The 49,096-nt window shown below is 74.5% G+C and carries 50 protein-coding genes and 1 riboswitch (1 of these 51 only partly in view); of the genes, 17 read left to right on the top strand and 33 right to left on the bottom strand.

Features of this window, described 5'->3' with window-relative positions:
* Positions 1 to 125 precede the first annotated feature (125 nt).
* Positions 126 to 812 carry a glycoside hydrolase family 25 protein gene (locus AB0C78_RS01340; RefSeq protein ID WP_360740442.1) on the bottom strand — a complete coding sequence of 229 codons (687 nt, stop codon included), beginning with the start codon at positions 810 to 812 and terminating at the stop codon, positions 126 to 128.
* Positions 809 to 1,459: a CHAP domain-containing protein gene (locus AB0C78_RS01335; RefSeq protein WP_360740440.1), complete on the bottom strand. Its 651-nt coding sequence runs from the start codon at positions 1,457 to 1,459 to the stop codon at positions 809 to 811. Before AB0C78_RS01335 ends, AB0C78_RS01340 begins: the two co-directional genes overlap by 4 nt.
* Positions 1,460 to 1,486: 27 nt before the next feature.
* A riboswitch (cyclic di-AMP (ydaO/yuaA leader) is annotated at positions 1,487 to 1,626 on the bottom strand.
* 286 nt (positions 1,627 to 1,912) lie between these two features.
* On the opposite strand from AB0C78_RS01335, the gene AB0C78_RS01330 reads away from it, so the two are divergent.
* Positions 1,913 to 2,155 (top strand): helix-turn-helix transcriptional regulator, encoded by a 243-nt coding sequence (locus AB0C78_RS01330; RefSeq protein ID WP_360740438.1) that lies wholly within the window; start codon positions 1,913 to 1,915, stop codon positions 2,153 to 2,155.
* A 10-nt stretch (positions 2,156 to 2,165) separates the two neighbouring features.
* Here the strand turns inward: AB0C78_RS01330 and AB0C78_RS01325 are convergent, their stop codons facing one another.
* Positions 2,166 to 2,801, bottom strand: a complete 636-nt coding sequence (locus tag AB0C78_RS01325; protein ID WP_151543520.1) for a response regulator transcription factor — start codon at positions 2,799 to 2,801, stop codon at positions 2,166 to 2,168.
* Positions 2,798 to 3,964 (bottom strand): sensor histidine kinase, encoded by a 1,167-nt coding sequence (locus AB0C78_RS01320; RefSeq protein ID WP_360740436.1) that lies wholly within the window; start codon positions 3,962 to 3,964, stop codon positions 2,798 to 2,800. The genes AB0C78_RS01325 and AB0C78_RS01320 overlap by 4 nt, the downstream gene beginning before the upstream one ends.
* A 205-nt stretch (positions 3,965 to 4,169) precedes the next feature.
* Here AB0C78_RS01320 and AB0C78_RS01315 point away from each other — a divergent pair, with 205 nt between their 5' ends.
* Positions 4,170 to 4,769, top strand: a complete 600-nt coding sequence (locus AB0C78_RS01315; RefSeq protein WP_360740434.1) for a heme-binding protein — start codon at positions 4,170 to 4,172, stop codon at positions 4,767 to 4,769.
* Positions 4,770 to 4,835: 66 nt separating this feature from the next.
* Here the strand turns inward: AB0C78_RS01315 and AB0C78_RS01310 are convergent, their stop codons facing one another.
* The 8 genes from AB0C78_RS01310 to AB0C78_RS01275 all read right to left on the bottom strand — a co-directional run bounded on the left by AB0C78_RS01310 (position 4,836) and on the right by AB0C78_RS01275 (position 11,929).
* The gene (locus AB0C78_RS01310) at positions 4,836 to 5,381 is read right to left on the bottom strand and encodes a DUF6518 family protein (protein WP_360740432.1); all 546 of its coding nucleotides are present in this window, start codon (positions 5,379 to 5,381) and stop codon (positions 4,836 to 4,838) included.
* A gap of 141 nt (positions 5,382 to 5,522) precedes the next feature.
* A complete protein-coding gene (locus AB0C78_RS01305; RefSeq protein ID WP_360740430.1) occupies positions 5,523 to 5,876 on the bottom strand; it encodes a ferredoxin family protein in 354 nt (117 codons plus the stop codon).
* Positions 5,873 to 7,423: an FAD-binding protein gene (locus AB0C78_RS01300; protein WP_360740428.1), complete on the bottom strand. Its 1,551-nt coding sequence runs from the start codon at positions 7,421 to 7,423 to the stop codon at positions 5,873 to 5,875. The genes AB0C78_RS01305 and AB0C78_RS01300 overlap by 4 nt, the downstream gene beginning before the upstream one ends.
* Positions 7,420 to 8,391: an ABC transporter substrate-binding protein gene (locus AB0C78_RS01295; RefSeq protein WP_360740426.1), complete on the bottom strand. Its 972-nt coding sequence runs from the start codon at positions 8,389 to 8,391 to the stop codon at positions 7,420 to 7,422. Before AB0C78_RS01295 ends, AB0C78_RS01300 begins: the two co-directional genes overlap by 4 nt.
* Before the next feature lie 49 nt (positions 8,392 to 8,440).
* Positions 8,441 to 8,785 (bottom strand): ferredoxin family protein, encoded by a 345-nt coding sequence (locus AB0C78_RS01290; protein WP_151543513.1) that lies wholly within the window; start codon positions 8,783 to 8,785, stop codon positions 8,441 to 8,443.
* Positions 8,782 to 10,356: an FAD-binding protein gene (locus tag AB0C78_RS01285; protein ID WP_360740424.1), complete on the bottom strand. Its 1,575-nt coding sequence runs from the start codon at positions 10,354 to 10,356 to the stop codon at positions 8,782 to 8,784. Before AB0C78_RS01285 ends, AB0C78_RS01290 begins: the two co-directional genes overlap by 4 nt.
* Positions 10,353 to 11,084 carry an ABC transporter ATP-binding protein gene (locus AB0C78_RS01280; RefSeq protein ID WP_360740422.1) on the bottom strand — a complete coding sequence of 244 codons (732 nt, stop codon included), beginning with the start codon at positions 11,082 to 11,084 and terminating at the stop codon, positions 10,353 to 10,355. The genes AB0C78_RS01285 and AB0C78_RS01280 overlap by 4 nt, the downstream gene beginning before the upstream one ends.
* Positions 11,081 to 11,929, bottom strand: a complete 849-nt coding sequence (locus AB0C78_RS01275; RefSeq protein ID WP_360740420.1) for an ABC transporter permease — start codon at positions 11,927 to 11,929, stop codon at positions 11,081 to 11,083. Before AB0C78_RS01275 ends, AB0C78_RS01280 begins: the two co-directional genes overlap by 4 nt.
* Positions 11,930 to 12,358: 429 nt before the next feature.
* On the opposite strand from AB0C78_RS01275, the gene AB0C78_RS01270 reads away from it, so the two are divergent.
* Complete coding sequence (locus AB0C78_RS01270; RefSeq protein WP_360740418.1) at positions 12,359 to 13,003, top strand: TetR/AcrR family transcriptional regulator; 645 nt, start codon at positions 12,359 to 12,361, stop codon at positions 13,001 to 13,003.
* A 186-nt stretch (positions 13,004 to 13,189) separates the two neighbouring features.
* Here AB0C78_RS01270 and paaE read toward each other — a convergent pair whose 3' ends face one another.
* From paaE to paaA, 5 genes are read right to left on the bottom strand one after another with little or no spacing between them, the layout of a single operon-like run.
* Positions 13,190 to 14,275, bottom strand: coding sequence for a 1,2-phenylacetyl-CoA epoxidase subunit PaaE (gene paaE, locus AB0C78_RS01265; RefSeq protein ID WP_360740416.1), 1,086 nt, complete (start codon positions 14,273 to 14,275; stop codon positions 13,190 to 13,192).
* 1 nt (position 14,276) lies between these two features.
* The gene (gene paaD / locus AB0C78_RS01260; RefSeq protein WP_360740456.1) at positions 14,277 to 14,804 is read right to left on the bottom strand and encodes a 1,2-phenylacetyl-CoA epoxidase subunit PaaD; all 528 of its coding nucleotides are present in this window, start codon (positions 14,802 to 14,804) and stop codon (positions 14,277 to 14,279) included.
* Positions 14,798 to 15,730, bottom strand: a complete 933-nt coding sequence (gene paaC / locus AB0C78_RS01255; protein ID WP_360740414.1) for a 1,2-phenylacetyl-CoA epoxidase subunit PaaC — start codon at positions 15,728 to 15,730, stop codon at positions 14,798 to 14,800. Before paaC ends, paaD begins: the two co-directional genes overlap by 7 nt.
* A 13-nt stretch (positions 15,731 to 15,743) precedes the next feature.
* On the bottom strand, positions 15,744 to 16,034 hold the full coding sequence (paaB, locus tag AB0C78_RS01250) for a 1,2-phenylacetyl-CoA epoxidase subunit PaaB (protein WP_151543025.1): 291 nt from the start codon (positions 16,032 to 16,034) through the stop codon (positions 15,744 to 15,746).
* Positions 16,034 to 16,993, bottom strand: coding sequence for a 1,2-phenylacetyl-CoA epoxidase subunit PaaA (gene paaA, locus AB0C78_RS01245; RefSeq protein WP_360740411.1), 960 nt, complete (start codon positions 16,991 to 16,993; stop codon positions 16,034 to 16,036). Before paaA ends, paaB begins: the two co-directional genes overlap by 1 nt.
* A gap of 191 nt (positions 16,994 to 17,184) precedes the next feature.
* On the opposite strand from paaA, the gene AB0C78_RS01240 reads away from it, so the two are divergent.
* Entirely contained in the window at positions 17,185 to 17,490 is a 306-nt protein-coding gene (locus tag AB0C78_RS01240; protein ID WP_360740409.1) for an EthD family reductase, read from the top strand.
* A 100-nt stretch (positions 17,491 to 17,590) separates the two neighbouring features.
* On the opposite strand, the gene AB0C78_RS01235 is transcribed toward AB0C78_RS01240, so the two are convergent.
* The gene (locus tag AB0C78_RS01235) at positions 17,591 to 18,103 is read right to left on the bottom strand and encodes an Lrp/AsnC family transcriptional regulator (RefSeq protein WP_208267558.1); all 513 of its coding nucleotides are present in this window, start codon (positions 18,101 to 18,103) and stop codon (positions 17,591 to 17,593) included.
* A 174-nt stretch (positions 18,104 to 18,277) separates the two neighbouring features.
* Here AB0C78_RS01235 and pdhA point away from each other — a divergent pair, with 174 nt between their 5' ends.
* The 3 genes from pdhA to AB0C78_RS01220 are packed head-to-tail and all read left to right on the top strand — an operon-like array spanning position 18,278 to position 21,805.
* On the top strand, positions 18,278 to 19,384 hold the full coding sequence (gene pdhA / locus AB0C78_RS01230; protein WP_360740407.1) for a pyruvate dehydrogenase (acetyl-transferring) E1 component subunit alpha: 1,107 nt from the start codon (positions 18,278 to 18,280) through the stop codon (positions 19,382 to 19,384).
* Between the two features lie 10 nt (positions 19,385 to 19,394).
* Entirely contained in the window at positions 19,395 to 20,480 is a 1,086-nt protein-coding gene (locus AB0C78_RS01225) for an alpha-ketoacid dehydrogenase subunit beta (RefSeq protein WP_360740454.1), read from the top strand.
* Positions 20,477 to 21,805, top strand: a complete 1,329-nt coding sequence (locus AB0C78_RS01220) for a dihydrolipoamide acetyltransferase family protein (RefSeq protein WP_360740405.1) — start codon at positions 20,477 to 20,479, stop codon at positions 21,803 to 21,805. The genes AB0C78_RS01225 and AB0C78_RS01220 overlap by 4 nt, the downstream gene beginning before the upstream one ends.
* Before the next feature lie 28 nt (positions 21,806 to 21,833).
* Here the strand turns inward: AB0C78_RS01220 and AB0C78_RS01215 are convergent, their stop codons facing one another.
* Positions 21,834 to 22,514: a response regulator transcription factor gene (locus AB0C78_RS01215; RefSeq protein ID WP_360740403.1), complete on the bottom strand. Its 681-nt coding sequence runs from the start codon at positions 22,512 to 22,514 to the stop codon at positions 21,834 to 21,836.
* Positions 22,502 to 24,481, bottom strand: coding sequence for a histidine kinase (locus AB0C78_RS01210; RefSeq protein WP_360740401.1), 1,980 nt, complete (start codon positions 24,479 to 24,481; stop codon positions 22,502 to 22,504). Before AB0C78_RS01210 ends, AB0C78_RS01215 begins: the two co-directional genes overlap by 13 nt.
* Before the next feature lie 158 nt (positions 24,482 to 24,639).
* On the opposite strand from AB0C78_RS01210, the gene AB0C78_RS01205 reads away from it, so the two are divergent.
* On the top strand, positions 24,640 to 25,008 hold the full coding sequence (locus AB0C78_RS01205; protein ID WP_360740399.1) for a hypothetical protein: 369 nt from the start codon (positions 24,640 to 24,642) through the stop codon (positions 25,006 to 25,008).
* A 78-nt stretch (positions 25,009 to 25,086) separates the two neighbouring features.
* On the opposite strand, the gene AB0C78_RS01200 is transcribed toward AB0C78_RS01205, so the two are convergent.
* Positions 25,087 to 26,214, bottom strand: a complete 1,128-nt coding sequence (locus AB0C78_RS01200; RefSeq protein WP_360740397.1) for an FAD-binding oxidoreductase — start codon at positions 26,212 to 26,214, stop codon at positions 25,087 to 25,089.
* A gap of 52 nt (positions 26,215 to 26,266) precedes the next feature.
* On the bottom strand, positions 26,267 to 27,127 hold the full coding sequence (locus AB0C78_RS01195; protein ID WP_360740395.1) for an LLM class F420-dependent oxidoreductase: 861 nt from the start codon (positions 27,125 to 27,127) through the stop codon (positions 26,267 to 26,269).
* A gap of 223 nt (positions 27,128 to 27,350) precedes the next feature.
* On the opposite strand from AB0C78_RS01195, the gene ctaD reads away from it, so the two are divergent.
* Positions 27,351 to 29,039, top strand: coding sequence for a cytochrome c oxidase subunit I (ctaD, locus tag AB0C78_RS01190; RefSeq protein ID WP_360740393.1), 1,689 nt, complete (start codon positions 27,351 to 27,353; stop codon positions 29,037 to 29,039).
* A 28-nt stretch (positions 29,040 to 29,067) separates the two neighbouring features.
* Here ctaD and AB0C78_RS01185 read toward each other — a convergent pair whose 3' ends face one another.
* On the bottom strand, positions 29,068 to 30,513 hold the full coding sequence (locus AB0C78_RS01185; RefSeq protein ID WP_360740391.1) for an MFS transporter: 1,446 nt from the start codon (positions 30,511 to 30,513) through the stop codon (positions 29,068 to 29,070).
* 184 nt (positions 30,514 to 30,697) lie between these two features.
* Between AB0C78_RS01185 and AB0C78_RS01180 the strand changes: the two genes are divergently transcribed.
* The gene (locus AB0C78_RS01180) at positions 30,698 to 31,153 is read left to right on the top strand and encodes a MarR family winged helix-turn-helix transcriptional regulator (protein ID WP_151543013.1); all 456 of its coding nucleotides are present in this window, start codon (positions 30,698 to 30,700) and stop codon (positions 31,151 to 31,153) included.
* 45 nt (positions 31,154 to 31,198) lie between these two features.
* Positions 31,199 to 32,602: an alpha/beta hydrolase domain-containing protein gene (locus AB0C78_RS01175; RefSeq protein WP_360740389.1), complete on the top strand. Its 1,404-nt coding sequence runs from the start codon at positions 31,199 to 31,201 to the stop codon at positions 32,600 to 32,602.
* Between the two features lie 34 nt (positions 32,603 to 32,636).
* On the opposite strand, the gene AB0C78_RS01170 is transcribed toward AB0C78_RS01175, so the two are convergent.
* From AB0C78_RS01170 to AB0C78_RS01160, 3 genes are all read right to left on the bottom strand, one after another.
* Complete coding sequence (locus tag AB0C78_RS01170; protein ID WP_360740387.1) at positions 32,637 to 33,302, bottom strand: hotdog domain-containing protein; 666 nt, start codon at positions 33,300 to 33,302, stop codon at positions 32,637 to 32,639.
* A gap of 112 nt (positions 33,303 to 33,414) precedes the next feature.
* Positions 33,415 to 34,173: a GntR family transcriptional regulator gene (locus tag AB0C78_RS01165; protein WP_360740385.1), complete on the bottom strand. Its 759-nt coding sequence runs from the start codon at positions 34,171 to 34,173 to the stop codon at positions 33,415 to 33,417.
* Positions 34,174 to 34,325: 152 nt separating this feature from the next.
* A complete protein-coding gene (locus AB0C78_RS01160; RefSeq protein ID WP_360740383.1) occupies positions 34,326 to 36,053 on the bottom strand; it encodes a class I adenylate-forming enzyme family protein in 1,728 nt (575 codons plus the stop codon).
* A gap of 154 nt (positions 36,054 to 36,207) precedes the next feature.
* Between AB0C78_RS01160 and AB0C78_RS01155 the strand changes: the two genes are divergently transcribed.
* The 3 genes from AB0C78_RS01155 to AB0C78_RS01145 are packed head-to-tail and all read left to right on the top strand — an operon-like array spanning position 36,208 to position 39,527.
* On the top strand, positions 36,208 to 37,398 hold the full coding sequence (locus tag AB0C78_RS01155) for a cytochrome P450 (RefSeq protein WP_360740381.1): 1,191 nt from the start codon (positions 36,208 to 36,210) through the stop codon (positions 37,396 to 37,398).
* A 1-nt stretch (position 37,399) separates the two neighbouring features.
* Positions 37,400 to 38,488 (top strand): TIGR03857 family LLM class F420-dependent oxidoreductase, encoded by a 1,089-nt coding sequence (locus AB0C78_RS01150; RefSeq protein WP_360740379.1) that lies wholly within the window; start codon positions 37,400 to 37,402, stop codon positions 38,486 to 38,488.
* Between the two features lie 4 nt (positions 38,489 to 38,492).
* Positions 38,493 to 39,527: a phosphotransferase gene (locus AB0C78_RS01145; protein ID WP_360740377.1), complete on the top strand. Its 1,035-nt coding sequence runs from the start codon at positions 38,493 to 38,495 to the stop codon at positions 39,525 to 39,527.
* Between the two features lie 9 nt (positions 39,528 to 39,536).
* Here the strand turns inward: AB0C78_RS01145 and AB0C78_RS01140 are convergent, their stop codons facing one another.
* From AB0C78_RS01140 to AB0C78_RS01120, 5 genes are all read right to left on the bottom strand, one after another.
* A complete protein-coding gene (locus tag AB0C78_RS01140; protein WP_360740375.1) occupies positions 39,537 to 41,324 on the bottom strand; it encodes an FtsX-like permease family protein in 1,788 nt (595 codons plus the stop codon).
* A 5-nt stretch (positions 41,325 to 41,329) separates the two neighbouring features.
* Positions 41,330 to 42,070, bottom strand: a complete 741-nt coding sequence (locus AB0C78_RS01135; protein WP_360740373.1) for an ABC transporter ATP-binding protein — start codon at positions 42,068 to 42,070, stop codon at positions 41,330 to 41,332.
* Positions 42,067 to 42,603, bottom strand: a complete 537-nt coding sequence (locus tag AB0C78_RS01130; protein ID WP_360740371.1) for a PadR family transcriptional regulator — start codon at positions 42,601 to 42,603, stop codon at positions 42,067 to 42,069. The genes AB0C78_RS01135 and AB0C78_RS01130 overlap by 4 nt, the downstream gene beginning before the upstream one ends.
* Positions 42,604 to 42,711: 108 nt before the next feature.
* The gene (locus AB0C78_RS01125; RefSeq protein ID WP_360740369.1) at positions 42,712 to 43,197 is read right to left on the bottom strand and encodes a nitroreductase family deazaflavin-dependent oxidoreductase; all 486 of its coding nucleotides are present in this window, start codon (positions 43,195 to 43,197) and stop codon (positions 42,712 to 42,714) included.
* A complete protein-coding gene (locus AB0C78_RS01120; protein WP_360740366.1) occupies positions 43,197 to 44,039 on the bottom strand; it encodes an SDR family NAD(P)-dependent oxidoreductase in 843 nt (280 codons plus the stop codon). Before AB0C78_RS01120 ends, AB0C78_RS01125 begins: the two co-directional genes overlap by 1 nt.
* 99 nt (positions 44,040 to 44,138) lie before the next feature.
* Between AB0C78_RS01120 and AB0C78_RS01115 the strand changes: the two genes are divergently transcribed.
* Together AB0C78_RS01115 and AB0C78_RS01110 are read left to right on the top strand one after the other, a co-directional pair.
* A complete protein-coding gene (locus AB0C78_RS01115) occupies positions 44,139 to 44,900 on the top strand; it encodes an SDR family oxidoreductase (RefSeq protein WP_360740364.1) in 762 nt (253 codons plus the stop codon).
* Between the two features lie 27 nt (positions 44,901 to 44,927).
* Positions 44,928 to 45,746 carry an SDR family oxidoreductase gene (locus AB0C78_RS01110; RefSeq protein ID WP_360740362.1) on the top strand — a complete coding sequence of 273 codons (819 nt, stop codon included), beginning with the start codon at positions 44,928 to 44,930 and terminating at the stop codon, positions 45,744 to 45,746.
* Between the two features lie 19 nt (positions 45,747 to 45,765).
* Here the strand turns inward: AB0C78_RS01110 and AB0C78_RS01105 are convergent, their stop codons facing one another.
* Together AB0C78_RS01105 and AB0C78_RS01100 are read right to left on the bottom strand one after the other, a co-directional pair.
* Positions 45,766 to 46,530, bottom strand: coding sequence for an enoyl-CoA hydratase/isomerase family protein (locus AB0C78_RS01105; protein ID WP_360740359.1), 765 nt, complete (start codon positions 46,528 to 46,530; stop codon positions 45,766 to 45,768).
* Between the two features lie 51 nt (positions 46,531 to 46,581).
* Positions 46,582 to 47,790 carry an MFS transporter gene (locus AB0C78_RS01100; protein WP_360740356.1) on the bottom strand — a complete coding sequence of 403 codons (1,209 nt, stop codon included), beginning with the start codon at positions 47,788 to 47,790 and terminating at the stop codon, positions 46,582 to 46,584.
* A 47-nt stretch (positions 47,791 to 47,837) separates the two neighbouring features.
* On the opposite strand from AB0C78_RS01100, the gene AB0C78_RS01095 reads away from it, so the two are divergent.
* Positions 47,838 to 49,096: the 5' portion of a PLP-dependent aminotransferase family protein gene (locus AB0C78_RS01095; RefSeq protein WP_360740354.1), read on the top strand. 154 nt of this gene lie beyond the right edge of the window; 1,259 of the gene's 1,413 nt are visible here — the first part of the coding sequence; its start codon is at positions 47,838 to 47,840; its stop codon lies off the right edge, out of view.

The following is a 49,096-nucleotide window of genomic DNA, read 5'->3' as shown; positions in this document are numbered from 1 at the left end:
CCTTCCATCGTTTTCTTGGTTGAATTGCCCATGCCCCCCGGGGGGCCCCCCCCATTACGGGGTACTTAAGGCCCCACGGGGCGGCCGGGCGGGCCGGGGGCGGGGGCCGCCCGTCCCGCGGGCTCTCAGCGGTGAGAGGGGTCGTAGCCGAGGCCGCGGAGCTGGTCCGCGGCGAGCCGGGAGACGTTGTGGTCGTGGTCGGTGGACGCGTACTGGTGGATCGTCCACTGCTTCCACGGGGACGGGGCGGTCACCCGTCCCGGCGCCTTCCCGTAGTGCGCCACCCACAGCGGATAGCCGCCGAGGCCGTCGCCGTGCTCCTGCGCGAACGACCACGAGCTGTAGAAGAACGCCTTCACGCCGGTCTTCTGGTGGACGCGATCCAGCCAGCGCTTGGCCCACTCGTTGACCTGGTGGCCGGAACGACCGTCGGTCGTCTCCAGGTCGAGCATGAGCAGGTCGCCGGGCTGCAGGCCGGCCGACGTCACCGCCGAAAGGAAGTGGTCGGCCTCCCGCACGGGGTCGTTCTTCGGGTGCCCGTAGTGGTAGGCGCCGCGGACCAGGCCGTTCTGGCGGATCTTCGCCCAGTTCGCGGCGAAGGTCGCGTCGTCGCGACCGGTTCCCTCGGTGGCCTTGGCGATGCCGAACGCGAGGCGGCCGCCGCCCCAGTCGACGCCCCGGTCGTAGGTCGACACGTCCACCCCCTGCGGGAGCGGCGCCGGCGGCGCGGCGGCGTTGGACGGGGCGGCCAGATGGAACAGGGCCCCGCCGGCGATCGCCGAGGTCGCCAGCAGCTTCACGAGCCGTTTCATCGGTCCTCCCTCCTCGTGGCGCGGCCGTGCTTGAGGAAGACCAGCAGCGAGATCACCAGGAAGGCGACCGCGCCGAAGGCGCCCCAGAGCTCGACGGAGGGACCGTCCGCGGGCGCGGGCGGGGTGTAGGCCATCGCGGCCGTCTTCGCGCCGGTCCCGGAGTGGTCGCCGGACTGCCGCGCGGGCGCGGCGGCCGGCGTGCGGCCGATCGGGACCTTCTCGGGGTGCCCGTAGCCGACGACGCTGTCCTGGTCGCGGACCTTCCGCTTGACGAACCGGCCGTCGACGTTGCCCTCGATGGTGTGGATCCGCCCGCCGTCGACCTTGGTGACGATCCCGACGTGGTCGATACCGTCGATGCTCTTGCCGCCGGACCAGTCGTAGAAGACCAGCGCGCCGGGCGCGGGCTCGGTGTCGAACGCCTTGTGCTTCTTGAAGAACGCCGCGTGGGAGGGCGTGTAGGCGAACTTCCCGACCTGTTTGGCCACGCCCGCCTTCGTCGCTCCCCAGACGAGGAACATGTCGCACCAGGCGGCGTTCGAGAAGTCGTAGGAATGGTCGACGTTCTTGGAGTACCAATCCCCGAACTTGGTGTAGCCGCCTCCCTTCTCCGTGTACCCGAGCTCGGACTCGAGATTCTTGATCATTTCCTGGATGCCCGTGTCCAAGGGCTGTCCACCTCTCCTTTTCCGCCTGCCGGGTTAGCTGACGGGTTCGGGCCAGGAGACGGCCCTACCGCTGGCGACCAGCGGATTCACCCCAACGAACCTGGGTCCCCGGCTCCCCGCTGAGAGGGATTCGGCGTCCGGCCGGACTTCGGCCGATGCGGTGGAGACTAAGCACGCGATAAGGGCGTCGCCAAATTTCCAGGGCAAATAAATTATGCGTAAGGCGGCGGCTCGGGATGGCGAAATCCCCGGTGCCGCAGCGGTTTCCGGGCGCGCTTTTCCATGCACCGGCGGCCGGAGTCAACCGATCGATGGATGCGCCGCGTCGCCCGGACGGATCGCGGCGTTCCGACCATCCCCGGATGGGAGCCGGGCCAGCGGCGGCGATCGTGGGGCGTGAACGGCCGGAACCGAGCACGAGGAGGACGTCCGGTGAACGACACGATCGGCACGGCGATCCGCCTGCGGCGCCGCGCGCTGGGCATCACGCAGGCCGGGCTGGCCCGGCTCGCCGGCCTCGACCAGCCGGCGGTGTCCCGCCTGGAGTCCGGTTCCCGGCTCCCGCCGCTGCCGGTGCTGGAGCGCGTCGCGGACGTCCTGGGGCTGCGCCTCACGATCGGCCTGGAGCCGCTGACGGCACCGGAGGACGGCACCGCGAACCCGCCGCGTCGCTGAGCGTGCGGGCTCAGCCGGGCAGCCGGATGAGGCGCCGCTCGACGGCCGCGGTCACCGCGGCCGTCCGGGTGTCGACGCCGAGCTTGGCGAAGATGTGCACCAGGTGCGTCTTGACGGTGGCCTCGCTGATGAACAGGCGGCGCGCGATCCGCTGGTTGGACAGCCCCGTGGCCAGCAGTTCGAGGATCTCGATCTCGCGCGGGCTGAGCGCCGGGGCCGGTTCGCGGACCCGGTTCATCAGCCGGGTCGCGACCCGCGGCGACAGCGCCGTCTCGCCCCGCGCCGCCGTGCGGATGCCGCGGAACAGCTCGTCCGGCGGGCCGGCCTTGAGCAGGTACCCGTCCGCGCCGACGTCGATCGCGCGGGCGATGTCGGCGTCGGAGTCGTAGGTGGTCAGCACCAGCACGCGCGGCGGGTCCGGCAGCGCGAGGATCCGCCGGGTCGCCTCCACGCCGTCGATGCCCTCGCCGAGCTGCAGGTCCATCAGGACGAGGTCGGTGGGGACGAGCCCGGCCTGCCGGACCGCCTCCTCGCCGTCCGCGGCCTCCGCGACGACCTCGATGTCCGGTTCGCCGCCCAGCAGGGCGCGCAGCCCGGCCCGGACGACGGGGTGGTCGTCCACGATCGTCACCCGAACCGCGCTCATCCGGTCCTCCCCTCCCCCTCGCCCGCCGCGTCCCGCCGCGGGACGGCGGCCGCGACGACGGTCCCCGCGCCGGGCGCGCTCTCGACCGTGAGCACCCCGCCGACCTCGGCGATCCGGTCCCGCATCGCGGGGATCCCGTAGCCGCGGCCCGGCGCGGACGCCGTGCGGGACGGATCGAAGCCCGACCCGTCGTCGGCCACGTCCAGCGAGACCCCGTCGTCGAGGTAGGTCAGCGTGACCATCACCGTGGACGCGTCCGCGTGGTCGCGGGCGTTGGCGACGGCGCCCTGCGCGACGCGGAGCATCGCCGTCTGCACCTCGACGTCCAGGGGATATTCTTCCCCCTCCGCCCGGAACCGCACGCGCGGGCCGGCGGCCCGCGACTCCGCGCCGACCAGGTCGGCGAGCGCGCCGGGCAGCGACCCGGCGCCCAGCCCGGGCGGCGCCAGCGCGCGGACGAAGTGGCGGGCCTCCTCCAGGTTCGCCGCGGCGGCCTCGGCCGCGTCCCGCAGGTGGCGGCGGGCGGCGCCCGGCGCGGTGTCCCACTGCCGGTCGGCCGCCTGGAGCAGGATCCCCATGCTGGTCAGCCCCTGCGCGAGGGTGTCGTGGATCTCCCGGGACAGCCGCTCGCGCTCCTCCAGAACCCCCGCCGCGCGCTGCGTGGCGGCCAGCTCGCCGCGCGTGCGGACCAGGGCGTCGATGAGCCGCTGCAGCTCCAGGAAGATGACCGCGGACATCGCGGCGACCGCGACCGGCGCGAGCACCAGGCTCGGGTCGAGCCGGTCCGCCAGGTAGATCTGCGCGAAGATCACCGCGCCGGTGAGCACGATGACCGTGACGATCGCGGCGCGCGGCGACAGCAGCCGCAGCGCGAGGAAGAACAGCGGGACCGCGCACCAGGCGAAGCTCGGCGCCGCGACGTCCAGCGCCAGCCAGAACAGCACGACGACGGCCAGCCAGGCGAGTCGGCCGCGGCGGCCGAGCGCGTCCCATCCCGCGACACCGGCCGCGTACGCCACGGCCGTCACTCCGCACAGCACGAGCCACACGGCGGTCGTGCCGCCCAGCCCGTGCCGGACCACCAGCCGGGACGCGGACGCCGCGAGCAGCAGGAAGAACCCCGCGTGCATCGCGAGGTGGATCCGGTGCTCGGTGCCCGTCACGTCTGCTGTCTCCCCCCGCGAACCGCCGCGCAAGCCTTCCCCGAGCAGCCTCGCCCGCCCGGTGACCGGCGGCATCGTCCGATCGGTTGATCCGGCCGTCCACCGATCCGACCTCCGCGATCAACCGGGCCCGCGATGGCCCGGCGCCCGTTCCCGGCGAGGCTCGAAGACGTCGGATCGACGCCACCACCACGAAGGGAACGTCATGCAGGAGCCGCAGAAGACCGAGGCCGCGCGGGAGTCCGGGAAGCCGCGCGTCCGCGTCAGAACCCTGGCCGGGGCGGCCGCCGGGCTCGCCATCGTCGCGGGCGCCGTCGGGGTGTCCGCCGCCGCCGGGGCGTCCGCGTCCACCGCCGCGCCGGTGAAGGTGCCGCCCGCGCCGCAGGCCGTGCAGGACGTCCGGACGCTGAACACCGATGCCGCCATGCGGATCGCGACGGCCGTGCAGAAGGAGGCCGCGAAGCAGAAGCAGCGCGTCGCGGTCGCGATCGTCGACCGGTCCGGCGACGTGCGCCTGGTCGTGAAGGGCGACGGCGCGGGCCCGCAGACCGTCGAGTCGGCCAAGCGCAAGGCGTTCACCGCCGTGTCGTTCGGGCAGCCGACCTCGAAGCTGGCCGGGAACGCGACCGGCGACAAGCCCACCGTCCGCGACATCCCCGGCACGCTGTTCCTCGCGGGCGGCGTCCCGGTCGCGTCCGGCGGCTCCCCGATCGCGGGGATCGGCGTGGGCGGCGCGCCGCAGGGCGCCATCGACGAGAGCATCGCCCAGGCCGGCCTGCGCGCCGTCCAGGGGCAGCTCGGCTGACGACCCGGCGGGCCGGGCCGCCGACCCCGGCGGCCCGGCGCCCGCCCGCCCGGGCGGACCGCACCGTCAGCGGAACGGCAGGTGGGAGCCGCCGTACACGAGGACGGGGATCACGGTGAAGAGGACCACGCCCGCCGCGAGCGCCGGGACGAGCGCGGCGACGGCGGTCCGGCGGGCGCCCCGCGGCAGCCAGCCGAGCACGAGCACCGCTCCGGCCAGGTTGAACAGCACGTAGGCCAGCCGGTAGTGGGTGCTGTAGCCGAACTGCAGCCGGACGGCCTCGGCGATGAGCAGCCCGGCGAGGCCCGCCGCGGCGAGGCTGCCCCGCACGTTCGCGGCCCTGGTCAGGCGGCCGGCGAGGCCGAGCAGCGGCCCGCCGGTCAGCGCGATCGCGAGCCAGAAGAGCCAGAGGGTGCCGCGCAGCTCCGACGCGAGGGCGAGGACGGTCAGGTAGAAGGCGCAGACCATGCCCGTCAGGAACGCGGAGGCGTGGACGGCGGCGGCTTTCGGCGAGTCCGCCCGGCGGCCGATCCACCCGGCGCCCACCACCCACACCCCCGCGAAGACGGCGAGGAGGTGGAAGGGACGGTGGAAGATGGCGAGTTCGGTCATCGCGCCGGACAGCGCCCGAGGGCGAGGAAGACCCCTGCTCGTCGGATCATGCGTCCAGTGTCGGCGACCGTCCGCACCCGGCGCATCACCGCACAGAATGATGCGCCGGCGCCCGGCCCGCGGACGCATGCCCCCGGCGTATCAGGGGTCCCGAGGGGCGGTCCGGAGCCGTTCGGTGAAGATGTGGTTGCGGTCGGCGCGGCTGCCGGGCGTGCGGCCGCGCCCCCAGCCGACGATGCGGCGGTACTCCCCGAACGCCCCGGCCAGGGCCGCCTCGTCGGTGTGCGGGGAGCCCGCCGGGGCGGGTCCGCTGAACGGCGCGACGTACAGCGCGTCGGTCGGGCAGTGGGCCTCGCACATGAAGCAGGTCTGGCAGTCGCTCTGCCTGGCGATCACCGGAAGCCCGTCGGGGCCGCGGTCGAACACGTCCGTCGGGCAGACCTTGATGCAGACGTCGCACTGGACGCAGCGGTCCGCGCTCACCACCTCGATCACGCCGCCGCCTCCCGGGGTTCCGCGGCCGTCCACGGATCCTCGAGGCCGCCGGTGAGCAGGCGGTGCTCGAACCGCGGCAGGGCTGGCAGGCCCTCCAGCCGGTGCAGGCCCCGGGACTCCTCGCGCGCCAGGGCGGCGCGGTAGCACCAGCGGGCGTGCGCGGCCATCGCCGCCGCCGACCGCGCGCGGAGCCGTTCGCGGCCCGTGCCCGCGAGGCCTTCGGACGTGATCCGCTCCCACAACGCGTCCAGCGAGGCCAGCGAGGCGCGGAGTCCGGCGCGCGTCCGGAACAGGTTGCGGTCGAGGGGCAGCATCTCGACCTGCACCGCCCGGACGACCGCCGCCGCGTCGAGCCGTCCGGGCCCGAGCCCCGCGCTTCCGGCGGCGCGGGCGCGTGGGCGGCGGCGTCCCGTCCCGAACAGGGCGGCGCCGCGGCCCGCCCACGTGCCCGACGAGATCGCCCATGCCCCGTTGTAGGCACCGCCTCCGCTCACGGCTCCGGACACCAGTTCCCGCGTCGCGACGTCCCCGGCGGCGTAGAGGCCGGGGACCGCGGTCGCGCAGTCGTCGCCGGTGATCCGCAGGCCGCCGGTTCCCCGGACGGTGCCCTCCAGAACCATCCGCACCTCGTAGCGGTCGCGGAACGGGTCGATGCCGGCCTTGTCCAGCGGCAGGAAGTAGTTCGGCTGCGCGTCCCGCATCGCCTGATGCAGTTCCGCGGGCGCCCGGTCCAGCCGTGCGAACACCTTCCGGCCCGCCGCGAGCAGCTCCGCGACCTGGATCCTGGCCCCGAGCGGATCCGGGACGTCGATCCGCTCCCCGTCGTCGGTGTAGTACGTGGCGAACTGCATCATCAGGCCCTTGGTGTGCGCGCCGTGCGCGGGCGACAGCGCGTACGCGGCGGAGAACTCCATGCCCGACAGGTCCGCGCCCAATTCGGCGGCCATCAGGTGCCCGTCGCCGGTGTCGACGTTGGTGCCGAACGCCCCGGACAGGAACGCGCAGCCGCCGGTCGCGAGGACCACCGCGCCCGCGTGGACGGTCCACGCCTCCCCGCCCTTCTGGCGGGCGATGCCCGACGCGCCAGACGCGGTCCCCGCGTCGTCCGCGAGCAGGCGAAGCGCCGGATGGTGGTCGAGGATCGTCACGCCGGACCGGTGCACGCGGCGCCGCATCCGCTTCATGTACTCCGGGCCCTGGAGGCTGCCGCGCCGTTCCACGCCGTCGTCGTCGATCGCGAACGGGTAGCCGAACGCGGCGAGGTCGTCGACGCGCCGGTACGTCTCGTCGACGACGCGGGACATCCAGCGGCGGTCGGCGAGCCGGGCGCTCTGCTCGAACCGCTCGGCGACGGCGCGCTCGCGCGCCCCCGCGTCCGGCGGGACGTACCAGAGGTTGTTGCCGCCCGACGCGGTCGGCCCGCTGGTGCCGCAGTACCCCTTGTCGGCGAGGACGACGCGCGCCCCCGCGCCGACCGCGGCGAGCGCCGCCCACGCCCCGGCGGGGCCGCCGCCGAGGACGAGGACGTCGGCGTCCAGCTCGATCACGCCTTCGCTCCGGGCGCGAGCCAGGAGTCGAGCGTGTAGTCCTTCTTCACGAGCCTCTGCTGCACGAGGAAGGTCTTGGTGCCGTCGAGCAGCTTCAGCCCGTCGGCGGGGAACGGCTCGTCGGGCAGCTGGTCCTTCAGCGTCGTCTTGAGCGTGACCTGCGGCGCGTACCCGCCGGTCTTGGCGACGTACGCGGTGTAGCCGGCCCAGTTCGCCTTGGCGACCTGCGAGGCCTTCGTCTCGGCCTGCTGCCACACCTTGACGATGTCCTTGTGCCCGGACAGGTACTTCTCCGTCACGACGGTGACGGACGTGCCGAGCAGATCGGGATGGTCGCGGGACGCGACGTCGATCGACCGGTAGCCCTTCGCCTCCTCGGCGACCTGGTCGGCGGAGACCAGGCCGCCCGCGTCGATCGACCCCTTCTCCAGCGCCGCGATGATCGCCGGCGTGTACATGTGGATGATCTGCTTGGGCTTCACCCCCGCCTGCTGGAGCGCGCCGAGCAGGTAGCGGTGGATGTAGGAGCCGGTCTGCACTCCGATCACCTTGCCTTGCAGGTCCTTGAGGGACGCAGGCCCGCCGTTCTTCTTCGCGACGATCGCGGCGTCCAGGCGGACCGAGTTGAGCGACACCAGCCGGGTCGGCAGACCCTGGCCGCGCCCGATCAGCGCGGGGGTGTCGCCGTACATGCCGATGTCGAGGGAGCCGCCGGCGAGCGCCTGGTTCAGGTCGGGGCCGTTCTGGAACGTCGCGACCTTGATCCTGGTGACGCCGGCGGCCTTCAGCGCGGGCAGCAGCTCGCCGCGCTCGTCGAGGAACCCGACGGCGCGGGTCAGCTTGTTGCCGACGGCCGATCCGATCACTCCGACGCGCAGCGTCCCGGAGCCGCCGGCGGCCGCGGACGAGCCGCACGCCGCCGCGGCGAGGACGAGCAGGCCGGCGGCCAGCACCCGGGGAATTCTCACGTTGATGCCTTTCAGGGATTCTGCGGGGGTGTGCAGGGGTCGCGTGCTGTCAGGAGGTGAGCGGGGCGCCCGCGCGGTCCAGCGAGGGACCGACCGCGAGCCGCGCGCCGGGGGTGCGCCCGCGGCCCCAGCCGATCTGCTCGCGGTAGCTGCCGAGGAGCCCGCCCGCGGCGAGCACCGCCTCGTCCGGCGGCTCGGGCAGCGGGTGCGAGCGCGGGTCGACGAACAGGGCGTCGACCGGGCAGTACGCCTCGCACATGAAGCAGGTCTGGCAGTCGTCCCGCCGGGCGAGCACCGGGATCCCGTCCGCGCCGCGGTCGAAGACGTTGGTCGGGCAGACCGCGACGCACTTGTCGCAGGCGATGCACCGGTCCCGCGAGACGATCTCGATCACGACGCCACCGCCAGGGCCCCGGCCTCCGGCCGCGTCCACACCTCGTCGAGGCCGCCGGTGACGAGCCGGCGCCGCTGGGCCGGGTCCTGCTCGGGCAGGTCGAGCCGCTTGTGCATGCCGCGCGTCTCGGTCCGGGCGAGCGCGGCGTTGTACATCCAGCGGGCGTGCGCGGCCATCGCGGCGGCCGACCGCGCCCGCACGACCCCGGCGCCGTCCTCGCGGAGCGTGCCGCGCAGCTCCCGCCACGTCCCGTCGAGCGACGCCAGCGCCGCGGCGAGGCGGTCGCCGGTGCGCAGGAGGTTCTTGTCGTAGGGCAGCACCTCCGCCTGGACGGCCGCGACATGCTCGGCGTGGCCGCCCGCCGCGCGACCGGACGGCCGCACGCCGGCCTCCCCGAGCGCCCGCACGGGACGCGCGGCCGCCCGTCCGCCCAGCCCGGCGGCGTAGCGCGCGGCGCCCCGCCCGGCCCAGGTGCCGGACGACATCGCCCACGCCGCGTTGTGGCTGCCGCCGCCGGTGAAGCCGCCGCAGATCAGCTCGCGGGTGGCGGCGTCGCCCGCCGCGAACAGGCCGGGCACCGTCGTCGAGCAGTCGGCGCCCGCGATCCGGATGCCGCCCGTGCCGCGGACCGTCCCCTCGGCGAGCAGCGTCACGGGGAACAGGTCCGTGAACGGGTCGATGCCCTGCCGGTCGAACGGCAGGAAGAAGTTCGCCTGCGCGAGCCGCATCGCCCGCTGCTCCTCGGGGGTGGCCTGGTCGATCCGGCATAGGACGGGCTCGCTGAGCAGGGTCCGGGCGATGACGGACCGGCCGCGCCGGCTGCCCGCGCCCTCCAGGACGCTGCCGTCCGACCGGTAGAAGGTGGCGAACGAGTAGAACGCCGTCTTCGTCACCGAGGTGAACGCCGGGGCGATCGCATAGGCGTTGGAGAACTCCATCCCGGACAGCTCCGCGCCCGCCTCCGCCGCGAACAGCGCACCGTCGCCGGTGTTGACGTCGCAGCCGAGCGCCTTGCTGAGGAACGCGCACCCGCCGGTGGCCAGCACGACCGCACCGGCGCGGACGCTGAACGGCCGGTCCTCCCGCACGTGGTACCCGGCCGCGCCCGCGACGGCTCCGGACCCGTCCGCCAGCAGCTCGGTGACCGGGCTGTGGTCGAGGACCCGGACCCCGGCGCGGCGCACCCGCACGCGCATCCGCCGCATGTACTCCGGCCCCTGCAGGCCCCGCCGGATCTGCCGGCCGTCCTCGTCCACGGGGAACGGGTACTTCGAGACCTCGGCGAGCTCGTTCATGTTCGCGTACGTCTGGTCGAGGACGCGCGCCATCCACTCCCGGTCGGCGAGATGCCCGCCGAGGCCCTCCCGGCTCGCCATCGCGGTCTCCCGCGCCGCCGGTTCCGGCTCGACGTACCAGACCCCGGTGCCGGCCGACGCCGTCGCGCCGCTCGTCCCGAGGTACCCCTTGTCGGCGAGGACGACGCTCGCGCCCGCCTCCGCGGCCTTCACGGCGGCCCAGGCTCCGGCGGGCCCGCCGCCCGCGACGAGGACGTCGGCGGTCAGTTCGTTCATCGGGTCTCCTTGGCTGTCGCGACGGCCCGTACTCCGAGGCCGTCGAGCAGGTCGCGCCGCAGCGCGATGAACTCCGGGTCGTCCAGGGACCGCGGCCTCGGCAGGCCGACGGTGTACTCCCGCGCGATCCGGCCGCCGGCGAGCAGCAGCGCGCGGTCGGCGAGCAGCAGCGCCTCCTCGACGTCGTGGGTGACGAGCAGGACGGCGGGCCGGTGCTCGGCCCACAGGTCGGCGACGAGCGCCTGCGCGTTGAGCCGGGTCAGGGCGTCCAGCGCGCCGAACGGCTCGTCGAGCAGCAGCAGGTCGGGCGTCCGGACGAGGGCGCGGGCGAGCGCGACGCGCTGCGACTCGCCGCCGGACAGGGTGAGCGGCCACGCGTCGGCGCGCGCCGCCAGCCCGACCTCGGCCAGCGCCGCCTCGGCCCGTTCGCGCAGGTCCCGGCCGCGCAGGCCGAGCACCACGTTGGACCACACGCGGCTCCACGGGAGCAGCCGGTGCTCCTGGTAGACGACGGCGCGCCCGGCGGGGACGTCGACCTCGCCGCTCCCGCTGCCGTCCAGCCCGGCGAGGGCGCGCAGCAGCGTGCTCTTGCCGGAGCCGCTCGCGCCGAGCAGCGCGACGAACTCGCCGGGCGCGATGTCGAGGTCGACGCCGTCCAGGACCGTCCGGTCGCCGAACACCCGCCGGAGGCCGCGGACGCGCACCCCGTTCCGCAGGGCGGCGGTCATCGCGCCACCAGCCCCTTGCGCCAGGCCAGCGCGCGCCGCTCGATGAGCCGGACCAGCAGGTCCGTCGACACGCCGAGCACCGCGTACAGAACGAGCACCAGGAAGACCGTGTCCATCTGCATGAACTGGGTGGCCTGGTTGATGAGGAAGCCGATGCCGCTGGCGGTCGCCGACTGCTCCACGACGACGAGGGTCAGCCACGCGACGCCGAGCGACAGCCGCAGCCCGACGAGGATCTGCGGGAGCGCGCCCGGCAGGACGACCTTCCGGACCAGCCCGAGCCGGCCGAGGCCGCAGGTCCGGGCCGACTCCACCAGCCGCTCGTCCACGCCGCGGATGCCGTGGAACACGTTGATGTAGAGCGGGAACACGACGCCGACCGCGATGAGGCCGACCTTGGATGTCTCGCCGATCCCGAACCAGATGATGAACAGCGGCACGAGCGCGAGGTGCGGCAGCATCCGGACGGCCTGGACGGGCGCGTCGATGATGTCCTCGCTGATCCGGAACAGCCCGGAGAGCAGGCCGAGCACGAGGCCGAGCGGCAGCCCGATCGCGAGCCCCTTCAGCACCCGCAGGAGCGACACGCCGAGGTTGCTGAACAGCTCGCCGGACGAGGCCATCTCCCAGCCACGCACGGCGACGTCGCTGAGCGGCGGCGTGGTGCTGCCGTACCAGCCCGCGCGGGCGCCGGCCTCCCAGAGGGCGAGGACGACGACGAGCCCGCCGGCCTTGCGGACGCGGCGCAGCAGCGACAGCGCCACGGCGCCCGAGCGCGCCGCGGCCGTCGGCGCCGCGGCTCCGGGGAGCGCGGATCGGGGCGGATCGAGCAGGTCGGTGGACACGCGGCACCTCCGGGACAGGGGCGGACGGAAGGAAGGCAGGCAGGAGGGATCCGGCGCGGCGGCGCTGCCGGGCGGAGGAGAGAGAGGGGCGGCCGGTCATCGGCCGTGATGTGCGGATCAGCGGTTCAACAGGACGCGCTGCACACGCGGAGGAGGTCGATGTGGCGCCTCGCCACCAGTACCTCCGTCGCGTTCATGTCCCCAAGGATGCACACGGAACCGGTCCTTGGGAAGCCCGCCGAAAGCCCGCCCGACCTGCACGGACGTCCCCGCTTCCGGCAAAAACCTATAAAACATACCGATTTACCAGGGAATATGCCGAAGGCGGCTCGCGCCCTCACGCGGCGGCAAGGTTACGCAGATCACACCGTCCGGTCAGGCACGGCCCGACCCGGTCGGCGCCCCCGGCGCGCGTGAGATGCTGCGGTCGTGGTGACGACCGGTCCGGAGGGATCCGCTCCGCGCCGCCGGCGTGGCCGTCCCGGCCACGACCAGGCGGCGATCCTGCGCGCCGCCGTGGAGCTGTTCAACCGCAAGGGCTACGACGCCACCAGCATGGGAGACCTCGCCAGGGAGCTCGGGCTCACCAAGCCCGCGATCTACCACCACGTCGCCGGCAAGGAGCAGCTGCTCGGCCAGGCGCTCGACGACGCCCTCGACGAGCTCACCGCCGCCGTGGCCGAGGCGTCGCGCGCGCAGCAGGGGACGACCGCCTACGAGCGGCTGCGCGCGGTGGTGCGGCGCAGCGTCGAGGTCCTCGTCGCGCACCAGCCGACCGTCACGCTCCTGCTGCGGGTGAGGGGCAACAGCGAGGTGGAGCTGGCCGCGCTGGAGCGCCGCCGGTGGATCGACGACCGGCTGGCCGAACTCGTCGCGGACGCCGTCGCCGAGGGCGCGCTGCGCGGGGACGTGCCGCCCGCGCTGGTGAGCCGGCTGCTGTTCGGCATGGTGAACTCGCTGGTCGAGTGGTACCGGCCGGACGGCGCCTACGACACGGCGGCCGTCGCCGACGCCGTCACCGCGCTCGCCTTCGACGGCCTCGCCCGCCACGAGACCGCCCGCAGCGGTCAGTGACCCTGTGGGGGGACGACCCCCCACACCCCCCGACAAGAACAGCCTGACCGCCGCCTTCCACTCCGCTAGCGCTCCGTTCCAGGCGTCGGTCAGTGACCCTGTGGGGGGACGACCCCCCATACCCCCCCGACAAAAGCAGCCTGACCGCCGCCTTCCACTCCGCTGGCGCTCCGTTCCAGGCGTCGGTCAGGCGTCGTAGTCGACCGTGACGGTGTCGCCGGCCGGGAACGACTGGCAGGTCAGCACGAACCCGGCGTCGACCTCGGACGGTTCGAGGGCGTAGTTACGGCGCATGTCGGCCTCGCCCTCGCGGACGCGGGCGCGGCACGTCCCGCAGACGCCGCCCTTGCAGGCGAACGGGAGGTCGCCGCGGGTCCGCTGGGCGCCCTCCAGGATCGTCGTCTCGCGGGACACCCGGGACGTCGTGCGCAGGCCGTCGAGGACGACGGTCAGCTCCGCCGTCGCGCCGGCGACGGCGTCGTCGGCGCGCCGCGGCTGCGGCGGAGGCGCGTCGACGTAGAACAGCTCGACATGCACCCGCGCGGGGACGGCGAGGTCGGCGAGGACCTTCCGCGCGTCCTCGACCATCCGCAGCGGCCCGCAGATCCAGACGTGGTCGAAGACCTCGGCGGGCACCAGGCCGGTGAGCAGGCGCGCGAGGCGGTCGCCGTCGAGGCGGCCGGAGAACAGCTCGACGTCGCGCGGCTCCCGGGACAGCAGGTGGACGAGCTGGAACCGCGGCCCGTACCGGTTCTTCAGGTCGCCGAGCTCCTCAGCGAACATCACGGTGCGGCTGGTGCGGTTGCCGTACAGCAGCGACACCTGCGCGCCGGGGTGGGCGAGGACCGTCGAGGCGACCGACAGCATCGGGGTGATGCCCGAGCCGGCGGCGATGCACAGGTGCCGTTCGCCCGCCTCCGGGTCCGCCTGCCAGGAGCCGGTGGGGGTCTGCACCTCGATGCGCATGCCCGGCCTGACCTCGTTGACGAGCCAGGACGAGAACAGCCCGCCGGGGATCTCCCGGACGCCGATGCGCGGCGCGGCGCCGGCGGGCGCGCAGATCGAGTAGGAGCGGCGCTCCTCCCGCCCGTCGACGAAGCGGCGCAGGGTGAGGGACTGCCCGGCCCGGAACGCGTACGCGTCGCGCAGGCCGGCGGGGACGTCGAAGGTGATCGCGGCGGCGTCCTCGCAGAGGCGGTCGACCGCCGCGACGGTCAGCTCATGGAACACCGCCGACCGGGCGGGTGCGGCGCCGGGCGCGAGGGTGGTCATGTCAGATCTCCTTGACGTGCTCGAACGGCTCGAGGCAGTCGGCGCAGCGGTACAGGGCCTTGCACGCGGTCGCGCCGAACTCGGAGGTCAGCCGGGTGGACGCGGAGCCGCAGCGCGGGCAGGCGGGGGCGCGGCGGGCCGGCCCGAGCGTGAGCGCCACCGGCCCGGTGCGCCGCGGGGCCGGGCCGGGCGGCGACAGGCCCGCGGCCCGCAGCGCGGCGCGCCCGCGCTCGGAGATCCAGTCGCTCGACCACGGCGGGTCCAGCACGACGCGGACCCGGACGCGCGGGAAGCCCGCGTCGTTCAGCCGGTGGACGAGGTCGTCGCGCATCGTCGCGAGGGCCGGGCAGCCGGTGTAGGTCGGGGTGATCGAGGCGACCACGGTCTCGCCGCCGTCCGGTGCGGGCTCGAGGTCGACGCCGCGCAGCACGCCGAGGTCGGCGAGGGTGAGCATCGGCATCTCGGGGTCGCGCACCCGCCCGGCCGCTTCGCGGGCGCGCTCGCGGGCCGTCGCGAGGGCGTTCACCAGCGCCCGCCCGGGTGTGCGCGCGCGACGACCTGCATCTCGGCGAGCAGGCGGCTGAGCGCCTCGGTGTGCATGCCGTCGCGGCCCGTCCGCCCGCCGATCCCCGCGAGGGGCGCGCGGTCCGGACGCTCGACGCCGCTGACGGCGAAGACCTGGTCGAGGACGGCGTCGGTCTCGTCGCGGACGGCGGCGGGATCGACGCCGACGCCGGCCTCGGCGAGCGAGGCTTCGAGAGGGTGCGCGGTGACCATTTCGGGCTGGAGCGGCCACAGCGCGTCCAGCGCGGCGACGAGCCTCCGGCGCGACTCCTCGGTGCCCTGCGCCAGGGTGAGGAACCAGCGGCCCGCCCAGTCGCGGTGGTAGGTGACCTCCTTGACGCCCTTGGCCGCCACCGCCGCCAGCACCTGGTCGGCGCTCGCGCTGAGCCGCTCCAGCAGCGCGAGCCGGACGACGGAGAACAGCAGCAGGCGGACGACGACATGCGCGAAGTCGCCGTTGGCCACCTCGGCGATGCGGACGTTGCGGAACTCCCCGGCCTCGCGGAAGAAGGCGAGCGCGTCCTCGCCCGGCACCGGCGAGCCCTCGGGGAGGGCGGGCACGGCGGCGGGGTCGGCGGCGGCCGCCCGCGACAGCAGCAGCCGCGCCTGCCCGAGCAGGTCGAGGGCGATGTTCGCCAGCGCGATGTCCTCTTCGAGGTCGGGGGCGCGGCTGCACCACTCCGACAGGCGCTGCGACATGATCAGCGCGTCGTCGCCGAGCATCAGGCAGTACGCGGCGAGGTCGGCGCGGTCGACGCCGTCCGGCACGGCCGTGTCGACGCCGGCGAGGGGGTCCTCGAAGCCGGTGCCGAACGCCCACTGCGAGGACTCGCCGCCGGCCAGGCCGTCGAAGACGCCGCCGAGGTCGCTGTTCAGGAGGTCGTCGCTCATCGGTGGTCCGCCCTCACATGTGCGGGACGTCGTCGGGGATGTCGTAGAACGTCGGGTGCCGGTAGACCTTGTCGCCGCTCGGCGCGAACAGCGGGTCCTTCTCGTCCGGGCTGGACGCGGTGATCGCGTCGGCCCGCACGACCCAGATGCTCACGCCCTCGTTGCGGCGCGTGTAGACGTCGCGGGCGTGCCGCAGCGCCATCACGTCGTCGGGGGCGTGCAGCGACCCGACGTGCACGTGGTTGAGGCCGCGCTTGCCGCGGACGAACACTTCGTAGAGCGGCCATTCCCGCCTGTCGGTCATCACTGGCCTCCCTTACCGGACCGCTCGGCGAACGCCGTCGCCGCCTCGCGCACCCAGGCGCCGTCCTCGTGGGCGGCGCGGCGGTGCGCCAGCCGCTGCGCGTTGCACGGCCCGTTCCCGCCGACGACCTGGGCGAACTCCGCCCAGTCCGGCTCGCCGAAGTCGTAGTGGCCGCGCTCGTCGTTCCAGCGCAGGTCCGGGTCGGGGAGCGTCACCCCGAGCGCCTCGGCCTGCGGGACCGTCATGTCGACGAACTTCTGCCGCAGCTCGTCGTTGGAGTTGCGCTTGACGCCCCACGCCATCGACCGCGCGCTGTTCGGGGACTCGGCGTCCGGCGGGCCGAACATCATCAGCGACGGCCACCAGAACCGGTCGACCGACTCCTGCACCATGGCGCGCTGCTCGTCGGTGCCGCGCATCATCGTCATCAGCAGCTCGTAGCCCTGCCGCTGGTGGAACGACTCCTCCTTGCAGATCCGGATCATCGCGCGGCCGTAGGGGCCGTAGGAGGTGCGGCACAGCGGCACCTGGTTGCAGATCGCGGCGCCGTCGACGAGCCAGCCGATCGTGCCGACGTCGGCGTACGACAGCGTCGGGTAGTTGAAGATCGAGGAGTACTTCTGCCGGCCGGCGAGCAGCATCTCCGTCAGCTCCGCCCGGGAGACGCCGAGGGTCTCGCACGCCGAGTACAGGTACAGCCCGTGGCCGGCCTCGTCCTGCACCTTCGCCAGCAGGATCGCCTTGCGGCGCAGGGACGGCGCGCGGCCGATCCAGTTGCCCTCCGGCTGCATCCCGATGATCTCCGAGTGCGCGTGCTGGGCGATCTGCCGGACGAGGGTCCGGCGGTAGCCGTCCGGCATCCAGTCCCGGGGCTCGATGCGGTCGCCCCGCGCGATCGTCGCGTCGAACCGCTCCTGCGCCGCCTCCTGCGGCGCGGGGTCCACGGGGGTCGTCGTCATGTCCGCTCCCTCACCGGTCGAACGAATTACTTATCGTTCGGTCAGTAATACGGTCGCATGGGACGGCGCCTCCGCGCAACAGCCCGCCGCCCGTCGCCCGTTGCCCGGGACCGCCTCCCCCGCGCGCCGGGCCCGCGGGCTACGGTGAGGAGGCCCGGACCTGGCCGGCCGCATCCACCCTGGAGGACCGCATGCACCGCCTCACCGTCCAGTACTTCTCCCCCGCCGACCCTGCGGCGTTCGACGAGCGCTACGAGAGCGTGCACGTCCCGCTCGTGCACGCCCTGCCCGGCCTGAAGTCGTTCACCCTGACGCGCCCGCAGGCGCTCGGCGCGGGCGCGCCCTACCTCGTCGCCGAGCTGTGGTTCGAGGACGGCGACGCCCTCGCGGCGGCACTGGGCAGCCCGGAGATGGCCGCGGCCGCCGAGGACGCGGCGAAGTACGAGGTCGCCTCCACGACCATGTTCTCCGGCGAGGTGCACGAGACCCTCGGCTGACGCGAGAGCCCGCCGCCGCCCCCTCGTCACGGACGAGCCGGGCGGCGGCCGCGTTCCGCCCGGCCGGGCACGCGCCCCACTCCGCCCCCTGGCCCGTGTTTCACCCGGCCGGGGGCGCGCCCCACTCCGCTCCGCGACCGCGGGCCTCGTCGAACACCAGCCAGGTACGGGTGGCGCGGACACCGGGGATGTCCTGGACGCGTTCCAGCACCACGTGCCTGAGCGCCGCGTTGTCCGGGGCCCTGACCAGGGCGAGCACGTCGTAGTCCCCGCCGACCATCGCGAAGTGCTCGACGTAGGTGATCTCCTTGAGCCCGGCCGACACCGCCCGCCAGGAGTTCTGCTCGATCGTGATCGAGACGTACGCGCTGGTGCCGAGCCCCGCCCGGTGCGGCGCCAGCTCCGCCGTGAACCCGGTGATCACGCCGTCGTCCATCAGCCGGGTGAGCCGCGCGTAGGCGTTGGCGCGGGAGACGTGCACGTTCTCGGCGAGGGCGCGCACCGAGATCCGGCCGTCGCGGAGCAGCTCGGCGATGATCGCCCGGTCCACCGCGTCCAGCCGTCCGGCAGAACGTCCCGGCCAGGCGCCGTCCGCGGCGTCATCGTTCGACATTTGGCCACCCTCACGCCCCATTGAGAACCACTTGTCGCTCATTATCCGGCATGTCTTGAACAGATGGTCGCCGGGACGGACGCTTTGGTCGTCAAGCGTCCAGAGAAAGTGAGGCGCGCCATGGCAACGCGGAAGCCCCCGACGGCGCGGGCACCGAGGCCCGCGCGGGAACCCGTGCGCGATCACCGGCCGGCGGTCGACGGCCTGCTGCCGTCCGCCGTCCCGGTGCGCTTCGTCGCCGAGGACGGCACGCCCGCCGACCCCCCGGCCGGCCGGACGGCGCCCGCCGACGGCGAGCTGCTGGAGGCCTACCGCCGGATGGTCCTCGGGCGCCGCTTCGACCGGCAGGCGACGGCGCTGACCAGGCAGGGCCGGCTCGCGGTGTACCCGTCGAGCCGCGGGCAGGAGGCCTGCCAGATCGGCGGGGTGCTCGCGCTGCGCGACGGCGACTGGCTGTTCCCCACCTACCGCGACTCGGTGGCCCTGGTCGCCCGCGGGCTCGACCCCGCGGAGGTGCTCACGCTGCTGCAGGGCGGCTGGCACTGCGGGTACGACCCCGCCGCCGTGCGGGTCGCGCCGCAGTGCACCCCGCTGGCCACCCAGACCCTGCACGCGGTCGGGATGGCGGAGGCCCTGCGCCGCAAGGGCGAGGACGGCGTCGTGATGGCCTTCGTCGGCGACGGCGGCACGAGCGAGGGCGACTTCCACGAGGCGCTCAACTACGCGGCGGTCCGGCGCGCGCCCGTGGTGTTCTTCGTGCAGAACAACCGGTACGCGATCTCGGTGCCGCTGGCCAAGCAGACCGCCGCGCCCGCGCTCGCCTACAAGGGCGTCGGCTACGGCGTCCGGTCCGAGCAGGTGGACGGCAACGACCTCGTCGCGGTGCTGTCCGTCCTGGCGTCGGCGGTGGAGCACGCGCGTTCGGGCGGCGGCCCGTCGCTGGTGGAGGCGCACACGTACCGCATGGACGCCCACACCAACGCCGACGACGCCACCCGCTACCGGGAGGACGAGGAGGTCGCGCGCTGGGAGGCCGCCGACCCCATCGCGCGCCTGGAGACCTACCTGCGCGGCCGGGGCGTGCTCGACGACGAGGCGGTCGCCTCGGCGGACAAGGCCGCCGAGGAGTTCGCCGCCCGCGTCCGCGACGCGCTGAACGCCGACCCCGAGCCCGCGCCGACGCCGCTGGAGCTGTTCGAGCACGTCTTCGCCGAGCCCACGCCGCAGCTGCGCGAGCAGCGGGCCCAGCTGGCGTCCGAGCTGGCCGCCCTGGAGGACTGACATGACGACGATGACGGGCCGCACGGCCGCGATGACGATGGCGCAGGCGCTGAACGCCGCGCTGCGGGACGCGCTCCGCGAGGACGAGCGGGTCCTGGTGTTCGGTGAGGACGTCGGCCCGCTCGGCGGCGTCTTCCGCATCACCGACGGGCTGACCGCCGAGTTCGGCGAGGACCGGTGCTTCGACACCCCGCTCGCCGAGGCGGGCATCGTCGGGCTGGCCGTCGGCATGGCGATGGGCGGGTTCCGCCCGGTCGTGGAGATGCAGTTCGACGCGTTCGCCTACCCGGCGTTCGAGCAGATCGCCTCGCACGTGGCGAAGATGCGCAACCGCACCCGCGGCATGGTGCCGCTGCCGATGGTGGTCCGCATCCCGTTCGCGGGCGGCGTCGGCGGCGTCGAGCACCACTCCGACTCCAGCGAGGCCTACTACGCGCACACCCCCGGCCTGAAGGTGGTCACGCCCGCCACGCCGGACGACGCGTACTGGCTGCTGCGCGACGCCGTCGCCGACCCCGACCCGGTGGTCTTCATGGAGCCGAAGCGGCTGTACTGGTCCTCGGGCGAGGTCTCGCCCGAGGACCGGCGCCCCGCCGGCATCGGGCGGGCGGCGGTACGGCGCGCCGGGACCGACGCCACGCTCGTCGCGTACGGGCCCAGCGTCTCCGTGGCGCTCGAAGCGGCCGAGGCGGCGGCGCAGGAGGGCCGGTCGCTGGAGGTCGTGGACCTGCGGTCGATCGTCCCGTTCGACGACGAGACCGTCGTGGCGTCGGTCCGGAAGACGGGCCGGTGCGTGGTGGTCCAGGAGGCGCAGGGGTTCGCGGGCGTCGGCGCGGAGATCGCGGCGCGCGTCCAGGAGCGCTGCTTCCACTCGCTGGCGGCGCCGGTGCTGCGCGTCAGCGGGTTCGACATCCCGTACCCGCCGCCGAAGCTGGAGCGCTCGCACCTGCCGGACGCCGACCGGGTGCTCGACGCCGTCGACCGGCTCCAGTTCGACGACGAGCCCGACACCCGGTACCTGGCGGCGGCGGAGCCCGCGCCTGCGGACGCCGGGGTGCGTCCCCTCGCGGGCGGCGTCATGCGGGAGGCGTCGTGAAGACCGCCGTCGCTCCCCGGGTGTTCCGCCTGCCCGACCTCGGCGAGGGCCTGACGGAGGCCGAGGTGCTGGAATGGAAGGTCGCGGTCGGCGACACCGTCGAGGTCGACCAGGTCGTGGTGGAGGTGGAGACCGCCAAGGCCGCCGTCGAGGTCCCGGTCCCGTTCGCCGGGACGGTGCTGAAGCTGCACGCGGGGCCGGGCGCCGTCCTCGGCGTCGGCGAGCCGCTCATCGAGGTCGGGGAGGCCGGGGCCGGGTCCGGGTCCGAGGATCCCGCCGCGGCCCGGTACCGCGAGGAGGAGCAGGCGGGCTCGGGCAACGTGCTGATCGGCTACGGCACCGGCGGCGCCTCGGGCACGCGGCGGCGGCGCGGCAGGGCGCGCCCCGCCGACAAGGCCTCCGACACGGTCGCCGGGGACGCCGGCACGGCGGCGGCGCGGCCGCGGCTCGCGCCGCGCGTGATCTCGCCCCTCGTCCGCCGGATCGCCCGCGAGCACGGCGTGGACATCGCCGCCGTCACCCCGACCGGCCCGCGCGGCGTCATCCTGCGCCGCGACGTCGAGCAGGCCATCGCCGCCGCCGCGCCCGCAGAGCCGGCGACCGCGGCGGTCGCCGGTCCGGCGGGCGGCCTCGCGGACGAGCGCATCCCGCTGCGCGGCCTGCGCAGGGCGGTGGCCGACAAGCTCACCCGCAGCCGCGCCGAGATCCCCGACGCGACGACCTGGGTCGACGTCGACGCCACCGGCCTGCTCGACGTCCGGGACGCGCTGCGCCGCACCCGCCCGGACCTCGGCATCGGGCTGCTCGCGCTGCTCGCCCGCATCTGCGTGTCCGGGCTGCGCCGGTTCCCCGAGCTGAACTCCTCGGTCGACACCGGCCGCGGCGAGATCGTCCGGCACGGGCGGGTGAACCTCGGCTTCGCCGCCCAGACCGACCGGGGCCTGGTCGTCCCGGTCGTCCGGGACGCGCACCTGATGACGACCGGGGACCTCGCCGCGGAGCTGGCCCGGCTCACCGGCCTCGCCCGCGCCGGGAAGCTGCCGCCCGAGGCGCTGACCGGCGGCACGTTCACGCTCAACAACTACGGGGTGTTCGGCGTGGACGGCTCGACGCCCATCATCAACCATCCGGAGGCGGCGCTTCTCGGCGTCGGCCGCTTCGTCGACCGGCCCTGGGTGCACGACGGAGCCGTCGTGCCGCGCAAGGTCGCCCAGCTGTCCCTCACCTTCGACCACCGGGTCTGCGACGGCGGCACCGCCGGCGGATTCCTGCGCTACGTGGCCGACTGCGTGGAGGACCCGTCCGTCCTGATCGCGCACTCCTGAACCGGGCCCGCCCTGGACGGCGGGACCGTCACGGGGCGGCCGTGGTGGGGTCTTCCGGGCCCTGCCGCGCCGCCCCGCGGAGGTGGACCAGCACGGCCAGGACGCGGCGATGGTCCTCGTCGGACGCCGCCAGGCCGAGCTTGGCCATGATGGAGCCGACGTGGGTCTCGACGGTGCGGCCGGTGAGCCACAGCCGGCGCGCGATCCCGATGTTCGTCCTGCCTTCGGCCATCAGCGCCAGGACCTGCCGCTCCCGCTCGGTGAGCCGGGCCAGCGGGTCGTCGGGCGGGCGGCGGCCGATCAGCCGCGTGACGACCTCGGGGTCGAGCGCGGACCCGCCGGCGGCCACCCGGCGCAGCGCGTCGAGGAAGTCGTCGACGTCGAGCACGCGGTCCTTCAGCAGGTAGCCGAACCGCCCGCGGGTGACGAGCTCCACCGAGTGCCGGGTCTCGATGTGCTGCGAGAGCAGCACGATGCCGACGTCCGGGTGGGACTCGCGGATCCGCCGGGCGGCCCGCGCGCCGTCGTCGGTGCGGTCGGGCGGCATGCGCACGTCGATGACCGCCAGGTCGGGACGGGCGGCGGCGACGGCGGCGAGCAGGCCGGGGGCGTCGGCGGCCTTGCCGGCCACCTCGTGGCCGGCGTCGGCGAGCAGCCGCGCCAGCCCCTCGCGGAAGAGCGCCGAGTCCTCGCCGATCACGATGCGCACGGCAGCACCGCCTCCACGGACGTCCCGGAGCCGGGCCGGCTGGCCACGCTCAGCGCGCCGCCGGCCGCCGCGACCCGGTCCGCCAGACCGGCCAGCCCGGAGCCGGGTTCGATGGTCGCGCCGCCGAACCCGTCGTCGTGCACCTCTACTGTCAGGTGCCCGTCCGCCCGGGACACCCGCAACCGGATGCCGCCCGCCTCCGCGTGCTTCACCGCGTTCGCCACCGCCTCGCTCGCCACGTAGTAGGCGGTGGTGGCCACGTCCTCCGGCACGGGTTCGGGGCACACGTCGAGGACCACCGGGATCGGGACGCCGCGCACCAGCATGGCGAGCGCCGCCGGGAGCCCCTCCTCCAGGCTGGACGGGCGCAGCCCGTGGGCGATCTGGCGCAGCTCGGCGACGGCGGTGCCGAGCTCGTCCACCGCCTGGTCGAGCACGTTCGCGACGTCGCCGTCCGGCAGGTGCCGCTGAGCCAGGCGCAGCGCCATGCCGAGCGAGACGAGCCGCTGCTGCGCGCCGTCGTGCAGGTCCCGTTCGAGGCGCTGCCGTTCGGCGTACCCGGCGCGCAGCAGCCGCGCCCTGCTGTCCTCCACGTCGCGGAGCGCCCTGCGCAGGTCGAGGCGCAGCCGCACCACCTCGACGAGCAGCGCGGACGCGTCGGCCAGCTCCCGCAGCAGCTCCCGCGTCCCGGTCCGGCCCCGCATCAGGACGCCGATCGGCGTCCCGCCGAACCGGATCGCGACGGCCTGGCCGTGCGGCTCGAGCGGCGCGCCGCTCGCGGTGACCAGCTCGTCCGTCCCGGGGAGCCGGTAGCCGACCCGCAGATCGGGGTCGCGCAGCGCCGCCCGCAGCACCGCCTGCAGCTGCTCCGGCACCGCCTCCCCGGCGTGCATCCGGGTGCGCAGGCCGTCGATCGCGGCGAGCGCCGCCTGCCGGGCCGGGTAGAGGCGGCGGTCCACGCGGACCTGCAACCGGGCGCGCAGCGGGGACAGCACCAGCGCGCACACGGCCGTCGCGGTCGCCGCGGCCGCGGGCGAGGAGCGCCCGGCGGTCACGCCCGCCACGAACGCGGCGGCCGTGTAGAACCCGAGCAGCACCGTGGTGACCAGGCCGTAGGTCACCGCGGCGCTCAGCGCCCGGTCCACGTCGTAGAGGTCGTGGCGCAGGATCGCGATCGCCGTCGCCGTCGGGATCGCGACGAGCGTCGCGCCGAGCCCGGCCAGGGCGAGGTCCGGGCCGTCGAGCAGCAGGTAGCTCAGCCAGCACAGCAGGAGCGTCGCGGGCAGGAAAAGCGCGCCCAGCGCGAACCACTTCAGCTGGGCGCGGCGCACCGGGTCCCCAGCACGCCGGTACCGCGCGATCATCGCCGTCGCGGACGCGACGAGGAGCAGCAGCAGCGCGGGAAGGAGCGCGATCTCGACCGGGCCGAGCACCGTCCACAGCGGCGGCGGCACGGTGCCGAAGGCGTGCCGGACGCCGCCGAACGGCGCGGGGAAAGGAGCGGGATCCAGCCCGGCCAGCACGATGAACAGCGCCGGCACCGCCGGCACGGCGACCGCGACGGCCCGCCAGCGGCGCCCGGGCGGCGGCCGCCCGTCCGGGAACAGCAGCATGAGCAGCGCCGCCGGGACGTAGTTGAGCATCCAGAGCCCCTGGCTCACCGTGACCATGACCGCCCGGCCGGGCAGCCCGGGCCGGTGCCCGGCCAGGTCCAGGTAGACGTCGGTGAAGACGATCCAGATCGCGGCCAGCCCCACGGACGCGAGCAGCGCGCCGGTCCGGTCGGCCGGGCGCTTCGCCGCGACCAGCACGCCGAGCACCACCGACGCGGACGCGAGCACGCACGCGACGCCGAAGTAGACGGCCTGCCCTCCGTCACCGTCCAGGACGACCAGCCATGCCCCGGTCCCGACGAGCGCCACCGCGAGCACGGCCATGCCGTAGGCGGTGAGCCGGGGCCGTGTCATGGCCATACCGTAAGCGCCGCGCCACGGCGGCGATATACGTGCCAGCACGGAGAATCCGCCCGTGCCGGCACGCGGTGGGGTCCCGTGCCCGCCCCGATGCCTCCGCCGCCCGGCCCGGCCAACACTGCTGCCATCGTCCGATTCAGGAGGAGGGCACCATGCCGCATTCCCGCTTCTTCGTCACCGGCCTGGCACTGGCCGGGCTTCTCGGCCTCGGCGACCTGGCGACCTGGCTGTTCGGCGTCGGCGGCGACGGCCAGCCGCCGGCCGCCGCGGCCGCCGTCATCACCGCGCTCGGCGCCGTCACGCTGGTCGGCGCCGTCCTCGCGTGGCGCGGCCGCCGCGGCGGCCTGATCGCGGTGCTGGTCACCCGGATCCTGTCCGCCCTCGCGACGGTGCCCGCCTTCGGCGACGACGGCGTCTCCACCGCGAACCTCGTGCTGCTCGCCGCCGGCCTCGTCCTCACGGCCGCCGCGATCGTCCTGCTCTGGCCGTCCCTGCGCCGCCCGGCGGCGACGACGCCGTGACCACCGGCACCCGCGGAAGCGGCCCCGGCGGACTCCCCTCCGCCGGGGCCTCCGTATCTCACGCGGCGGGGGCGCCGGTCAGCCGTGGCGGTCGGGCCGGTACGGGGCGAGCTCCTCGGCGGGACGGCCGTGGACCTCACGCCCGACCAGTTCGGCGAGGTACGGGGCGAGCGTTATGCCGCTGTGCGTGACGACGGTGTAGAGACCGGGAAGCTGCGGGCCGACGAGCGGGTACCCGTCCACGGGCAGCGGCCGCACGCACCGCCGCACGCCGGCGATGTCCGCGCTCAGGCCGGGGATCAGCGTCCGGGCGCGGGCGAGGAGGCCGGCGCCGGCGGCCTCGACCCGGTCCGCCGGGACCGCGTCGTCGATGCCGGCGTCGATGTCGTCGGCCTCCAGCACGAGCCCCCCGTTCTCCGCCGGGCGGGCCGACAGCTCGGGAGCGTGCATGAGCCCGTTGAGGACGCCGGGCACCGGGGTCGTGGTGGCGACCAGGCACGGCGCCGCCGAACCGGGCTCGGACGGGTCGACCAGCGGCAGGACGATCCCGGCGGTGGCCAGCAGCGCGGGCGCGTGCCGCCCGGCGGCGCAGATCGTGAGGTCGGCGTCCAGGTCGCGGCCGTCGTCGAGGCGCGCCCCGGTGACGCGGCCGCCGTCGACGTTGAGGCCGACCGCGCGGCGCCCGGTGACGACGCGGGCGCCCGACTCCTGCGCCCGGCGGGCGAGCGCCTGTGCTGCCAGGCCGCCGTGCACGAACCCCTCGTCGGGGAAGTGCGCGATGAGCGCGCCGTCCGGGACGCGGACGGCCGGTTCCAGTTCGCGCAACCGGTCGCCGCCGATCAGGCGGGCGGTGTAGCCGAGGCGGGCCAGGCCGTCGACCCGCGCGGCCAGCTCCGCCTTGCCGTCCCCGTCCGCCGTCCACGCGATGTTGCCGACCGGCCGGTACCAGGACGGGTCGCCGAGCCCGGCGGCCCAGTCGCCCCAGGTGCGCAGCGCGTCCGTGCGGAACCGGTGGTACGCCGGGTCGGCGGGGTCGTTGGCGTTGAACCACGCGTAGCTGGTCCCGGACGTCCCGGCGCCGGGCCGCAGTTCCTCGACGACCGTGACCGCGTCGCCCGGGCCGGCCCGCCCGCCGTCCGCCGGGCGGGCGAGGCGGTCGGCGAGCGCGGTCCCGACGATCCCCGCGCCGATGACGAGTATCCGCATCACCCCAGCCTGACACCCCGCCCGCCCGCCACCAAGGGCGCTCCGGAGCGGGCTAGGTCAGGGCCGGGGCCAGGCGCCGCCACTCCTCGCGGGGGAACGCGTTGCCGTCCGCCGTGAGGACCTGCACGCAGACGTGGTCGGCGCCGGCGGCGCGGTGCTCGTCCACCCGGCGCCGGATCGCCTCCTCGTCGCCCCAGGCGATCAGGGCGTCGAACAGCCGGTCGCTCACGGTGTCGACGTCCTCCTGCGTGAGCCCGAGCCGCAGCAGGTTGCCCGCGTAGTTCGGCAGGCCGAGGTAGGAGCGCAGCCAGTCGGCCCCGATGGTGCGCGCCTCGTCCCGCGTCGAGCAGAGGATCACCGTCTGCTCCGGAAGGACGAGCGGCCCCTCCCCGACGGCCTCGCGGGCGATCCGGGTGTGCTCCGGCGGGACGAGGTAGGGGTGGGCGCCGCGGGCCCGCTTCGCCGCCGTCTCCAGCATCCGGGGGCCGAGCGCGGCGAGCACCCGGCTGTCGCGGGGCACGGGCCGGTCGGCCGCGTCGAGGCCGTCGAGGAAGGCGGACATCGCCGCGAGCGGCCTGCGGTAGCGGCCGGGCTCCGCGGCGTCCACGAGCGGGGCGTGGCTCACCCCGATGCCCATCAGGAAGCGGTCGCCGTGCTCGGCGGACAGCGACGCGAACGACGCGGCGGCGTCCTCGGGCGCGTGCATCCACAGGTTCAGGATGCCGGTCGCGACGACCGCGCTGCGGGTCGCCGCGAGGAGGTTGCCGACCGCGTCGAACACCGGCCCTCCGATGTCGGGGACCCACATCGCGCGGTACCCGAGTTCCTCCAGTTCCGCGGCGGCCTCCGCCGCCTCGGCGGCGTCCCCGTAGCGCAGTTGCTGGCTCCACACACCGACACCGGACAGCTCCACGGCGCCTCCTTCCCGGTCGTGCCGCACGGCCGGGCGGGGGGCCGCCCGGCGTCCGGCCGGTCGTCCTTGGTCGTCCAGGAGAGCGTATCGGGGACGCGCCGGACGGTGACCGTCCCCCGCCGCGCGCACCCCGCCATGACGATGATCAGGCTGGGGGCGGCGTTTGACGTGGGCTTTCTCCGGCTAGTGCCCGGTGTAGGCACGGCAGCGGGAGGGGGCCCGGATGACGGCGGTCGAGGAGGTGGCCGACACCAGCGCCGAGGAGGCGCTGCGGCGGCACGGCCTCGGGAAGCGGATCGGCGACGTCCTGGCGACGACCGACCACAAGACGGTCGGCTACCTGTACCTGTCGACGTCGTTCACGCTGTTCCTGATCGCCGGGCTGATGGCCATGCTGATGCGGGCGGAGCTGCTGCGGCCGGGCCTGCAGGTGATGGACGAGCTGCAGTACAACGAGCTCTTCACGATGCACGGCACGATCATGCTGCTGCTGTTCGCGACGCCGCTGTTCCTCGGCTTCGCCAACGTCATCATGCCGCTGCAGATCGGCGCGCCGGACGTGGCGTTCCCGCGGCTGAACGCGCTGACCTACTACATGTTCCTGTTCGGCTCGGTCATCGTGCTGTTCGGCTTCATCATGCCGAACGGCGCCGCCGACTACGGCTGGTTCGCCTACTCGCCGCTGACCTCGTCGACCTTCTCCCCCGGCCTCGGCAAGGACATGTGGGTGATGGGGCTGATCCTGTCGGGCGTCGGGACGACGCTGACCGGCGTCAACCTGATCACCACGATCGTCACGATGCGGGCCCCCGGCATGCTGATGTTCCGGATGCCGATCTTCACGTGGAACGTGCTGCTGACCAGCCTGATGGTCATCATCGCGTTCCCGGTGCTCGCCGCCGCGCTGTTCGCGCTGGAGGCCGACCGCAAGCTCGGCGCGCACGTCTACGACGGCGCGAACGGCGGCGCACTGCTGTGGCAGCACCTGTTCTGGTTCTTCGGGCATCCGGAGGTCTACATCGTGGCGCTGCCGTTCTTCGGCATCGTCACCGAGATCATCCCGGTGTTCGCGCGCAAGCCCATCTTCGGGTACCTCGGCATGGTCGCCGCGACCATCAGCATCACCGGGCTGTCGATGACGGTCTGGGCGCACCACATGTTCGCCACCGGCCAGGTCCTGCTGCCGTTCTTCTCGATCACCTCGTTCATGATCGCGGTGCCGACCGGCATCAAGTTCTTCAACTGGGTCGGCACGATGTGGAAGGGCGAGATCTCGCTGGAGACGCCGATGCTGTGGGCGATCGGGTTCCTCGTGACGTTCCTGTTCGGCGGCCTCACCGGGGTGATCCTGGCGTCGCCCGCCATGGACTTCCACCTCACCGACTCGTTCTTCGTCGTCGCCCACATGCATTACGTGCTGTTCGGGACCGTGGTGTTCGCGATGTTCGGCGGGTTCTACTTCTGGTGGCCGAAGATGACCGGCAAGAAGCTGAACGAGACCTGGGGGAAGATCCATTTCTGGTCGCTGTTCGCCGGATTCCACACCACGTTCCTCGTCCAGCACTGGCTCGGGGCCGAGGGCATGCCGCGCCGCATCGCCGACTACTCGGACGAGTTCGCGACGCTGAACCTCGTCTCGTCGATCGGCGCCTTCGTCCTCGGCGCGTCCACGTTCGCGTTCCTGTGGAACATCTACCGGACGCACCGGCGCGGCGAGCCCGTCGGCGTGGACGACCCGTGGGGCTACGGCAATTCGCTGGAGTGGGCGACGTCGTGCCCGCCGCCCCGGCACAACTTCGTGGCGATGCCGCGGATCCGCTCGATGCGCCCGGCGTTCGACCTGCACTATCCGCCGCTGGAGCCGCCGGAGGAGGCGGAGATCGCCACGCCTCCGCCTCCCGGCCGCTCCTGACGGGTGCCCGTTGCCCGGCTCCGGCCGGTCAGGCCACCGGTTCGGTGGACGGCTCGGCGTGCGCGGCCTCCCGGGCGGCGGCGGCCGCGCGGCGGCCCGGGATCGTCATGGCGATCAGCGCGGCGAGGACCGCGACGCCGCAGCCGATCGCGAGGCCGGTGCGGAACCCGTTCTCCGAGGGCAGCGCGTGCCCGCCGAGGCTGACCGTCATCTGCGACAGCACGGCCCCGACGACGGCGGCGGACACCGACGTGCCGATGGAGCGCATCAGCGTGTTGAAGCTGTTGGCCGAGCCGGTCTCCGACTGCGGCACCGCGCTCATGATGAGGGCGGGCATCGCGCCGTAGGCGAGGCCGACGCCGCCGCCGCAGATCGCGGTGAAGAGCATCAGGCCCCAGGCGTGCCCCAGCAGGACCTGCGACGACCCGTACCCGGCCGCGACCACCAGCGCCCCGCAGATCAGCGTGACCTTGGGGCCGCGGGCGGCGGACAGCCGCGCGCCGAGCGGGGACACCGCCATCATCACCAGGCCGGAGGGCACCATCCACAGCCCGGCGGCCACCATCGACTGGCCGAGGCCGTACCCGGTCTGCTCGGGCAGTTGCAGGAGCTGCGGCGCGATCAGCGACTGGGCGTACATGGAGAAGCCGACCACGACCGACGCGGCGTTGGTGAGCAGCACCTGCGGCCGGGCGGTGACGCGCAGGTCGACGAGCGGGTCGCGGGTGCGCAGCTCCCACCAGCCCCAGGCGAGCAGGACGACGACGGCGGCGGCGAACAGGCCGATGGTGGTGCCGCTCGTCCAGCCCCAGTCGGCGCCCTTCGAGACGGCCAGCAGCAGGCAGACGAGGCCGGCGCCGAGCCCGACCGCGCCGGGGGCGTCGAAGCGGCCCTTGGCCTGCGCGGGCACGGCGGGCACCAGCAGCCAGATCAGCACGGCGACGAGCACGCTCAGCGCGGCCGCCCCCCAGAACAGCACGCGCCAGTTGGTGTTCTCGGCGACGACCGCGGCGATCGGCAGCCCGAAGGCGCCGCCGATGCCCATCGAGGAGCTCATCAGCGCGATGGACGAGCCGAGCCGCTCGGGCGGCAGCAGGTCGCGCAGCGCGCTGATGCCGAGCGGGATCATGCCCATGCCGAGGCCCTGCATCCCGCGGCCGATGATCATCGGCCAGAGCGAGCCCGACAGCGCGCAGACCACCGAGCCGGCGATCAGCGGCACCATGCAGGCCAGCATCAGCCGGCGCTTGCCGTACAGGTCGCCGAGCCGGCCGATCATCGGCATGGCGACCGCGGACGCCAGCAGCGTGCCGGTGATCACCCAGGTCGCGTTGGAGGCCGTGGTGTGCAGCAGCCTCGGCAGGTCGGCGATCAGCGGCACCACCAGCGTCTGCATGAACGCGGCGACGATGCCCGCGACGGCGAGCACCGCGACGATGCCGTTCGGGCGGACGGCGGGCCCGGAGTCGTCCACGTGGGTCTCCTCTTCAGGGAACGGGGTGCTCTTCGGGGAGCGAGGTCGGCTCTTCAGGGAGCGAGCCGTATGCACGATACATACGATGTGCTCGATACACAAAATGTGTATGGCGCATATCCGCTGTGATAAGCAGGACACCGCACCCGGACGGCCGATCCCGGGGGCACGGATCGGAGGCACCATGGACAAACCGACGGACCGGGTCGAGTACGAGACCATGCTGCTCGGGCGGCACAGCCTGGAGTTCGCGGGCGGCTCCGCCCGCGCGGCCGGGCACCTGGAGCGCAGCGCCTACATCCTGCTCAGCCGCATCCGGGTCGAGGGGCCGATGTCGATCCGCCAGCTGAGCGAGGCGTTCGGCCTGGACCAGTCCACCCTGAACCGGCAGACCTCCGCCATGCTGCGCTCCGGGCTGGCCGAGCGCATCCCCGATCCCGAGGGCGGCATCGCCCGCAAGTTCCGCATCACCGCCGAGGGCGAGCGCCGGCTCGAGGAGGAGCGCGGCCGGATCGTCGCGAGCCTGGACAAGATCATGGCCGGCTGGCCGGCGGAGGACGTGCGGACCTTCGCCGACTGCCTCAAGCGGTTCAACACCGACATCGAGCGGCTGAGCGGCCGCCCCTGGCCGCGCCCCTGAACACCCCCGCCGCCCCCGCGCAGGGCGAGAAAGGACAGCGCAGCCATGGACGTCCGTCTCGTGGACGGCCCCCCGTCCCTCATCTCCACGTTCTTCGACCTCGGCAGGTCCGGCTACACGGCGGCGGAGTTCTTCGCGTCCGGCGAGGCCGCCGCGTACGAGGCCGCCGGCGCGACCGGCGACGACGGCGCGTGGACCGTCCGCCCGGGCCGCCGCGCGCCCTTCACGACGCGGCTGGTGGTGTACCGGCCGGCCGATCCCGCGGCGTTCGGCGGGACGGTCGTCGTCGAATGGCTCAACGTCTCGTCCGGCGCGGACGCCCCGGCCTTCTGGCTGAACACGCACCGGCAGCTGATCCGGGACGGCGCGGCGTGGATCGGCGTCTCGGCGCAGCGGGACTCGATCGACGGCGAGTCGCTGTTCGCGCGGCTGACCGAGACGGAGGGCGACTTCTCCTCCATCACGCTTCCGCCGCTGAAGAAGACCGATCCGGAGCGGTACGCGTCCCTCGACCATCCGGGCAACGCGTTCTCGTTCGACATCTTCGCGCAGGTGGGACGGCTCGCCCGGGAGGAGGGCGGCGTCCTCGGCCCGCTCCGCGCGTCCCGTGTGCTCGCCGCGGGCCAGTCGCAGTCGGCCGCGTACCTCGTCACGTTCGTCAACGCGGTCGCGCCCGTCGCGGCGGCCTATGACGGCTACCTGATCCACGGCCGCCCGGGCGGCCCGGCGCTGCTGGACGGGGCGCGCTGGGAGTCGCGGGCGGGACGCGTCCGGATCCGCACCGACGGCGACGCCCCCGTCATCACGGTGCAGAGCGAGACGGACGTGGCGGGGCTGCTCCGGTCGGCGGGGTCACGGCAGCCGGACGGCGAGCGGTTCCGCCTGTGGGAGGTCGCGGGAGCCGCGCACGCCGACACCTACACGATCGACGCCGCGTTCCGCGACTCCGGGCGGCGCCGCCCGGACGAACTGGCGGCGATGCTGGCGCCGCGCTCCTCTCCGCTCGGCGCCGAGTTCCCGCTGCCGATCAACTCCGGCCCGCAGCAGCACTACGTCGCGCAGGCCGCGGTCGCCGCGCTGGACCGCTGGGTGCGCACGGGCGCTCCCCCGGCCTCCGCAGACCGTCTCGACCTGGAGCCGGGGGAACCGGTACGGCTGCGGCTCGACGGGCACGGCATCGCGGCCGGCGGGGTGCGGACGCCGTGGGTGGACGTCCCGGTCGCGGTGCTCTCCGGGCTCGGCCAGGAGGCGGCGCCGGGCGCCGCGCTGCTGTTCGGCTCGACGCGCCCGTTCGACGCGGCGACGCTGCGGCGGCTGTACCCGCGCGGCGCGGACGACTACGTGCCCGCGTTCCGGGCGGCGGCCGAGCGGGCCGTCGCGGCCGGGTTCCTGCTCGCCGCCGACCTGGACGAGATCGTCGGCGTCGCCGCCGCGTCCTTCCCGTCCTGACGGCGGCGCCGCCGGGCCCGGCCGCGCCGCCCGCTCACTCCATCATCTGGGCGGCCATGCGGGCGATGTCCTCGCGGTCGAGGTGGACGAAGTCGCCCGTCGCCTCGACCGTCACCCGGCCGCGCTGCAGGAGCCGCCCGACCGTCCGCACCCGCTTGCCGTCGCGGGCCTCGACCTCGCCCTCGAACACGCACGGCTCGCCGAGCAGGGTCGGCCTGCGGTAGACGATCTCCAGCCGGGCCGTCGGGCCCGCGACCCCGGCGACGAAGTTCGCCGCCGCGCACAGGATGTCGAACGCGCCCGCGAGGACCGCGCCGTGCACGCAGCCGGGCGGCCCCTCGTACGGGCGCGTGAACGTGCCGCGCAGCAGCGCCTTCGGCGGCTCGAACGCCACCTCCAGCGGGAGCGCCATCGGGTTGTGCCGGCCGATGACGAAGTCGTAGGCCATGCGCCCGGCGAGGTCGGCGCGGCCGTCGTCCGAGAGGTGCAGCATGGTCTTGGGCAGCGGCGGGTCGGGGACGTGCCGCTCCAGGGCGTCCGCGACGGACTCCAGCTCGCGCGCCGCCGCCAGCGTCGCGTCCGGGGGCGCCGTCGTCGCCGTGGCGACCGCGATGAGCCGCCGGATGGCGTCCGTCAGCGCCGCGGACTCCTCTTCGCGGCCCGCCAGCGCGGGATGCGGGGGTTCGGACGTGTTCGTCACATGCACCTCTACGGTCGTCGCTCACGCCGCCGGGCGGGCGGCCGGGCCGTGCCCGATCCCGGGCAGGGTCCTCCCGGCGGAGGCGCCGGGACGTTCTCAGGGCGAGGCGGGCTCAGGGCGAGGCGGGCTCCGCCTCCGCGTCCGGCCGCTCGAACATGCCCCGGCCGCGGAACAGCTTGACGACCAGGTCGCCCTGGCCGCGCAGCATGGTGACGTACTCCCGCTCCGCGGCCTGCGCGTCGGCCTTCTTCATCGCGCGGACGATCGCGGCGGTGCCGCGCTTCTCCGCGGCCGGCACCCCGGGCACCAGTTCGAAGACGTTGCCGGGCACGATGCCGGTCATCTGCTTCAGCATGTTGCGCAGCCGCGGCGACTGCGCCGCCTCCACGACCGAGCCGTGGAAGCGCGCCGTCAGCTCCTGCAGCGCCTCGGCGTCGCCCGCCGCGGCGATCTCCTTCTGCAGCGGCGCCAGCCGCTCGCCCAGTTCGGCGCCCTGCCGCTCCACCGCCCGCCGGGCCCCGAAGCCGTAGAACAGCCCGTACAGCTCGTAGTGGTCGCGGACGGACGGCTCGTCGAGCGCGTTCACGAACGCGCCGCGGTGGGCGAGGATCGTGATCCAGCCCTCCCGCTCCAGCGCGATCAGCGCCTCGCGGACGGGGATCCGCGACACCCCGAGCGCGCGGGCCACCGCGTCCTGCGGGACCCGCTGCCCCTGCCGCAGCACGCCGTCGAAGATCAGCCGGCGCAGGTAGAGCCGGACCTGCTCGCCGCTGGTCAGCCGGGACAGGTTCTGCCCCGGCAGCGCGTCGGCCCCGTCCGCCATGCCGGCGGCCCGCAGCTCGGGTTCCTGGCTCCGCGGGATCGCTCTCACCCCTAGGTCCGGTGGGCGGTCCGACACCGCCCGGCACGCAACGCAAAGCTAGCAGCGCGCACTCCCCGCGTCCGGCGGCCCGCGGGTCCGGCGCGTCCGCCGGGGCGGTGCGCCCCCGGGTCCGGCGCGCGAAGAATATATTGTAGCCGTTATCAGATCGCATGCCCGTGCCCGGCGGCCGGCGGGTCCTCCAGGAGCCGCTTGATGACCTTGCCGGTCTCGTTGTAGGGCAGCGCGTCGCGGAACTCCACGTGGGCGGGCACCTTGAAGGGCGCGAGGGCCGCGGCCACCCAGTCGCGTACCTCCCCCTCGGTGAGCGACGCGCCGTCGCGCGGCACCACGACCGCCTTGACCTCCTGGCCGAGGACGGTGTGCGGGACGCCGATGACGCAGGCGTCGGCGACTCCCGGATGCTCGACGAGCCGGTACTCGATCTCGATCGGGTAGACGTTCTCGCCGCCCCTGATGATGAGGTCGCGCATCCGGCTCTCCAGGTAGAGGACGCCGTCCTCGATCCGGCCGAAGTCGCTGGAGCGGTACCAGCGGTCCGGGGTGAGCGCCTCCGCCGTCGCCTTCTCGTCGCCCCAGTAGCCGAGGAACACCCCGGCACCGCTGATGTGGACGCGCCCGACCTCGCCCTCGGGCAGCGGGTTTCCGTCCTCGTCGCGGACCTGCACGCGGATGGTGGGGGCGGCGGCGCCGACCGAGGCGGGATGCCCGTCCATCTCCCGGCCGTTGAGGAACGTGCCGGTCCCGGTCGTCTCGGTCATCCCGTAGCCGTTGGTGATGCCGACGCCCGGCAGCTTCTCCTCGAACAGCCGCAGCAGCTCCGGCGCGAACGTGGCGCCGCCGCTGCCGATCGTGACGACCCGCGAGGTGTCGTACTCGGCGAACCGCGGATGGGTGAGCATCTGCCAGAAGTGGGTCGGGACGCCGGTCCACTGCGTCAGCCCGTGGTCGTGGGTCAGCTTCAGCGCGGCCTCCGCGTCCCAGCGCCCCGGCGGCGGCAGTACCAGCTTGAGCGCGAAGAGCGGCGCGTTCGCCAGCGCGAGGCAGGCGCCGGAGACGTGGAACAGCGGGTTGGCGAACACCGACGCGCGCTGCACGCCGTCCGGCACCTGCCGCCGCCCGGGCGGGCCGGTGAGCGCGGCGACGGCGCCGCCGAGCCCGCCGAACAGCCCGAAGTGCACGAAGTTGCGGTGCGACAGGGTGGCGCCCTTCGGGCGCCCGGTCGTCCCGCTGGTGAACATGATCGCCGCGGGGTCGTCCTCGTGGATCCCGGCGCGGGGCGGCGCGGCCGGCGGATCCTCCAGCGCAAGGGCGGCGTCGTGCAGCTCGTCCAGCGAGACGACCGGGACGCCCTCGGCGGCGGCGCGGGTCTCCGCCAGGCGCACGAGCGGCTTGCCCGCGCCGAACAGCACGGACGGCCCGGTCAGGCCGATGCCGTGGTCGAGCTCGCCCGGCGTCCACCAGCCGTTCAGCCCGACCATGATCGCGCCGAGCGACAGCGTCCCCCACCACAGCAGGATGTGCTCCAGGCCGTTCGGCGCCGCCACCGCCACCCGGTCGCCCTTCCCGATCCCGTAGCGGACGGACAGCACATGGGCGTAGGCGGCGGCGAGCCGGTGCGCCTCGGCGAAGGTCACGGCACGGTCCGGCGCGTCCGCGAACGCCAGGTAGGTCTGGTCGGGAGTGTTCAACGCGGCGCCCGCGAGCATGGCCGGGACGTGCGGGGCCCGCTGCGCGAACACCTCGGCCGGGACGCCGAGCACGTCCTCGACGCGGCACTCGAACATCGCGCCGGGCCCGCACAGCAGCTCGCGCATCCCGCCGTCGAGCAGCTCGTCGCCGTGCCACGCCAGGGTCAGGGGGGTGGGCATGGATCGCTCCCGTCGGGCCGCCGGGTCGGCTCACCCCTTGTATATAACATCAAGTCTACGAAAAGATGAGACGGCAGTCTCATTCGATCCGTCGGGCGCGAACCGCACACGCCGGGCCGGGCCGCCGGCCTCCCGCCACCGCTGGAGGAGCACGATGCACGAGTCGATCAACCTGGTCAGCGGCGAGTTCTGGGGCCGCGACCCGCACCCCGAACTGCGCTGGATCCGCGAGAACGAGCCGGTGTACCGGGACGAGAACGGCGGCGTCTGGGGGATCTCCAAGCACGCCGACGTCAAGGCGGTGTCCCGGAACCCCGAGGCGTTCTCCAGCGCGCACGGCATCCGGCCCGACAACGCCGCGATGCCGATGATGATCGACATGGACGACCCCGAGCACAAGATGCGCCGCAAGCTGGTCAGCGCCGGCTTCACCCCGCGCCGCGTCGCCGCCCAGGAGGACTACCTGCGGCGGATCTGCGACGAGATCCTCGACGGCGTCTGCGAGCAGGGCGAGTGCGACTTCGTGCACGACATCGCCGCCCAGCTGCCGCTGATCGTCATCGGCGACGCGCTCGGCTTCGCTCCCGAGGACCGGCAGACGCTGCTGGCCTGGTCCGACGACATGCTCCGCGCCCTGACCGGCGGCGACGACCTGGAGCTGATGGTCAAGGCCGGCGAGGCCTTCAACGGCTTCAACGAGTACGCCACCCGGGCCGTCGAGCGGTGCCGCGCCGAGCCCGGCGACGACCTGCTCAGCATCCTGGTGCACGCCGAGATCGACGGCGACCACCTCGACCACGACTCGCTGCTGCAGGAGTCGCTGCTCATCCTCATCGGCGGCGACGAGACCACCCGGCACGTCATCTCCGGCGGCATGTACCAGCTGTGCCTGCACCCCGACCAGCGGCAGAAGCTCATCGACGACCCCGGCAAGATCCCGACGGCGGTCGAGGAGATGCTGCGCTGGGTCTCCCCCATCAAGAACATGAACCGCACCGCGACCCGCGACGTCGAGCTCGGCGGCCGGACGATCCGCGAGGGCGACAAGGTGCTGCTGCTGTACCCGTCGGCGAACCGGGACGAGGACGTGTTCGACGACCCGTTCCGCTTCGACGTGGAGCGCACCCCCAACGACCACATCGCGTTCGGCAACGGCCCGCACTTCTGCCTCGGCAACAGCCTCGCCCGGCTGGAGCTGAAGGTGATGTTCGAGCGGCTCATGGCCCGGCTGCCCGACATCGAGCCGATCGAGGACGTCGAACCGGCCCACCGGTCCGCCAACTTCGTCTCCGGCTACGAGTCGTTCAAGGTCAGGTTCACGCCGTCCGCGCCGCTGGGGGCCTGACATGCCGGCCACCGGCGACCTGCCGGAACTGGGCTTCTACGGGCTGGCCGGGCACTCGTCCTCGCCCCGCGACCTGCTCGGCCAGGTGCGCGACGGCGAGCGGCTCGGCCTCGGCTCGGTGTTCCTGTCCGAGCGCTTCGCCACCAAGGACGCCGCGACCCTGTCGGGCGCGGCGGGCGCGGTGAGCGAGCGGCTCGGCATCGCCACCGCCGCCACCAACCACAACACCCGGCACCCGCTCGTCACCGCGACGTTCGCGGCGACGATGCACCGCCTCACCGGCGGGCGCTTCGCGCTCGGCCTCGGCCGCGGCTTCGACATGCTGTTCGACGTGATGGGCCTGCCGCGCGTCACGTCCGCGCAGCTCGAGGACTTCATCGGCATCATGCGCCGGCTGTGGCGCGGCGAGGCCGTCATCGACCACCACGGGCCGGCCGGCGACTTCCCGTACCTGAACCAGGACGCTTCGTTCGACGAGAACATCCCGATCCTGCTCACCGCGATGGGCGAGAAGACCCTGGAGTTCGCCGGCTCGGTCGCGGACGGCGTCGTCCTGCACACCTTCTTCACCGACGAGACGCTGAGCCGGTCGGTACAGGCGGTGCGGCGGGGCGCCGAGAAGGCCGGACGCGACCCGGCGGACGTCCGGGTCTGGTCGGTCCTCGCGACGGTCGGCGACCACCTCGACGAGGAGCAGCGGCTGCGCAAGCTCGTCGGCCGGTTCGCCACGTACCTGCAGGGCTACGGCGACCTGCTCGTCCGCGTGAACGGCTGGGACCCGGCGCCGCTCGCCCGGTTCCGCGCGGACGACCTCGTCAGCGGCTTCCCCGGCGCGTTCGACGCGATCGGCACCGTCGAACAGCTCGAGCACGTCGCGACGCTCATCCCGGACGAGTGGCTCGCCGCGTCGGCGACCGGCTCGGCCGCCGTGTGCGCGCGGCGCGTCCTCGACCAGTTCGACGCGGGCGCCGACGGGGTGATCCTGCACGGGGTCACGCCGTCCGAGGTCGAACCGGTCGTGGCGGCCTACCGGGACGTCAGGCCCGAGGGCTTCGCGAGCGGCGCGGAGCGCAACCCCGGACGGAGCTGACCCGGTGACCGTCATCGACGGCCCGTCCGGGCTCACCCCGGCCACTCTCAGCGAGATCTTCGAGGCACCCGTGACCGCCGTCGCCTGGGAGAAGGTCGGCTCCGGGCAGATCGGCGCGTGCTACCGCCTCCGGCTGGACGGCGCCGAAGGCGTGCCGCGCCGCCTCGTCGCGAAGCTGGCCGCCGAGGACGTGGCGTCCCGCGCGTTCCTCGCGCCCGCGTACCGCGCCGAGGTGTCCTTCTACCGGGACATCGCCCCGACCGTCGCGGTGCGGACGCCGCGCTGCCACTACAGCGCCCAGTCCGAGGACGGGACCGCGTTCGTCCTGCTGCTCGACGACCTGCACCCGGCGGCGCAGGGCGACCAGATCGCCGGATGCACGCCGGAGCAGGCCGCCGACGCCGTCACGAACCTCGCGGGCCTGCACGGCCCGCGCTGGTGCGACCCGACGCTGGCCGACCTGCCCTGGCTGAGCACGGTCGGTGAGGACGACGCGGCCACGCTCGGCGAGGTGTACGCGCCCGCCGTCGAGACGTTCGTGGACCGCTTCGCCGGGGAGCTCGACGACCGGGACGTCCGCACGCTCCGCGACACCGCCGGCGCCATCGCCGCGTGGATGACGGCGCGTCCCGGGCGCCTCGGCCTCGTCCACGGCGACTACCGGCTCGACAACCTCCTCTTCCCGCCCGCCCCGGAACGCGGCGCGACGGCGGTGGACTGGCAGACGCTCAGCCTCGGCCACCCCGTCCGCGACCTCGCGTTCTTCCTCGGCACCAGCCTGGACCCCGCCGACCGCGCCGCGCGCGAACGGTCGCTCGTCGCCACCTACCACGCGGCCCTGACCGGGTACGGCGTGGACGGCTACGACCTGGACGAGTGCTTCGAGGACTACCGGTTCGCCGCCCTCCAGGGCCCGCTGATCACCGTCCTGGGCTGCGCGTACGGGACGCGCACCGAACGCGGCGACCGCATGTTCCTGGCGATGACGACCCGTTCCTGCGCCGCCGTCCGCGACCTGGGCTCGCTCGGCCTGATCTGACGGCGGCGCTCATCCCGTTTCGACGCTGAGGGTCCGGGCGACGGACCGGCGGGCGGCGAGGCGCGCGGGCACGGCGGTAAGCGCCGCCGTCGCCAAGGGAGCGGCGAGCGCCGGGATGAACAGCGACCAAATGGAAGGAACGGCGACGTTCGGTGGGGAGAACATCTCCACCAGGACCACTCCGAAGGGGACGCCGAGGGCGGCGCCTGGCAGCGTCGGCAGGAGCTGCGCGGCGGACAGCCCGGCCGTGACCTGCCCGGGGGTCGCGCCGAGCGTCCGCGCGATCGCCATGACGGGCCGGGCCTCCAGCGCGGTCGTCCAGGTGATCGTGACGATGTTCACCGCGGCGAGCGCGGCCAGCGCGACGGTGACGGCGAGCAGCACGTCGTGGCCCTGCTCGCTCTGCACGTTGCCCAGGTGGGAGGAGCCCAGGCCGTAGTCGAAGTCGGTCTGGACGCGGGCCATGAGCAGGGCCGTTGCGCCGATCACCATGACGGCGATGCTCCACGCGTGCAGGACGGCGCGGCCCGGCCGGCGGGCGATCAGGCGGAGCGCGAGCAGCAGCGGGGTCGGCAGCAGCGCCGACAGGCCGTTCAGCCAGGGCCGGTGCCCGGGCCGGCGGGCGGTGTCGGCCAGCGCCGAGACGGTCTCGGTGCGCAGCGCGCGCCGCGTCGGGCCGAGGGTGGTGAGGACCGCCACGGCCAGCGCGAGGAGCGTCGTTGCGGCGACGGTGTCGCCGGTCGGGCCCGCGGCGGTGGACAGCAGGCTCGCGGTCGGGTTGGCGAGGCCGGGCGCGGCCAGCCGCGCGATCGCCAGCCCCAGCGCGTCGCCGAGCAGCGCCAGCGCCAGGTACTCGCCGAGCAGGACGGCGGCGATGAGGCCGGGCGTGGCGCCGACGGCCTTGAGCAGCCCGACCCGCCGGGTCTGCTTGGTGGCGCGTCCCGCCGCCAGCGTGGCCACGCCGCCGACGGCCAGCAGGGCGAGCAGCCAGCTGCCGATGACCAGGACCGGCTGGCTCTCGCGGAGGATGTGCGCGTCCTGCGTGGCCATGAACCGCCAGGTGAAGAAGTTCGCCGGCTGTTCGTCGCTGAAGGCGCGGCGGGAGTTCACGAACTCCTCGGCGGCGTCGGCGTCCCGCAGTTTCAGGTAGAGCAGGGAGGTCGCCGGGAGATCGGCGGCCGCGAGCGCCCCGGTGTCGGCCTCGCTCACCCAGACCAGGCCGCTGTAGTCGTCCGGACCGCCGCCCGGGCCGATCATCTGCGCCCACGGGTAGATGGTGTGCGCGGTGGTCACGGCGATCCCGGCGACGGGACGCGAGCGGCCCGCGAAGGTGACGCGGTCGCCGACCCGGATGCCCATGGCGGACGCGAAGCCGCGTTCGACCACCACGCCGCCGGGACGCACCCAGGTGCCCGACGTGACCAGCGGACGATCGACCGGACCCGGCGTCGCCGCGGCGCCCTGCGCAACCGCGCGCGACGTGTGGCCGTGCGCCGTCAGCGTCGTGTAGTACTGGCGGTACGGCCCGCTATGGGCGGTGACTTCGGACGCCTGTGCCAGCGGTGTCAGCGCCGCAGTCGCGGCCCGGTCGGCGCCTGGGGAAAGCGCCACAACGTCCGGTCCGGCCGTGGCCGCGCGGGTCTGGCGGTAGAGCGTGTCGGTCGCCCCGTTCAGCGAGATGCCCAGGGCCAGCGCGGCGGTGGCGGCGGTGATCGAGGCGAGCATCATCGCGGCCTGGGCGGGATGGCGGCGCACGTCGGCCACGACGAGGCGGAGCACCAGCAGGAGGCGGCCCACGCGGCTCAGTCCTCCAGCCCGAACATGTCGCCGAGCCCCCCGGTGGCGTGGCCGGCCAGCCGGGTGTCGTCGACGAACGTCCCGTCGCGCATCGACACGACCCGGTCCGCGGTGGCCGCGACGCGCTCGTCGTGCGTGACGATGACGAGGGTCTGCCCGGCGGCGCGCAGCTCCTCGAAGAGCCGCAGCACGTCGAGCGTCGCCGCGGTGTCGAGGTTCCCGGTCGGCTCGTCGGCCAGCAGGACCAGCGGCTCGTTGGCCATCGCGCGGGCGATCGCCACCCGCTGCCGCTGCCCGCCCGACAGCTCCCACGGCAGGTGCCGGGCGCGGTCGGCGAGCCCGACCCGCTCCAGCAGCAGGGCCGCGCGCCGCTTGGCCGCGCGCGGCGAACGCCCGGCCAGCAGCACGGGCAGCTCCACGTTCTCCCTCGCCGACAGCTCCTCCACGAGGTGGAACGCCTGGAAGACGAAACCGACGGACCGCCGCCGGAGCCGGGCCAGCGCCCGCTCGCTCAGGGCGTCGATGCGCTTGCCGGCCAGCCACACCTCCCCGCGGCTGGGCCGCTCCAGCCCGCCGAGGAGATGCAGCAGCGTGGACTTCCCGCAGCCGCTCGGCCCCGTCACCGCCAGCATCTGCCCCGCGGGGACGTCCAGGTCGACCTCGTCGACCGCCCGGACCAGCCCCTGCCCCTGGCCGTGCTCCTTGCACAGCCCGCGGGCCTGCAGCACCGCGCCGAACTCGTTCATGCGTCCTCGGATTCGTCCTCGGCGATCTTCGACCAGACCCGCTCGCAGGCCTCCAGCCAGCGCAGGTCGGCCTGCAGCCGCAGCGCGACGCCCTCCAGCAGCAGGCCCGCGGTGGAGCCGGCGGGCTCCGCGAGCAGCGCGCGCTGCGCCTCGCCGAGCCGCCGCAGCAGCTCGCGGCGCTGCGCGTCCACGAGCTCGACCGGATCGGCGAGCCGGCCCGCGGCCGCGGCGGCGAGCTTGAGGTGGAACTCCGCCAGGTTCGGCTTCGGCCAGCTCACCTCGCCCAGCCAGGCGGCGACCCGCTGCTGCCCGGCCGGCGTCAGCGCGTACACCTTGCGGTCCGGCCGGTCGGGCAGGCCGTCGGCGCGTTCGGACGCGACCAGGCCCTGCTTCTCCAGCCGGGCGAGGGTCACGTAGACCTGTCCGGCGTTCATCGACTCCCCGAGCGGCCCGAGGGCCTTCCGGAGCCGCTCGCGCAGGAGGTAACCGTGCGACGGTTCCTTCGCGAGCATCGCCAGCACCGCGTCCTGCATTCATCACCCCTAACGGCTAGCCAAATGAATAGCGGTTAGCCATCAGGGGCGTCAAGCCGAAGCCGCCGGGTGGCGGGCCCGGCGGCCGGGGGAAGACGGGGAGGCCCGCTAGGCGGGGTCGCAGATGACGACGGGGATCTCGCGGTCCGTCCAGGACTGGTACTTGTCGAAGTCGGCGTAGACGGAGACCAGCCGAGGCCAGAGCTCGGCGCGCTCCTCGGACGAGGCGGTGCGGGCGCGCATGCGGCGGACGTCCCGCTTCACCTGGATGGTCACCCGCGGGTCCGCGAGCAGGTTCAGGTACCAGAGGGGGTGCTTGGGCAGGCCGCCCTGGGACGCGACGATGACGACGCGGTCGCCGTCCGGCATGTAGAGCAGCGGCTGCGTGCGGGGGCGGCCGGTCTTGCGCCCCTTGGTGGTGAGCAGGCAGATCGGCACGCCCTTGCGGAAGGCGCTGCCGAGCCGCCACGTCCCGCCGACCCGGCCGCCGGTCGCGCGGTAGGCGGCGATGTTGAGCCGCGCCATGACCTTGAGGATCTTCGGCATGATCGGCGAGTCCATGCCCTTGGGCGCGGCGCTGGTCTTCGGCGACATCATTCCCTCATCTCGAAGTCGGGCATGCCCGGCAGGCGCCCGGCGGCGAGCGCCTCGGCCTGCTCGGCGAGGCCCGGCCGGTACTCGGGATGGGTGAGGACGAGGAAGCGCTCCTCGCGGACGGCGCTCAGCACGTCCTCCACCACCTTCTCCACGGGTATGCCCCCCGCGACGGTCTGGGCGATCATCTCGCCCATGAACGCGGAGTCCTCGCCCGGCTCGGTCGCCAGGCCGGCGGGACGGCCCCGCTCGGACTCGTGGATGCGCGTCCGGACGCCGCCGGGGCACAGGGCGGAGACGCGCAGCGGCGAGTTCTCCAGGGCGAGTTCCTGGGCGAGGCTGAGCGTCGCCGCGAACGCCGCCCACTTGGAGACCGTGTAGGGCGCGGCGCCGGGGCCGGCGAACAGGCCGGCGACCGAGCACGTGTTGACGATGTGCCCCTCGCCGCCCTGCTCGATCATGCGGGGCACGAAGGCGCGGACGCCGTGCAGGATGCCCCAGAGGTTGACGCGCAGCGTCCATTCGAAGTCGGCCGCGGGACGCGTCCAGGTGCGTCCGCCCATGTAGACGCCCGCGTTGTTGAAGAGCAGGTGCACCTCGCCGAGCGAGGCGAACGCGCGGTCGGCGAACGCCTGCACGGACCGCTCGTCGCCGACGTCGGTGACCTGCGTGACGACCGTCGCGCCGGGGCCGAGGGCGCGTTCGGTCTCCGCGAGCGCGTCGCCGTCGAGGTCGGCGAGCGCCAGGCGCACGCCCTCGCGCGCCAGCCGGACGGAGAGCGCGCGCCCGATGCCGCTCCCGGCACCGGTCACCGCCGCCGCCCTCCCGCGCAGTTCCCGCACGGCGCCCTCCGGGGTCGGCCCGCCGGCCCTGTCGGCGGGATCGGAAGCACGCTAATCTCAAACTCGACTTGCATCAAGTATCAAGTATTCGGAGGGCCCATGACCGTGCCCGCCCCCTCCCCCGTCACCGCCGTCGTCGTCACCGGCGCGGCGTCCGGCATCGGCGCCGCCTGCGCCCGCGCCCTCGCCGAGGCCGACCGCCCCGTCGCCCTCTGGGACCGCACCGACCCCACCGCCGTCGCCGAGGCGATCGGCGCCGCCACCGGGACGGCCGCGCTCGCCGTCACCATCGACGTGACCGACGCCGCCGCGTTCCCCGCCGCGATCGAGCGCAGCCGCGCCGCGCTCGGCCCGATCGGCGGCCTCGTGCACGCGGCCGGGATCTCCGGCCCGGCCGCGGTCGGCGACCTCGACGAGGCCCGCTGGGACGCGGTCCAGCACGTCAACCTGCGGGCGCACGCGCTGCTGTCCCAGGCGCTGCTGGACGACCTGCGCGCGCAGGAGGGCTCGGCGATCGTCGGGATCGCCTCGATCGAGGCGTTCGTCGGGAGCCTGTTCATCCCGTCCTACTGCGCGTCCAAGGCGGGGCTGCTCGGCCTCACCCGCTCGATGGCGCACCTGCTCGCCGGGGACGGCGTCCGCGTCAACGCCGTCTGCCCCGGGTACATCGACACCCCGATGCTCAGCACGGACGTGCCGGCGGAGATGCGGCCGCTCTTCGAGGCCAAGGCCCCGGCCGGCCGGCTCGGCCGGCCCGAGGAGGTCGCCGCGGCGGTCCGGTTCCTCATGAGCGACGAGGCGTCCTTCATCACCGGCACGCACCTGACGGTCGACGGCGGCACCACCGCGATCGACCGCTGAAGAACCGATCGCTGAAGAGGAGACGACATGGGACATCTCGACGGCACGGCGGCGCTGGTCACGGGCGGCGGCAGTGGCATCGGGCTCGCCTGCGCGGCCCGGCTCGCCGACCTCGGCGCGGCCGTCACCATCTGCGGGCGCACCGAGGACCGGCTGCGCGAGGCGGCCGGGAAGACCGGCAAGGGCATCCGGTACGTCGTCGCGGACGTCACCGACGACGCGCAGGTGGAGAACGCCGTCGCGGTGGCGGCGGAGCGCGGGCCGCTGCGCACGGCCGTGGCCTGCGCCGGCGGGTCCAGCTCCATCGGCCCGATCGGGGACCTCGACCTCGACGCCTGGCGCGCGACGATGGAGCTGAACGCCACCGGCACCATGCTGACGATCCGGCACGCGTCGCGGGCGATGGCGGGCGCGGGCGGCGGCTCGATCGTCGCGATCTCGTCCATCGCCTCGTCGAACACGCACCGCTGGTTCGGCGCGTACGGGGTGTCGAAGGCGGCCGTGGACCACCTCGTCCAGCTGGCGGCCGACGAGCTCGGCGGCGCGGGGATCCGGGTGAACGGCGTCCGCCCCGGGCTGACCCGCACCGAGCTGGTGGCGGGCATCGCCGACACCGGCCCTGTGCTGGAGGACTACCTGGCCTGCATGCCGATCGCCCGCGTCGGGGAGCCCGAGGACATCGCCGCCGCGGTCGGATTCCTCGCGAGCCCGGACTCCTCGTGGATCACCGGGCAGGTCATCAACGTGGACGGCGGCCACCACCTGCGCCGGGGCCCCGATTACTCCTCGGTGTTCGAGCCGCTGTTCGGCGAGGCGGCGCTGCGCGGAGTGCCCGCGCGGGAGTGACCCCGGCGCGTCCGGCGGGTCAGCCGAGCCGGGCGGCGATGCGGCCGTCCGCGCCGGCCTCCCCCAGCAGGCGGGCGAACGCGGCGTCCTCGCGCTCGCGGGCGCGGCGCACCTCCTCGCGCCGCGGCGCGAGGATCAGCTCCTTGGTGGCCACCAGCGACGCCAGCGGCTTGGCCGCGATCTCGCGGGCGATGCCGCGCGCCTCCTCCAGCAGCGCCTCCGCCGGGACGGCGCGCAGCGCGAGGCCGCAGCGCACGGCCTCCTCCGCGGTGACCCAGTTCCCGGTGAACAGCGCGAGCGCGGCGTGCTGGTGGCCCATGCGCGCGGGCAGCAGGTAGCTGCCCGCCGCCTCCGGCACGACGCCCATCGCCGCGAACGGCGCCATCAGCCGGGCGTGCTCGGCGACGAGGACCACGTCGCAGTGGCCCAGCATGGTGATCCCGAGGCCGACGCCGGCGCCGTTCACCGCCGCCATCAGCGGCTTCGGGAACGCGGCGAGCGCGTCGACGAGCGCGATGAACCCGCTGCCCATCTCCTGGTCCGAGCGGCCGGCGGCGTGGTCGCGGGCGATCTCGGCCATCTCCTTGATGTCGGTCCCGGCGGTGAACGCGCGGCCCTCCCCCGTCAGCAGCACGACCGAGACGCCGTCGTCGGACGCGGCGTCGCGCAGCGCCCGCGCGGCGGCGTGGTACAGCTCCTCGTTGAAGGCGTTGGCCGCCTCCGGGCGGGCGAAGACCAGCGTCCGCACCGCGCCGTCGTCCTCGATCCGCAGCGTCTCCGTCATCGCCCGGCCCTCCTCGAGATCTCTGCCTGGAGGTAATGGATACAATATTCGTCACTCGGAGGCCGGGGCGGGGCCCGCTGAGCGGGACCCGCCGCGCAGGTCGCGCAGCGCCACCGGCAGCGCCGCCGCCAGCAGCGCCGCGGTGAGGACGAACGCCCACGGGTAGCCGGTCCGCCCGGCGACGAGCCCGAACCCGAGCGCGCCCACGCCCATCCCGGCGTCGTAGGCGAGGTTCCACAGCGCGCTGACCGTGCCGTACGCCGACCGCGGCGCCCGCGCGTACATCAGGGCGAGCGTGGCGTTCTGCAGCAGCCCGAACCCGACGCCGAACACCGTCACCCCGGCGATGACGGCGAGGTCGTGGTGCGTGAGCGCGGTGAGCAGGACGCCGGCGGCCGACAGGACCACGCCGGGCGGCACCAGCCCGGCCTGCCCGCGCCGGTCGCCGATCCGGCCCGCCACGACGCGGGCGACGGTCGAGGCGAGCGGCTGCAGGAACAGCGCCGCCGCGACGACCCCGGCGGACGCGGACGCCACGGCGAGCGGCAGGAACGTCACGATGATCCCGGCGACCAGCGCGGACGCGCCGAAGACGAGCGCGGGACGCGACAGCGCCGGCGTCCGCAGCCCGGCGAGGAGCCCGGTGGCCCGTCCGGTCCGGCGCTCACCGTCCGGCAGCCCGGGCACGGACGCGACCGCGACGAGGGCGGCGGCGCCCGCGATGACCGCGACCGGCGTGTACCCGAAGTGCCGGACGGACCAGACGCCGAGGGGCAACGCACCGAGCGCCGGGGCGCCCGCCACGATGCCGACGAGCGCCAGCCCCTCGCCGCGCCGCTCGTCCGGGATCAGCGCGGCGGTCAGCGCGCCCCCGGCGACCACCGTGAGCGCGAACCCGAGCCCGCGCAGCAGGCAGACCAGGACGATCCACGCCATGCTCGACGACAGCGTCAGCACGAGGGCGGGCGCGCCGAGCAGCACCAGCCCGGCGCCCAGCGCGACCCGGTAGCCGTACCGGCCGACCAGCCACGGGGTGCCGAACTCGCCGCACACGGTGGCGAGCATCAGCGCGCCGGTCGCCAGGCCCGCCGCGCCGCCGCCACCACCCGTGCCCTGCGCGTAGAGCGGCACCACCGACAGCAGGAGGTAGAAGCTGATCGCCGCGCCGAGCATCGACACGAACCTCAGCAGCAGCGGGCGGGTCAGGAGCGGCGGCTTCGCCGCGGGGGCGGGGGCTTCGAGGCACTGCGTCGTCGTCATGCCGATCACGCTACGGACCGGGCGGACCGCCGATAAGCTCCACTTCCATGCCGCTGGAGTGGTCCGGTTCGTCTCCCGAACTACTGGTGCCGCTGGACCGGTCGTCCGGCGAACCGCTGCGCGCCCAGCTGGAATGCCAGGTCAGGGACGCGATCCGGGGCGGACGGCTGCGGGTCGGCGAGCGGCTGCCGTCCTCGCGGGAGCTGGCCCGGACGCTGGGGATCTCGCGCGGCCTGGTCCAGGAGTGCTACGCCCAGCTCCAGGCGGAGGGGTACCTCGTCACGCGGAGCGGCTCGGCGACCCGCGTCGCGGCCGGGGCGGCGCCCGCGGCGCCGACGGAGCCGCCGCGGCCCGTTCCGCCGCCCGCCCGGCTGATCGCCGACTTCCGTCCCGGGGTGCCGGACCTCGGCTCCTTCCCGATGGCGGACTGGCTGTGGGCGGTCCGCGAGGCGGGACGGGCGATCCCGACCGCCGCGCTCGACTACGGCGACCCGGCGGGCGCCATGCCGCTGCGCGAGGTGCTGGCCGGATACCTGCGGCGCGTCCGGGCCGCCGCCGCGGAGCCGGAGCGGATCGTCGTCTGCTCCGGCCACGCCCAGGCGCTGGTGCTGGCGCTCGGCGCGCTGGCCCGCGCCGGGGTCCGGACGGTCGCCTACGAGGACCCCGGCGGCCCCCGCTCCACCAGCGCCGCCGCGTCCTGGGCCGGGCTGGACGCGGTGCCGGTGCCGGTGGACGAGCACGGCGTCGACGTGCGGGCGCTCGCCGCCACCGGTGCCCGCGCCGTCGTCGTCACCCCGGCGCACCAGTGGCCGACCGGCGTGGTCATGGCGCCGCGGCGGCGCCTGGAGCTGATCGCGTGGGCGGCCGACCGGGACGCCGTGATCATCGAGGACGACTACGACGCCGAGTTCCGCTACGACCGCGAGCCGGTCGGCGCTCTGCAGGGCCTCGCCGCCGACCGGGTCGTGTCGATCGGCACGGTCAGCAAGTCGCTGGCGCCCGCGCTGCGCCTCGGCTGGCTGCTCGCCCCGCCCTCGCTCGCGGCGGCGATCGTGGAGTACAAGCTGCTGAGCGACCGCGGCTCCCCGGCGCTCGACCAGCTCGCGCTCGCCCGGCTCGTCGAGTCGGGCCGCTACGACCGGCACCTGCGCCGGATGCGCGCGGTGTACGCGGCGCGCCGCGCGGCGCTGCTCGCGGCGCTCGCCGAGCACGCGCCCGGCGTCCGGGTGACGGGCCTGGACGCCGGCTTCCACGCCGTCGCGCACCTCGACGTCCCCGAAAGGGAGGCGGCGGTGGTGGACGCGGC

It is taken from the genome of Actinomadura sp. NPDC048394, from assembly GCF_040651755.1.
Lineage (GTDB): Bacteria > Actinomycetota > Actinomycetes > Streptosporangiales > Streptosporangiaceae > Spirillospora > Spirillospora montaniterrae.
This window is presented reverse-complemented; position numbering and strand designations above follow the sequence as displayed.

Bases quoted from the DNA above. Each gene is read 5' to 3' on its own strand.
- AB0C78_RS01340 (WP_360740442.1), bottom strand. From the start codon at position 812: ATGAAACGGCTCGTGAAGCTGCTGGCGACCTCGGCGATCGCCGGCGGG.
- AB0C78_RS01335 (WP_360740440.1), bottom strand. From the start codon at position 1,459: ATGATCAAGAATCTCGAGTCCGAGCTCGGGTACACGGAGAAGGGAGGC.
- AB0C78_RS01325 (WP_151543520.1), bottom strand. From the start codon at position 2,801: ATGAGCGCGGTTCGGGTGACGATCGTGGACGACCACCCCGTCGTCCGG.
- AB0C78_RS01315 (WP_360740434.1), top strand. From the start codon at position 4,170: ATGCAGGAGCCGCAGAAGACCGAGGCCGCGCGGGAGTCCGGGAAGCCG.
- AB0C78_RS01310 (WP_360740432.1), bottom strand. From the start codon at position 5,381: ATGACCGAACTCGCCATCTTCCACCGTCCCTTCCACCTCCTCGCCGTC.
- AB0C78_RS01285 (WP_360740424.1), bottom strand. From the start codon at position 10,356: ATGAACGAACTGACCGCCGACGTCCTCGTCGCGGGCGGCGGGCCCGCC.
- AB0C78_RS01280 (WP_360740422.1), bottom strand. From the start codon at position 11,084: ATGACCGCCGCCCTGCGGAACGGGGTGCGCGTCCGCGGCCTCCGGCGG.
- paaE (WP_360740416.1), bottom strand. From the start codon at position 14,275: ATGACCACCCTCGCGCCCGGCGCCGCACCCGCCCGGTCGGCGGTGTTC.
- paaC (WP_360740414.1), bottom strand. From the start codon at position 15,730: ATGAGCGACGACCTCCTGAACAGCGACCTCGGCGGCGTCTTCGACGGC.
- paaB (WP_151543025.1), bottom strand. From the start codon at position 16,034: ATGACCGACAGGCGGGAATGGCCGCTCTACGAAGTGTTCGTCCGCGGC.
- paaA (WP_360740411.1), bottom strand. From the start codon at position 16,993: ATGACGACGACCCCCGTGGACCCCGCGCCGCAGGAGGCGGCGCAGGAG.
- AB0C78_RS01240 (WP_360740409.1), top strand. From the start codon at position 17,185: ATGCACCGCCTCACCGTCCAGTACTTCTCCCCCGCCGACCCTGCGGCG.
- AB0C78_RS01235 (WP_208267558.1), bottom strand. From the start codon at position 18,103: ATGTCGAACGATGACGCCGCGGACGGCGCCTGGCCGGGACGTTCTGCC.
- AB0C78_RS01225 (WP_360740454.1), top strand. From the start codon at position 19,395: ATGACGGGCCGCACGGCCGCGATGACGATGGCGCAGGCGCTGAACGCC.
- AB0C78_RS01210 (WP_360740401.1), bottom strand. From the start codon at position 24,481: ATGACACGGCCCCGGCTCACCGCCTACGGCATGGCCGTGCTCGCGGTG.
- AB0C78_RS01205 (WP_360740399.1), top strand. From the start codon at position 24,640: ATGCCGCATTCCCGCTTCTTCGTCACCGGCCTGGCACTGGCCGGGCTT.
- AB0C78_RS01200 (WP_360740397.1), bottom strand. From the start codon at position 26,214: ATGCGGATACTCGTCATCGGCGCGGGGATCGTCGGGACCGCGCTCGCC.
- ctaD (WP_360740393.1), top strand. From the start codon at position 27,351: ATGACGGCGGTCGAGGAGGTGGCCGACACCAGCGCCGAGGAGGCGCTG.
- AB0C78_RS01180 (WP_151543013.1), top strand. From the start codon at position 30,698: ATGGACAAACCGACGGACCGGGTCGAGTACGAGACCATGCTGCTCGGG.
- AB0C78_RS01175 (WP_360740389.1), top strand. From the start codon at position 31,199: ATGGACGTCCGTCTCGTGGACGGCCCCCCGTCCCTCATCTCCACGTTC.
- AB0C78_RS01160 (WP_360740383.1), bottom strand. From the start codon at position 36,053: ATGCCCACCCCCCTGACCCTGGCGTGGCACGGCGACGAGCTGCTCGAC.
- AB0C78_RS01155 (WP_360740381.1), top strand. From the start codon at position 36,208: ATGCACGAGTCGATCAACCTGGTCAGCGGCGAGTTCTGGGGCCGCGAC.
- AB0C78_RS01150 (WP_360740379.1), top strand. From the start codon at position 37,400: ATGCCGGCCACCGGCGACCTGCCGGAACTGGGCTTCTACGGGCTGGCC.
- AB0C78_RS01135 (WP_360740373.1), bottom strand. From the start codon at position 42,070: ATGAACGAGTTCGGCGCGGTGCTGCAGGCCCGCGGGCTGTGCAAGGAG.
- AB0C78_RS01130 (WP_360740371.1), bottom strand. From the start codon at position 42,603: ATGCAGGACGCGGTGCTGGCGATGCTCGCGAAGGAACCGTCGCACGGT.
- AB0C78_RS01125 (WP_360740369.1), bottom strand. From the start codon at position 43,197: ATGTCGCCGAAGACCAGCGCCGCGCCCAAGGGCATGGACTCGCCGATC.
- AB0C78_RS01115 (WP_360740364.1), top strand. From the start codon at position 44,139: ATGACCGTGCCCGCCCCCTCCCCCGTCACCGCCGTCGTCGTCACCGGC.
- AB0C78_RS01110 (WP_360740362.1), top strand. From the start codon at position 44,928: ATGGGACATCTCGACGGCACGGCGGCGCTGGTCACGGGCGGCGGCAGT.
- AB0C78_RS01105 (WP_360740359.1), bottom strand. From the start codon at position 46,530: ATGACGGAGACGCTGCGGATCGAGGACGACGGCGCGGTGCGGACGCTG.
- AB0C78_RS01100 (WP_360740356.1), bottom strand. From the start codon at position 47,790: ATGACGACGACGCAGTGCCTCGAAGCCCCCGCCCCCGCGGCGAAGCCG.